General features: G+C 64.8%; 50 protein-coding genes and 2 tRNA genes (2 of these 52 running past the window's edge). 24 read left to right on the top strand and 28 right to left on the bottom strand.

Translation table 11 applies throughout. From position 1 onward, the window contains the following. Positions 1–153 carry the 3' end of a methyl-accepting chemotaxis protein gene (locus AvAM_RS16760; RefSeq protein ID WP_137748103.1) on the top strand. 1,626 nt of this gene lie to the left of the window's left edge, so only the last 153 of its 1,779 coding nucleotides appear in the window; its start codon lies beyond the left edge, outside the window; it ends in the stop codon at positions 151–153. 67 nt (positions 154–220) lie between these two features. On the opposite strand, the gene AvAM_RS16755 is transcribed toward AvAM_RS16760, so the two are convergent. Then, the gene (locus tag AvAM_RS16755; RefSeq protein ID WP_137748102.1) at positions 221–1,522 is read right to left on the bottom strand and encodes a GNAT family N-acetyltransferase; all 1,302 of its coding nucleotides are present in this window, start codon (positions 1,520–1,522) and stop codon (positions 221–223) included. Between the two features lie 92 nt (positions 1,523–1,614). Between AvAM_RS16755 and AvAM_RS16750 the strand changes: the two genes are divergently transcribed. After that, positions 1,615–3,273 (top strand): NAD+ synthase, encoded by a 1,659-nt coding sequence (locus tag AvAM_RS16750; protein WP_137748101.1) that lies wholly within the window; start codon positions 1,615–1,617, stop codon positions 3,271–3,273. A gap of 74 nt (positions 3,274–3,347) precedes the next feature. After that, the gene (locus AvAM_RS16745) at positions 3,348–3,686 is read left to right on the top strand and encodes a P-II family nitrogen regulator (RefSeq protein ID WP_007857855.1); all 339 of its coding nucleotides are present in this window, start codon (positions 3,348–3,350) and stop codon (positions 3,684–3,686) included. A gap of 129 nt (positions 3,687–3,815) precedes the next feature. On the opposite strand, the gene AvAM_RS16740 is transcribed toward AvAM_RS16745, so the two are convergent. The 6 genes from AvAM_RS16740 to AvAM_RS16715 are packed head-to-tail and all read right to left on the bottom strand — an operon-like array spanning position 3,816 to position 7,350. After that, positions 3,816–4,409, bottom strand: a complete 594-nt coding sequence (locus AvAM_RS16740; protein ID WP_137748100.1) for a TIGR00730 family Rossman fold protein — start codon at positions 4,407–4,409, stop codon at positions 3,816–3,818. Further along, positions 4,402–4,812, bottom strand: coding sequence for a diacylglycerol kinase (locus AvAM_RS16735; RefSeq protein ID WP_137748099.1), 411 nt, complete (start codon positions 4,810–4,812; stop codon positions 4,402–4,404). Before AvAM_RS16735 ends, AvAM_RS16740 begins: the two co-directional genes overlap by 8 nt. Positions 4,813–4,816: 4 nt before the next feature. Beyond that, positions 4,817–5,365 carry an RDD family protein gene (locus AvAM_RS16730; protein WP_137748098.1) on the bottom strand — a complete coding sequence of 183 codons (549 nt, stop codon included), beginning with the start codon at positions 5,363–5,365 and terminating at the stop codon, positions 4,817–4,819. Positions 5,366–5,405: 40 nt separating this feature from the next. Beyond that, a complete protein-coding gene (locus tag AvAM_RS16725) occupies positions 5,406–6,308 on the bottom strand; it encodes a DUF3106 domain-containing protein (RefSeq protein ID WP_137748097.1) in 903 nt (300 codons plus the stop codon). Between the two features lie 20 nt (positions 6,309–6,328). Further along, complete coding sequence (locus tag AvAM_RS16720) at positions 6,329–6,784, bottom strand: DUF3619 family protein (RefSeq protein WP_137748096.1); 456 nt, start codon at positions 6,782–6,784, stop codon at positions 6,329–6,331. Beyond that, entirely contained in the window at positions 6,781–7,350 is a 570-nt protein-coding gene (locus AvAM_RS16715; RefSeq protein WP_137748095.1) for an RNA polymerase sigma factor, read from the bottom strand. The genes AvAM_RS16720 and AvAM_RS16715 overlap by 4 nt, the downstream gene beginning before the upstream one ends. A 292-nt stretch (positions 7,351–7,642) precedes the next feature. Between AvAM_RS16715 and AvAM_RS16710 the strand changes: the two genes are divergently transcribed. The 6 genes from AvAM_RS16710 (at position 7,643) to pbpG (ending at position 15,129) form a co-directional block, all read left to right on the top strand. Continuing rightward, positions 7,643–9,436 carry an acetolactate synthase 3 catalytic subunit gene (locus AvAM_RS16710; RefSeq protein ID WP_137748094.1) on the top strand — a complete coding sequence of 598 codons (1,794 nt, stop codon included), beginning with the start codon at positions 7,643–7,645 and terminating at the stop codon, positions 9,434–9,436. A 146-nt stretch (positions 9,437–9,582) separates the two neighbouring features. Beyond that, the gene (gene ilvN / locus AvAM_RS16705; protein WP_015013659.1) at positions 9,583–10,074 is read left to right on the top strand and encodes an acetolactate synthase small subunit; all 492 of its coding nucleotides are present in this window, start codon (positions 9,583–9,585) and stop codon (positions 10,072–10,074) included. Between the two features lie 62 nt (positions 10,075–10,136). Further along, entirely contained in the window at positions 10,137–11,153 is a 1,017-nt protein-coding gene (gene ilvC / locus AvAM_RS16700; RefSeq protein WP_056638514.1) for a ketol-acid reductoisomerase, read from the top strand. A gap of 194 nt (positions 11,154–11,347) precedes the next feature. After that, positions 11,348–12,181 (top strand): CDP-diacylglycerol--serine O-phosphatidyltransferase, encoded by an 834-nt coding sequence (pssA, locus tag AvAM_RS16695; protein WP_137748093.1) that lies wholly within the window; start codon positions 11,348–11,350, stop codon positions 12,179–12,181. A 210-nt stretch (positions 12,182–12,391) separates the two neighbouring features. Further along, positions 12,392–13,930, top strand: a complete 1,539-nt coding sequence (locus tag AvAM_RS16690) for a 2-isopropylmalate synthase (RefSeq protein ID WP_137748092.1) — start codon at positions 12,392–12,394, stop codon at positions 13,928–13,930. Positions 13,931–14,046: 116 nt separating this feature from the next. Beyond that, positions 14,047–15,129 (top strand): D-alanyl-D-alanine endopeptidase, encoded by a 1,083-nt coding sequence (gene pbpG, locus AvAM_RS16685; protein ID WP_137748091.1) that lies wholly within the window; start codon positions 14,047–14,049, stop codon positions 15,127–15,129. A 110-nt stretch (positions 15,130–15,239) separates the two neighbouring features. On the opposite strand, the gene AvAM_RS16680 is transcribed toward pbpG, so the two are convergent. The 6 genes from AvAM_RS16680 to AvAM_RS16655 form a co-directional block, all read right to left on the bottom strand. Beyond that, entirely contained in the window at positions 15,240–16,070 is an 831-nt protein-coding gene (locus tag AvAM_RS16680) for an IclR family transcriptional regulator (RefSeq protein ID WP_137748090.1), read from the bottom strand. A 56-nt stretch (positions 16,071–16,126) separates the two neighbouring features. Next, positions 16,127–16,885 carry an arginyltransferase gene (locus AvAM_RS16675; protein WP_137748089.1) on the bottom strand — a complete coding sequence of 253 codons (759 nt, stop codon included), beginning with the start codon at positions 16,883–16,885 and terminating at the stop codon, positions 16,127–16,129. After that, positions 16,882–17,637 (bottom strand): leucyl/phenylalanyl-tRNA--protein transferase, encoded by a 756-nt coding sequence (gene aat, locus AvAM_RS16670; protein ID WP_137748088.1) that lies wholly within the window; start codon positions 17,635–17,637, stop codon positions 16,882–16,884. Before aat ends, AvAM_RS16675 begins: the two co-directional genes overlap by 4 nt. Before the next feature lie 107 nt (positions 17,638–17,744). Beyond that, positions 17,745–17,820 (bottom strand) — tRNA-Asn (locus AvAM_RS16665). Positions 17,821–17,885: 65 nt separating this feature from the next. After that, positions 17,886–17,961, bottom strand: a tRNA-Asn gene (locus AvAM_RS16660). 110 nt (positions 17,962–18,071) lie between these two features. Next, a complete protein-coding gene (locus AvAM_RS16655; RefSeq protein WP_375708160.1) occupies positions 18,072–18,500 on the bottom strand; it encodes a YbaN family protein in 429 nt (142 codons plus the stop codon). 124 nt (positions 18,501–18,624) lie between these two features. On the opposite strand from AvAM_RS16655, the gene def reads away from it, so the two are divergent. Then, positions 18,625–19,164: a peptide deformylase gene (gene def, locus AvAM_RS16650; protein ID WP_137748086.1), complete on the top strand. Its 540-nt coding sequence runs from the start codon at positions 18,625–18,627 to the stop codon at positions 19,162–19,164. Positions 19,165–19,219: 55 nt separating this feature from the next. Here def and AvAM_RS16645 read toward each other — a convergent pair whose 3' ends face one another. Both AvAM_RS16645 and map read right to left on the bottom strand, forming a co-directional pair. Further along, on the bottom strand, positions 19,220–21,820 hold the full coding sequence (locus AvAM_RS16645) for a [protein-PII] uridylyltransferase (protein ID WP_137748085.1): 2,601 nt from the start codon (positions 21,818–21,820) through the stop codon (positions 19,220–19,222). Positions 21,821–21,914: 94 nt separating this feature from the next. After that, on the bottom strand, positions 21,915–22,730 hold the full coding sequence (gene map / locus AvAM_RS16640) for a type I methionyl aminopeptidase (RefSeq protein WP_137748084.1): 816 nt from the start codon (positions 22,728–22,730) through the stop codon (positions 21,915–21,917). A 136-nt stretch (positions 22,731–22,866) separates the two neighbouring features. Here map and purL point away from each other — a divergent pair, with 136 nt between their 5' ends. The 3 genes from purL (at position 22,867) to AvAM_RS16625 (ending at position 28,718) form a co-directional block, all read left to right on the top strand. Beyond that, positions 22,867–26,874, top strand: a complete 4,008-nt coding sequence (gene purL / locus AvAM_RS16635) for a phosphoribosylformylglycinamidine synthase (RefSeq protein ID WP_137748083.1) — start codon at positions 22,867–22,869, stop codon at positions 26,872–26,874. Between the two features lie 136 nt (positions 26,875–27,010). Beyond that, a complete protein-coding gene (locus AvAM_RS16630) occupies positions 27,011–27,997 on the top strand; it encodes a DUF808 domain-containing protein (RefSeq protein WP_137748082.1) in 987 nt (328 codons plus the stop codon). A 130-nt stretch (positions 27,998–28,127) separates the two neighbouring features. Further along, positions 28,128–28,718 (top strand): OmpW family protein, encoded by a 591-nt coding sequence (locus tag AvAM_RS16625; protein WP_137748081.1) that lies wholly within the window; start codon positions 28,128–28,130, stop codon positions 28,716–28,718. 67 nt (positions 28,719–28,785) lie between these two features. Here the strand turns inward: AvAM_RS16625 and AvAM_RS16620 are convergent, their stop codons facing one another. The 3 genes from AvAM_RS16620 to AvAM_RS16610 all read right to left on the bottom strand — a co-directional run bounded on the left by AvAM_RS16620 (position 28,786) and on the right by AvAM_RS16610 (position 31,277). Then, entirely contained in the window at positions 28,786–29,430 is a 645-nt protein-coding gene (locus tag AvAM_RS16620; RefSeq protein WP_137748080.1) for a LysE family translocator, read from the bottom strand. Positions 29,431–29,648: 218 nt separating this feature from the next. Next, positions 29,649–30,680 carry a metal-dependent hydrolase gene (locus tag AvAM_RS16615; protein ID WP_137748079.1) on the bottom strand — a complete coding sequence of 344 codons (1,032 nt, stop codon included), beginning with the start codon at positions 30,678–30,680 and terminating at the stop codon, positions 29,649–29,651. 54 nt (positions 30,681–30,734) lie between these two features. Continuing rightward, positions 30,735–31,277 (bottom strand): protocatechuate 3,4-dioxygenase, encoded by a 543-nt coding sequence (locus AvAM_RS16610; protein ID WP_249368185.1) that lies wholly within the window; start codon positions 31,275–31,277, stop codon positions 30,735–30,737. 469 nt (positions 31,278–31,746) lie between these two features. On the opposite strand from AvAM_RS16610, the gene egtD reads away from it, so the two are divergent. Beyond that, a complete protein-coding gene (gene egtD, locus AvAM_RS16605; RefSeq protein ID WP_137748077.1) occupies positions 31,747–32,667 on the top strand; it encodes an L-histidine N(alpha)-methyltransferase in 921 nt (306 codons plus the stop codon). An 11-nt stretch (positions 32,668–32,678) separates the two neighbouring features. Further along, on the top strand, positions 32,679–33,929 hold the full coding sequence (egtB, locus tag AvAM_RS16600) for an ergothioneine biosynthesis protein EgtB (RefSeq protein WP_137748076.1): 1,251 nt from the start codon (positions 32,679–32,681) through the stop codon (positions 33,927–33,929). 21 nt (positions 33,930–33,950) lie between these two features. Here egtB and AvAM_RS16595 read toward each other — a convergent pair whose 3' ends face one another. The 3 genes from AvAM_RS16595 to AvAM_RS16585 all read right to left on the bottom strand — a co-directional run bounded on the left by AvAM_RS16595 (position 33,951) and on the right by AvAM_RS16585 (position 38,017). Continuing rightward, positions 33,951–34,412, bottom strand: coding sequence for an energy transducer TonB (locus tag AvAM_RS16595; RefSeq protein WP_137748075.1), 462 nt, complete (start codon positions 34,410–34,412; stop codon positions 33,951–33,953). A gap of 83 nt (positions 34,413–34,495) precedes the next feature. Further along, entirely contained in the window at positions 34,496–35,779 is a 1,284-nt protein-coding gene (locus tag AvAM_RS16590) for an O-acetylhomoserine aminocarboxypropyltransferase/cysteine synthase family protein (protein ID WP_137748074.1), read from the bottom strand. Between the two features lie 204 nt (positions 35,780–35,983). Then, the gene (locus AvAM_RS16585; protein ID WP_137748073.1) at positions 35,984–38,017 is read right to left on the bottom strand and encodes a U32 family peptidase; all 2,034 of its coding nucleotides are present in this window, start codon (positions 38,015–38,017) and stop codon (positions 35,984–35,986) included. A 199-nt stretch (positions 38,018–38,216) separates the two neighbouring features. Here AvAM_RS16585 and AvAM_RS16580 point away from each other — a divergent pair, with 199 nt between their 5' ends. The 4 genes from AvAM_RS16580 (at position 38,217) to AvAM_RS16565 (ending at position 42,408) form a co-directional block, all read left to right on the top strand. Then, the gene (locus AvAM_RS16580; RefSeq protein ID WP_137748072.1) at positions 38,217–39,371 is read left to right on the top strand and encodes a branched-chain amino acid ABC transporter substrate-binding protein; all 1,155 of its coding nucleotides are present in this window, start codon (positions 38,217–38,219) and stop codon (positions 39,369–39,371) included. 258 nt (positions 39,372–39,629) lie between these two features. After that, positions 39,630–39,881, top strand: coding sequence for a hypothetical protein (locus AvAM_RS16575; protein WP_137748071.1), 252 nt, complete (start codon positions 39,630–39,632; stop codon positions 39,879–39,881). A 58-nt stretch (positions 39,882–39,939) separates the two neighbouring features. Further along, positions 39,940–41,370 (top strand): tRNA adenosine(34) deaminase TadA, encoded by a 1,431-nt coding sequence (gene tadA, locus AvAM_RS16570; protein ID WP_137748070.1) that lies wholly within the window; start codon positions 39,940–39,942, stop codon positions 41,368–41,370. Between the two features lie 54 nt (positions 41,371–41,424). After that, the gene (locus AvAM_RS16565; protein ID WP_137748069.1) at positions 41,425–42,408 is read left to right on the top strand and encodes an LD-carboxypeptidase; all 984 of its coding nucleotides are present in this window, start codon (positions 41,425–41,427) and stop codon (positions 42,406–42,408) included. A 49-nt stretch (positions 42,409–42,457) separates the two neighbouring features. Here the strand turns inward: AvAM_RS16565 and AvAM_RS16560 are convergent, their stop codons facing one another. Next, on the bottom strand, positions 42,458–42,820 hold the full coding sequence (locus tag AvAM_RS16560) for a hypothetical protein (RefSeq protein ID WP_137748068.1): 363 nt from the start codon (positions 42,818–42,820) through the stop codon (positions 42,458–42,460). A 378-nt stretch (positions 42,821–43,198) separates the two neighbouring features. On the opposite strand from AvAM_RS16560, the gene AvAM_RS16555 reads away from it, so the two are divergent. The 3 genes from AvAM_RS16555 (at position 43,199) to AvAM_RS16545 (ending at position 47,816) form a co-directional block, all read left to right on the top strand. Continuing rightward, positions 43,199–44,128, top strand: coding sequence for an adenylate/guanylate cyclase domain-containing protein (locus tag AvAM_RS16555; protein ID WP_171012269.1), 930 nt, complete (start codon positions 43,199–43,201; stop codon positions 44,126–44,128). Positions 44,129–44,235: 107 nt separating this feature from the next. Continuing rightward, positions 44,236–46,782, top strand: a complete 2,547-nt coding sequence (locus AvAM_RS16550) for a penicillin acylase family protein (protein WP_137748067.1) — start codon at positions 44,236–44,238, stop codon at positions 46,780–46,782. A gap of 23 nt (positions 46,783–46,805) precedes the next feature. Then, complete coding sequence (locus AvAM_RS16545) at positions 46,806–47,816, top strand: asparaginase (RefSeq protein ID WP_137748066.1); 1,011 nt, start codon at positions 46,806–46,808, stop codon at positions 47,814–47,816. Between the two features lie 53 nt (positions 47,817–47,869). Here the strand turns inward: AvAM_RS16545 and AvAM_RS16540 are convergent, their stop codons facing one another. After that, entirely contained in the window at positions 47,870–48,490 is a 621-nt protein-coding gene (locus AvAM_RS16540) for a hypothetical protein (RefSeq protein WP_137748065.1), read from the bottom strand. Between the two features lie 241 nt (positions 48,491–48,731). Between AvAM_RS16540 and AvAM_RS16535 the strand changes: the two genes are divergently transcribed. Continuing rightward, the gene (locus AvAM_RS16535; RefSeq protein ID WP_137748064.1) at positions 48,732–49,454 is read left to right on the top strand and encodes a hypothetical protein; all 723 of its coding nucleotides are present in this window, start codon (positions 48,732–48,734) and stop codon (positions 49,452–49,454) included. 1,052 nt (positions 49,455–50,506) lie between these two features. Here the strand turns inward: AvAM_RS16535 and AvAM_RS16530 are convergent. From AvAM_RS16530 to AvAM_RS16510, 5 genes are all read right to left on the bottom strand, one after another. Further along, complete coding sequence (locus AvAM_RS16530) at positions 50,507–51,781, bottom strand: acyl-CoA dehydrogenase family protein (protein ID WP_137748063.1); 1,275 nt, start codon at positions 51,779–51,781, stop codon at positions 50,507–50,509. Positions 51,782–51,855: 74 nt separating this feature from the next. Then, positions 51,856–52,941, bottom strand: a complete 1,086-nt coding sequence (locus tag AvAM_RS16525; RefSeq protein WP_137748062.1) for a phosphotransferase — start codon at positions 52,939–52,941, stop codon at positions 51,856–51,858. Between the two features lie 28 nt (positions 52,942–52,969). Beyond that, on the bottom strand, positions 52,970–53,689 hold the full coding sequence (locus AvAM_RS16520) for a Crp/Fnr family transcriptional regulator (protein WP_137748061.1): 720 nt from the start codon (positions 53,687–53,689) through the stop codon (positions 52,970–52,972). A 179-nt stretch (positions 53,690–53,868) separates the two neighbouring features. Continuing rightward, positions 53,869–54,648 carry an oxepin-CoA hydrolase, alternative type gene (locus tag AvAM_RS16515; protein WP_137748060.1) on the bottom strand — a complete coding sequence of 260 codons (780 nt, stop codon included), beginning with the start codon at positions 54,646–54,648 and terminating at the stop codon, positions 53,869–53,871. A 36-nt stretch (positions 54,649–54,684) separates the two neighbouring features. Further along, complete coding sequence (locus AvAM_RS16510) at positions 54,685–56,208, bottom strand: 3-hydroxyacyl-CoA dehydrogenase (RefSeq protein WP_137748059.1); 1,524 nt, start codon at positions 56,206–56,208, stop codon at positions 54,685–54,687. Positions 56,209–56,319: 111 nt separating this feature from the next. On the opposite strand from AvAM_RS16510, the gene AvAM_RS16505 reads away from it, so the two are divergent. Further along, on the top strand, positions 56,320–57,012 hold the start of the coding sequence (locus AvAM_RS16505) for a hypothetical protein (protein ID WP_249368177.1). The gene runs 1,452 nt beyond the window's last position; 693 of the gene's 2,145 nt are visible here — the first part of the coding sequence; it begins with the start codon at positions 56,320–56,322; the stop codon falls past the right edge of the window.

Raw genomic sequence — 57,012 nt, 5'->3', positions numbered from 1 at the left:
GCGTCCGCGGCCTCTGCCCATCGGGTACCACTGGCCAAGCCCCGTGCTGCGCTGCCCAAGGCTTCACCAGCCAGCAAACCCCTGGCTGCGCCTGCCACTGCCCGAGCACCCCGTCAGGCCGAAGGCAACGACACCGATTGGGAAAGCTTCTGAGGCGCCCGGTGGGCGATGGCGCTGGTTGCCCGCCGGGGGCGTCAGCGAAGGTTGTGTTCACATCTTCTCAGGCCATCGTCTTGAACGGGCTGCGTGCCTGCAGCTCCTGCAGATAGCCTTCGACCCCCGCGCCCTCGCGCTCCAGAAAACGCTCCACGGCCTCGGCAAAGGCCGGGTGGGCCAGCCAGTGCGCGCTGGTGGCCTGCACGGGCAGCAGCGCGCGGGCCATCTTGTGTTCACCCTGGGCGCCACCTTCAAAGCGCTGCACACCGTGGGCGATGCACCACTGCAGCGGCTGGTAGTAGCAGGCCTCGAAGTGCAGGCAATCCACCCGCTCCAACGCGCCCCAGTAGCGGCCATAGGCCACCAGGTTAGAGTCTTTTTGGCTGCTACCGCCTGATGGTATTGCCCCGATAGCTATCAAACTGGTAGCAATGGGGCGCCCGTCACGCTCGGCCACGAACAGCAGCCAGGCCTCGGGCATGTGGGCTGCCATGCGGGCAAAAAAGTCGCGCGTGAGGTAGGGCGGGTTGCCGTGTTCGAGGTAGGTGCGCTCGTAGCAGCGGTAGAAAAAATCCCAGTCGGCCGCGCTGATGTCGGCACCGCGCGACCAGCGGAAGCGGACCCCTGCCTCCGCCACGCGGCGGCGCTCCTGGCGGATCTTCTTGCGCTTGTCCTGGGAGAGGCTGGCAAGGAAGTGGTCGAAATCGGTGAACTGGTTCGAGCCGCCGCCGGGCCGCCCCAAGGCGGCGAGGGCCCCACGACCCGGCGAAGCCGGGGGCCCTTCCCCAGCCTGGGGCAGCGAGGACACGCCAGTGCCGAGCGTGGGGGCCACATTCTTCCAGTGAAACTGCACGGTGTGCCGCAGCTTCAGGCCCCGCTCGGCGCTGGTCTGTACATCGTCCCCGCTCGCAAACAGCACATGCACGGACGACACACCTTCTTGCTCGCACCACTGGCACACGGCCTGCACCAGCAGCGCCCGCATGGCCCCGTCGCGCGCCAGCAGCCTTGTGCCGGGCACGGGCGTGAAGGGCACGGCCACCACGGCCTTGGGGTAGTAGGGCACGCCGTGCTGCTCATAGGCGCTGGCCCAGGCCCAGTCAAAGACGTACTCGCCGTACGAGTGGTTCTTGAGGTACAGCGGGCAGGCGGCCACCAGGGTGTCGCCCTCCCACAGGGTCATGAAGCGCGGCGTCCAGCCGGTGCGGGGCGTGGCGCTGCCGCTTTCGTGCAGCGCGGCTAAGTATTCGTGCCGCAGGAAGGGCGTGGGGTGGCTTTGCTGTGCGAGCAGGGCGTTCCAGGTCGCAGCGTCCACCTCCAGCGGGGACGCGAGGACGCGGGCGATAATGTGAGCTTCCTCAGCCATGCATGCTCCCGCGTTGCCCGCCGCAGCCCGGGGCCGCATGGGCGGTATCCAACCCGGCAAAAAGGGCCGATAAAAGGGCCAACTCCAGTTCCATGACGCTCTCCATTTGCACTGCGCAGCTCAACTTTGTCGTGGGCGATATGCCCGGGAATGCGCAGAAGATCATTGCCGCTGCGCGCGAAGCCTATGCCCAGGGCGCGCGGCTGTTGCTCACGCCCGAGCTGGCGATCTGCGGCTATGCGGCCGAAGACCTGTTCCTGCGCCCCGCCTTCATCGCGGCCTGTGATGATGCCGTGAAAACCGTGGCCCGCGAGACCGCAGGGTTGAAGGGCCTGGCCATCGTGCTGGGCCACCCGCAGGCCCTTGCACCCGATGCCCCGGCCTTCAGCGCATGCCACAACGCGGCCAGCGTGCTGCGCGATGGCCGCATCGAACAGACTTACGCCAAGCGCGAGCTGCCCAACTACCAGGTGTTCGACGAGCGCCGCTATTTCGTGGCGGGTGCAGAACCCTGCGTTTTCGAGGTGGAGGGCGTGCGCGTGGGCGTGCTGGTCTGCGAAGACGCCTGGTTTGCCGAACCCGCGCGCAGCACGGCAGCGGCGGGCGCACAGCTGCTGGCGGTCATCAACGCATCCCCTTTCCATCTGGGCAAAAGCGCCGAGCGCGAGGCCACTATGCGCGAGCGTGTGGCCGAGACCGGCCTGCCGCTGGTCTATGCCCATCTGGTGGGCGGGCAGGACGAGGTGGTGTTCGAGGGCCGCTCGTTCGCGCTGAACGCCGACGGATCGGTGGCCGGGCGTGGCCCAGGTTTTGAAGAAAAACTGGTGTTTGCGCGCGTCCATCAAGCACAAGCAGCTATCAAAATAGAAGCAGACATGGCCCCCGAGAAAAGCCTGGAGGCCGACCTGTGGGACGCACTGGTGCTGGGCGTGCGCGACTACGTGGGCAAGAACGGCTTCCCCGGCGCGTTGCTGGGCCTGTCCGGCGGCATCGATTCAGCCCTGGTGCTGGCGATTGCCGTGGATGCGCTGGGCGCCGACAAGGTGCGCACGGTGATGATGCCGTCGCCCTACACGGCCGACATCAGCTGGATCGATGCGCGCGACATGGCCGAGCGCCTGGGCGTGCGTTACGACGAGATTTCCATCAAGCCCCAATTCGAGGCCTTCAAGGCCGCGCTGGCCAGCGACTTTGCGGGGCTGGCCGAGGACACAACCGAGGAGAACCTGCAGGCGCGCATCCGTGGCACGCTGCTCATGGCCTTGTCCAACAAGTTCGGCGCCATCGTGCTCACCACGGGCAACAAGAGCGAGATGTCCACGGGTTACTGCACGCTGTATGGCGACATGGCGGGTGGTTTTGCCGTCATTAAGGACGTTGCCAAGACGCGGGTGTTCGACTTGGCGCGCTGGCGCAACGCGAACGACCCGTACGGCACGGGCGCCAACCCGATCCCCGAGCGCATCATCACCCGCCCGCCCAGTGCCGAGTTGCGGCCTGACCAGAAGGACCAGGACAGCTTGCCGCCGTATGAAGTGCTCGACGCCATCGTGGCGCGCTACATGGAAAACGACGAGCCCATCGAATCCATCATCGCCAGCGGCTTTGCGCGCGCCGATGTGGAGCGGGTTACGCGGCTCATCAAGCTCAATGAGTACAAGCGCCGCCAGGCGCCCGTAGGGATTAGAGTGACACGCCGCAGCTTCGGCAAGGACTGGCGTTACCCTATCACCAATAAATTCCGCGCCTGACGGCGGTTTTCTGACCGTTCCGCCGTCGCGCCGCCTGCATTTTTCTATCTTTCACATCCTTCAGGAGACCCGCCATGAAAATGATCACCGCCGTCATCAAGCCCTTCAAGCTCGAAGAAGTCCGCGAAGCCCTGGCCGAGTGCGGCGTGACCGGCCTCACCGTGACTGAGGTGAAGGGTTTTGGCCGGCAGAAGGGCCACACCGAGCTGTATCGGGGCGCCGAGTACGTGGTGGACTTCCTGCCCAAGGTGAAGGTCGAGGTCGTGGTGAAGACCGAGGATGTGGACCGCTGCGTGGACGCCATCGTGAACGTGGCGCGCACCGGCAAGATCGGTGACGGCAAGATTTTTGTGACCGCCGTGGAGCGCGTGGTGCGTATCCGCACCGGAGACTTGGACGACGCAGCGGTCTGAGGGACCGAGAATGGCGGGTGCTGGGTCTGGCCTGAAGGGGCCAGGGCCACAAGCCATCGAGAATGCAAAAAGGGCGGATTCCTCATCCGCCCTTTTCTTTTTTGATGGGTGACCGCCTTGCCTGCAGTGTCAGATCACGTCACGCAGTGGTACAGGGGCGTGGTCGGGTCCTGCCGACTGCACCAGGGTGCGCAGCAGGCCCTCGGCGTCGGCAGAGGCGTGCAGCAGGCCCATCTGCCATTCGCCCATGAAGCCGCTGGCCACGCTTTGGTTCAGGAAGCCCATCAGTCCGTCGTAGTAGCCCGCCACATTGAGCAGGCCCAGGGGCTTGTCGTGGTAGCCCAGCTGGCGCCAGGTCCACACTTCAAACAGTTCTTCAAAAGTGCCGATCCCGCCGGGCAGGGCAATGAAGGCATCGCTGCGCTCGGCCATCATGGCCTTGCGCTCGTGCATGGTCTGCACGATGTGCAGCTCGTCGCATGCCCGGTTGGCCAGCTCCTTGTCCACCAGGGCCTGGGGGATCACGCCCACCACACGGCCACCGGCCTGGCGCGTGGCTTCGGCCACGGTGCCCATGAGCCCGCTGCGGCCCCCGCCATAGACGAGCTGGCCACCATGGCGGCCGATCCAGGTGCCCACGGCCGTTGCGGCTTCGGCAAAGGCGGGGTTCTCGCCGGGGCGCGAGCCGCAGTACACGCAGACGGAAAAAGCGGGTTCAGCCATGGGAAAACCTCTGAAAAACAGCCGCTGCCCAGATGCCGATGCACAGCAGCAGCGCCAGCAGCACGGCCGCGCTGCCCATGTCCTTGGCGCGCTTGGACAGGTCATGCCATTCGGGGCCGATGCGGTCGATGGCGGTCTCGATGCCCGTGTTGAGCAGCTCCACAATCATCACGATCACGACCGAGCCGGCGAGCAGCGCCACCTCGACCCAGCTGCGCCCCAGCCAGAGCGACAGCGGCAGCAGCACCATGGCGGCGATGGCTTCCTGGCGGAAGGCTTTTTCGTTCCAGCCCGCCCGCAGGCCTTCGATGGAATAACCTGCCGCGTGCCAGATGCGGTTCAGGCCTGTGCGAGCCTTTTGGGGGTTGGCAGGGGCTGCCGAAGGGGAGGGGGATGCAGACATGGGCTTATTTTTTGGGGAGTTCGTAGTGCACCAGCCGGGTGCCTGCCAAGGCGTCATGCCAGAACTGCCGTGTGGGGTGGAAGCGGCTCAAGATGGCCCAGATGGCGACCCAGCCGCCCAGCAGCACCAGCACTTCCAGTGCGGGCACGCCAAACATGTAGGCGGCCAGCGGAGGCAGGAACCATAGCCAGCTCAGCACATAGCGCAGCAGCGCGCGCGGCTGGGTGATGGGCTGGCCGTCCTGGCCCACCACGCGGATGTGCCAGGTCTTCTGGGCCAGGGTCTGGCCCTTGGCCCAGAACCAGGTGAAGTAGATGCCAAAAACTACAAACAGGAATGCCTGCAGCGCATGGCGGTTGTCCATGGCATTGCGGGTCTGGCTGAGCGTGCCAAACAGGTAGCCCGCGATGAACACCACGCCGAACATCAGCATGCCCTCATAGAGCCAGCAGGCCATGCGTCGCCACAGGTTGGGTGCCGGGGCTTCGGCCAGGGGGGCAGGGGTGGTGCGGGCGTCAGCCTGCGAAGAGTGGGGGGAGGGCGATGCGGACATTCCAGGTGTCAGGCCCGTCGGGGCCGGGCAGGTTGCAAACCTACTGAGGATACAGGCCTGAGGTGTCGGGGGTGACGGGTTGGGGGGCGGCGGTGGCTGGCGGTTCGGTCGTGCCTGTGCCCAGCGGGGGCAGCGCGGCGGGCACCGCTACCGGCACGGCCACGGGCGCGGTTTCTACCCCGGTGGACATGGAGGCAGCGCTGGCGGGCGATGGCGACGGGGCCACTGCCGGTGAGGGCATGGGCGTCACGGGGGCGGCCACCCGGGGCGTGTGTTCGGCGACGGGCGGAATCTTGGGCGCATTCGGGCGGCTGGGGTTGGCCTCGGTGGCTGCAGGCACCTGGGCCAGCTTCTTGGGTGACACGGGGCGTAGCGCCGTGGCCGCGCCAGCGGGTTTGGGAACGGCCCGAGCGGCCAGTGCACTGCGCTCTTCCTCCGACAGGGCCTGGTAGGCCTCCCACTGCGCGCGCTTGTCATCCCGCGCCAGCCGGTTGGTGACGGCGTAGTTGAGCCGCGCCTGGTTGCGCTGCTGGGCACTCAGGCTGGCCCAGTCAGTGATGCGGTCGTGGAACTTTTTTTGCTCCTCTTCCGACAGGCTGGAATAGTTGGACGCCAGGGTCAGCCACCGGCGTTTTTGTGCCTCACTGATCAGTGCCCAGCGCTCGGCCAGCGGATACAGGGCCAGCTTCTGGGATGTGTTCAGGGTTTCCCAGCCCGGGCCCGATTCGATCTGGGGCTGCAGCGCAGTGCCAGAAGCTACTGGCGTGCGCGCGTTGTTGGGGCTGGCGACGGCAGCTTCTGCGCCGGCAGGCAATAAAGTGCCGGGGGCCATGCGCATCTGCATCCACACTTGGCCTCCTGCGGCTGTGAACGCGCCCAGAAGCGCCAAAGCCAGCACATAGGCTGGCAAAGGGGTGGGAGCGTCGGGGGGGTGTGGGGGCATGCAGTCCGGTTTTGGGCAGTTCAGTTGGACTGCGCAGAGGTCTTGAGGAATTGTACGAAGCCTGGATCGGCATAGGCTGCCGGTGGCAGGTCGTCGGTCAGCAGGGCGGCATCCACCTCTGCCACATCATTGGCGCTGCGCTCGTCCTGGGCGGTGTTGATGACCACGAGACCCACCACCAGGGCCAGCAGGGGAACTGCTGACACCAGGGCATTCCACCATCCGCCGCCCTCGCCACCACGGCCCAGGGTGGCTGTGTTGCCAGCACCCAGCACCACCGCAGCTGGCGCCGTGCGCCGGACGGGGGCGGTGACCTTGCGTTTGGCCAGAGCCTGCATGCGCGAGGCGCGCAAGCGCTCAGTGATGTCGTAGGGCAATTCGGCCGTGCCGCTGGACAAGCGGGCCGTCACGCGCAGCGCAAAACGCTCGGCTGCTGCTTCGGCGGAGATCGTTGGTTGCTGTGTGGTGTTTTTCATGGCTCGATTCCTTTGGCCTTCAGTGCCTTGCTGAGGGTTTGGATGGCGCGAAAGCAATGTGTTTTGACACTGCCCTCCGAGCAGCCCATGGCGGCTGCCGTTTCTGCTACATCCATTTCTTCCCAATAACGCATGAGGAATGCTTCCCGTTGACGTGGCGGCAATTCGGCGATTTCGGCTTCGATCCCATGAAATATCTGGGCCCTGCGGGTGAGGTCTTCAGCACTTTCGGCCCTGTCGCCATCATCGGGGCCAGAATAGGCTTCCAGCAAATCAAAATCCATGCCATCGTCGCCCGGCCCTTCGAAGTCGCTCATGCTCGAAAACAGTGCATTGCGTGTCTTTTGGCGCCGAAACCAGTCCAGCGTGCAGTTGGACAGTATGCGCTGGTACAGCATGGGCAGCTCTGCCGCAGGCTTGTCCCCGTAGTGCTCGGCCAGCTTGAGCATGCTGTCCTGCACGATGTCCAGCGCCGCTTCCTCATTGCGAACATGGTAGAGCGAGCGCTTGAAGGCGCGCTTTTCTACACTTTTGAGGAAGTCGGAGAGTTCTTGTTCGGTTGCCAAGAGACGGGGCGGTCCGGGGTGGGGGTGCAGAAAACGCCGCAAATTGTGGCTGTCTGGCACCGTAAAGCCTGTGATTATCGCATCTGCAGGGGTTTTTTTGGGCTGGGGTGGGTTTCGAGTGTGTTGCAGTGCGATAATGACGGCTGCAATTCAAAAGGCAAACGGGTCACGGTCCGGCGGGCAATCATCTCGCTCATGTCCTTGGCCTCAAGTTCCAAGCTGGCTTCACAAGAGCGCGTGCGAGGAGCACCCAAGGTTTTTCGTCAGAGAAATTCACAAAGGTTCATCGATCATGGAAATCTCCAAGGCTGAGCTCAGCTCCGCAGCCGCTGCAACGCAGGGCAACACATCCCACGCTTCCGGCTCGCAAGACCTCATGGGGTCTGAGATCCTCATCAAGTCGCTCCAGGCCGAGAACGTCCAGTACATCTGGGGCTACCCCGGTGGCGCCGTTCTCTACATCTACGACGCGCTCTACAAGCAAGACACCATTCAGCACGTGCTGGTTCGCCACGAACAGGCCGCCGTGCACGCTGCCGACGGCTACGCACGCGCCACGGGTGAAGTGGGTGTTGCGCTTGTCACGTCTGGCCCAGGCCTCACCAACGCGGTTACGGGCATTGCCACGGCGTACATGGACAGCATTCCGATGGTGATCATTTCCGGCCAGGTGCCTACGCCTGCGATCGGGCTGGATGCCTTCCAGGAGTGCGATACGGTCGGTATCACCCGCCCCATCGTCAAGCACAACTTCCTCGTCAAGGATCCGCGTGATCTGGCCGCGACGATGAAAAAGGCCTTCCACATTGCCCGCACCGGCCGCCCCGGTCCCGTGGTGGTGGACGTGCCCAAGGACGTGTCTTTCAAGAAGGTGCCTTACACCGGCTACCCCACGAGCGTGGAAATGCGCTCGTACAACCCGGTGCGCAAGGGCCATGGCGGCCAGATTCGCAAAGCACTGCAGTTGCTGCTGGCGGCCAAGCGCCCCTACATCTACACCGGTGGCGGCGTATTGCTGGGCAACGCTACCAACGAGCTGCGTACGCTGGTGGACATGCTGGGCTATCCGGTCACCAACACGCTGATGGGCCTGGGTGCCTACCCCGCGTCGGACCGAAAGTTCCTGGGCATGCTGGGCATGCACGGCACCATCGAAGCCAACAATGCCATGCAGAACTGCGACGTGCTGCTGGCCGTGGGTGCCCGGTTTGACGACCGCGTGATCGGCAACCCCAAGCACTTTGCACAGAACGACCGCAAGATCATCCACGTCGATATCGACCCGTCGAGCATCTCCAAGCGCGTGAAGGTGGACATTCCGATCGTCGGCGACGTGAAGGACGTGCTCACCGAGCTGATCTCTATGATCCGCGAGAGCAGCACAAAGCCCGATTCGGGCGCTCTGGCCGCTTGGTGGGACACCATCGAGGGCTGGCGCAAACGTGAGTGCCTGAAGTACAGCATGGGCAGCCCCGACGTCATCAAGCCCCAGTACGTGGTCGAAACGCTGTGGAACATGACCAAGGACGCTGACACCTACATCACGTCCGACGTGGGCCAGCACCAGATGTGGGCCGCGCAGTACTATCGTTTTGACGAGCCGCGCCGCTGGATCAACTCCGGTGGCCTGGGCACCATGGGCGTGGGCATCCCCTACGCCATGGGCATCAAGCTGGCCAAGCCGCAGTCTGAGGTGTTCTGCATCACCGGCGAAGGCTCGGTGCAGATGAATATCCAAGAACTGTCCACCTGTCTGCAGTACAACACGCCGATCAAGATCTGCTCGCTGAACAACCGCTACCTGGGCATGGTGCGCCAGTGGCAGGAGATCGAGTACTCCGGCCGATACAGCCACAGCTACATGGACGCTTTGCCCAACTTCGTGAAGCTGGCCGAGGCCTATGGCCATGTGGGCATGCTGATCGAGCGTCCTCAGGATGTGGAGCCCGCGCTGCGCGAGGCCCGCAAGCTCAAGGACCGCACGGTGTTCATGGACTTCCGCACCGACCCCACCGAGAACGTGTTCCCGATGGTGCAGGCCGGCAAGGGCATCACCGAAATGTTGCTGGGGTCGGAAGACCTTTGACAAGCTAAATCGGCCTTCTGCGCCTGTCTATCAAGCGCTGGTAGCTATCAATTTGGTAGCTTTCACTTTTTGACGAATCTATTGCCTGCCAAGCCTGCGCATTACCGTGCGCAGGGGAGGGCAGCGAAAAGAGGAATCTCTTCATCATGAAACACATCATTGCTGTCTTGCTGGAAAACGAGCCTGGTGCTCTTTCCCGTGTCGTGGGTCTGTTCTCTGCCCGTGGCTACAACATCGAATCGCTCACCGTGGCGCCCACCGAGGATGCATCGCTGTCGCGCATGACCATCCAAACCACGGGCTCCGACGACGTGATCGAACAGATCACCAAGCACCTGAACCGCCTCATCGAGGTCGTGAAAGTGGTGGACCTCACCGAAGGCGCCTACACCGAGCGCGAGCTCATGATGGTGAAGGTGCGCGCTGTGGGCAAGGAGCGTGAGGAGATGAAGCGCATGGCCGACATCTTCCGTGGCCGCATCATCGACGTGACCGAGAAGAGCTACACCATCGAGCTCACGGGCGACCAGTCCAAGAACGATGCGTTCCTGCAAGCTATTGACCGCACGGCCATTCTGGAAACCGTGCGCACGGGTGCCAGCGGCATCGGCCGCGGCGAGCGCATTTTGCGCGTGTAAGACAATTCACCCCGTTTTTCCTATTTCAACCCCCCAACAACGCATTTCAACCGGAGCGACCCATGAAAGTTTTCTACGACAAAGACACCGACCTGAGCCTGATCAAGGGCAAGACCGTGGCCATCATCGGCTACGGCTCGCAGGGCCATGCCCACGCACAAAACCTGAACGACAGCGGCGTGAAGGTCGTGGTCGGCCTGCGCAAGGGTGGTGCATCGTGGGACAAGGTTGGCAAGGCCGGCCTGAACGTGCTGGAAGTCAACGATGCTGTGAAGGCCGCCGACGTGGTTATGATCCTGCTGCCTGACGAAGACATCGCAGCCGTCTACAAGAACAACGTGGAACCCAACATCAAGCAAGGCGCTTCGCTGGCCTTTGCCCACGGTTTCAACGTGCACTACAACCAGGTCGTGCCCCGCGCTGACCTGGACGTGTGGATGGTTGCCCCCAAGGCCCCCGGCCACACCGTGCGCAACACCTACACCCAAGGTGGCGGCGTGCCCCACCTGGTCGCTGTGCACCAGGACAAGTCCGGCAAGGCCCGTGACCTGGCCCTGAGCTACGCAGCTGCCAACGGCGGCGGCAAGGCTGGCATCATCGAGACCAACTTCAAGGAAGAAACCGAGACCGACCTGTTCGGCGAACAAGCCGTGCTGTGCGGCGGTGCCGTTGAGCTGATCAAGATGGGTTACGAAACCCTGGTCGAAGCTGGCTACGCTCCTGAAATGGCTTATTTCGAGTGCTTGCACGAGCTCAAGCTCATCGTGGACCTGATCTACGAAGGCGGCATTGCCAACATGAACTACTCGATCTCGAACAACGCCGAGTACGGCGAGTACGTGACGGGCCCTGAAGTGATCAACGAGCAGTCGCGCGCCGCCATGCGCAACGCCCTGAAGCGCATCCAGAACGGTGACTACGCCAAGATGTTCATCCAGGAAGGCCGCCTGAACTACCCGTCGATGACGGCCCGCCGCCGCAACACGGCCGACCACAGCATCGAGAAGGTGGGCAGCCAGCTGCGCGCCATGATGCCCTGGATCGCCAAGAACAAGCTGGTGGACCAGACCCGCAACTGATACTTCCGAGCGAAGCATCCCCAAGGCCACTTCGGTGGCCTTTTTTGTTGCCGGGTGCGCCGGTGTGCAGGCGCTACACTGCGGCCTTCGCCTTGTGTGCGTGTGGGGGCCTTTGTGCGCCGCAGGCTGGCGGAAAATACTATAAATTCAGTAGCGACTTGCACTTGATAGGCGGGCGCTGGAGGTCTTTTTTGATGCATGACGGCAATGAATCCACCGACAACCCTGGTGTGATGGTGCGCAAACGGCGCAAGGGCATCTACATCCTGCCCAACCTGTTCACGCTGGCGGCTTTGTTCGGGGGGTTTTATTCCATCGTCATGGCCATGAATGGCCGTTTCGACATGGCGGCGGTGGGTGTGTTCTGTGCGATGGTGCTCGACAGCCTCGATGGGCGAGTGGCCCGCATGACCAACACCCAAAGTGCGTTTGGTGAGCAGATGGACTCGTTGTCCGACATGGTGTCGTTTGGCGCGGCGCCCGCGCTGATTGCCTACGAGTGGTCGCTGCAGGGCCTGGGGCGCTGGGGCTGGATTGCCGCTTTTGTGTACTGTGCATGTGCGGCTCTGAGGCTGGCACGCTTCAACGTGAATACGGGCGTGGTGGACAAGCGTTACTTCCAGGGTCTGCCTTCGCCTGCAGCCGCTGCACTGGTGGCTGGCTTCATCTGGCTGATGACGGAGCTGGGAGTGCGCCCAGGTGAGGACTCCTGGCTCACCTGGTCGCAGATCACCTGGATCATGTTCGCCTTCACGCTGTATTCGGGGCTGACCATGGTCACCAATGTGCCGTTCTACAGCTTCAAGGACGTGCAGATGAAAAAGAGCGTGCCCTTTGCCGCCATCGTGCTGATTGCGCTGGGCATTGCCGTCATCAATATCCACCCGCCCATCGTGCTGTTTGGTGTGTTCGTTTTTTATGGCCTGTCTGGCTACGCGGTGTATGCCTGGCGCAAGGCCAAGGGCCAACACAGCAGCGTGATCAGCACCTCCACGGATGAGCCCGACGAACGCGGGTTGCACAAGTGAGCATCGCCGCCGCTGCGGCGCAGTTGTGCTACATTGCGTGGCATGAACACGTTTGCGCTGGCTCTACTGCTACCTCCCCACGGGCGGAGACGGTAGGCGCACGCGCACACTTTTTCCACAAAGGCCCGTATGCACCCGCAACGGGCCTTTTGTTTTGGGCGCCAGATTTTTGACATTGCGGGCCCCACCCACCGATACCAGGAGAACAACATGGCTGACAAACTGATCATTTTTGACACCACCTTGCGCGATGGTGAGCAGTCCCCCGGCGCTTCGATGACCAAGGACGAGAAGCTGCGCATCGCACGCCAGCTCGAACGCCTGAAGGTGGATGTGATCGAGGCCGGTTTTGCCGCCAGCTCCAACGGCGATTTCGAGGCGGTGCAAGCCATTGCCAACGCTATCAAGGATTCGACGATCTGCTCGCTCTCGCGCGCCAACGACCGCGACATCTCGCGTGCGGCCGAAGCACTGAAAGGCGCTAACAGCGCGCGCATCCACACGTTCATCGCCACCAGCGCGTTGCACATGGAAAAGAAGCTGCGCATGACGCCCGAGCAGGTGCTGGAGCAGGCCAAGCAATCTGTGCGTTTTGCGCGCAATCTTGTGGCCGACATCGAGTTCAGCCCCGAAGACGGCTACCGCAGCGACCCAGACTTCCTCTGCCGCGTGCTGGAAGCCGTGATCGCCGAAGGCGCCACCACCATCAATGTGCCTGACACCGTGGGCTATGCCGTGCCCGAGCTGTACGGCAACTTCATCAAGACGCTGCGCGAACGCATTCCTAACAGCGACAAGGCGATCTGGTCTGTGCACTGCCACAACGACCTGGGCATGGCCGTGGCGAACTCGCTGGCGGGTGTGAAAATTGGCGGTGCACGCCAGGTGGAGTGCACTATCAACGGCCTGGGCGAGCGCGCTGGCAACTGCTCGCTCGAAGAGATCGTGATGGCCGTGAAGACCCGCAAGGATTATTTTGGCCTCGATCTGGGTATCGATACCCAGCACATTGTTGCCGCCAGCCGCATGGTGAGCCAGACCACGGGTTTTGTGGTGCAGCCCAACAAGGCCGTGGTGGGTGCCAATGCGTTTGCGCACGCCAGCGGTATTCACCAGGATGGCGTGCTCAAGGCCCGCGATACCTACGAGATCATGCGCGCCGAGGATGTGGGCTGGAGTGCCAACAAGATCGTGCTGGGCAAGCTCAGCGGCCGCAACGCCTTCAAGCAGCGTCTGCAGGAGCTGGGTGTGCAGCTCGACAGCGAAACCGAAATCAACGTCGCCTTCGCCAAGTTCAAGGAGCTGGCTGATCGCAAGAGCGAGATTTTTGATGAGGACATCCTGGCGTTGGTCAGCGATGAGAGCGTGACGGCCGAAAAGGAACAGTACGGCTTTGTCTCGCTGTTCCAGCAAAGCGAAACCGGCGAGCAGCCCCGTGCACGGATTGTTTTCACCGTCGATGGGCAAGAGGTGCGCAGCGAATCCGAGGGCAATGGTCCTGTGGATGCTTCGCTCAAGGCCATCGAGTCGCATGTCAAGAGCGGTGCCGAGATGGTGCTCTATTCGGTGAATGCGATCAGCGGCTCGACCGAGAGCCAGGGCGAGGTGACGGTGCGCTTGCAGAACAGCGGCCGGGTTGTGAATGGCGTGGGAGCAGATCCTGATATCGTTGTCGCTTCCGCCAAGGCCTACCTGAGCGCCCTGAACAAGTTACAAAGTAAAGCCGACCGGGTGGCCGCCCAGGGCTGAGTGATCGATTTATAATTTCACTCACTTTCTGGGAAAGTCGCGCAAGGTATTGATCTTGCGCGACTTTTTTTGATTCTGTACACTGCTCAACACTTATTACCGTTTGGAGCACTTTGATGCACCATCGCCACCGCTCTGCAGTGACCCGTTTTTTCCAGTTTTTGGGCTTTGCCGTTGTGAGTGCGGCCCTCGTCAGCCCCCTCGCACATGCGGGTGAGCAGAAAAAGGCTGTACCTAAAAAGCAGCAGGTGAGTTCGGCAAACACCAAGCGTGCGGTGGCGCCGCGTAAGGTAGCGGCCGGCACCAATGCCAAGGCTGTGCGGGTTACCGCCAAAACGGCAAAGGCACCCACCCGGGTCGCATTTGTGCCAGCCAAGCAGTCGTTTGGCCAAATCGCGGGCCTGCATGAAGTCAATGACCCGCTGGATCTCAAATCCAGCGTGGCGCTGGTGATGGATCAGGACACGCACGAGGTTTTGCTCAGTAAAAACGACCATGCCGTGTTGCCCATTGCATCCCTGACCAAGCTCATGACCGGCATGCTCATTTCCCAGGCCAAGTTGCCCATGGATGAGCCTTTGACGATCACCCAGGACGATGTGGACACTGAAAAAGGCAGCCGTTCACGCCTGACGGTCGGGACCACCCTCACGCGCGGTGAAATGCTGCACCTGGCACTCATGTCCAGCGAGAACCGCGCGGCGCATGCGTTGGGCCGCACGTATCCGGGCGGGCTGGAGGTTTTTGTTGCTCAGATGAATGCCAAGGCCCGTCTGCTGGGAATGACTGATACGCGGTATGTGGAGCCCACCGGGTTGTCCAGCCGCAACCAGTCCAGTGCGCGCGATCTGGCAACTTTGGTTAACGTGGCCCACGGCGATCCATTGTTGCGGGAACTCTCCACGTCGCCGGGTTATGAGGTGGCTGTGGGGCGCAAAACTCTGCAATACAACAACACCAACGGTCTTGTGAAGAATCCCACCTGGGATATTGGCCTGCAAAAAACCGGCTATATCTCCGAGGCGGGGCGTTGCCTTGTCATGCAGGCCCAGGTGGCTGGGCGCAAGCTGATCATGGTGTTCCTGGATTCGGCAGGCAAGTTCAGCCGGTTGGGAGACGCAGAACGTGTGCGCCAATGGGTCGAGTCCACACCCACACTGGCTGCGCCTTTGCATTCTGCCCGGGGTGGTAACGGCTGAAAATCTGGCGAGCCTCCAGGCTTGAAAAAACACCCGATAGGCGAACGGCTTATCGGGTGTTTTTTGTTCTGGCTCCAGCGGGTGGAGTGGCTGCCTTCAAACCGCGAAGACTAGCGGAAGTCGGTTTGACCGCCACTGCTTGCCGCATCATGGCTGGTGTCGGCAGTGGACACATGCCCCAGTGCCAGGGATATTTCGTTGGCGGTGGCCTGCAGCTTGGGCATCCAGCCTTCGTCCAGCCGATCAGCGGGGGCGGAAATGGACAAGCCGGCCACGAGCTTGCCCTGGTCGTCATACACCCCTGCAGCCATGCAGCGCACTCCAAGCTCCAGCTCTTCGTTGTCTCGGGCAATGCCGTACTGGCGTGCTTTGGCCAGTTCTCGCTCCAGCACCGGCAACTGGGTGATGCTGTTGCGAGTGTGGCCCGCCAGGCCGGTGCGCGTGGCATAGGCGCGAACACGCTGGGGGTCGTCCAGCGCCAGAAAAAGCTTGCCGGTGGATGTGAGGTGCAAAGGGGCTCGGCCCCCGATAGCGCGCACCACCTGCATGCCCGAGCGTTCGCTGTAGGCGCGCTCCACATACACAATCTCGTCCCCCTGGCGCATGCTCAGGTTGACGGGTTGCTGGATCAGCTTGTGCAGGTTGCGCATGGGGGTCAGGGCCGCATCGCGCACGCTCAGCCGCGCCTTGACCAGGTTGCCCAGTTCCAACAGCCGCATGCCCAACCGGTAGCTGCCTGACTCCGGGCGGTCTACGAATCGGCCGATGGTCAGGTCGTTCAGGATGCGGTGGGTGGTGGACGGATGCAGGCCCGTCTTTTCACTGATTTCTTTCAGCGAGATTGCATCTTCACGGGAGGCCAGCACATCGATCAGCGTAAACATGCGCTCCAGCACCTGGACGCTGGGTTTGACGGGAATGCTGGGATCGATTTTTTTCATGGGCGGCAGTGAAGCAAAAGCCGCTGCATCTTACCTTGTGAAATGTTGCCAGGTGTTCAGGCGCTGCGGGGTGGGGGCGCATCTGTGCGGTGCCACTGGCCCTCCGTGCGGATCTCGTGCGGATGAAAGCGGGCCTTGTAGTTCATTTTGGGGCTGGCCTCGATCCAGTAGCCCAGGTACACATGGGGCAAGCCCAGCGAACGCGCCTGTTCGATTTGCCAGAGAACGTTGTAGGTGCCGTAGCTGCAATGAGGCTCGGGCTCATAGAAGGTGTAGACCGCCGACAAGCCGTCATCGAGCACATCCAGGATGGAGACCATCTTCAGTGCGCCGGGCTCCCCTGACGCGTCGGTCTCCCGAAACTCCACCAGCCGCGAGTTGACGCGGCTTTGCAGGAGAAACTGGGTGTACTGGTCAATGCTGTCATGGTCCATGCCCCCGCCTGCATGGCGCCCGTTCTGATAGCGCAGGTAGAGCTGGTAGTGCTCTGGCACGAAACACAGACGCAGCACGCGGGCTTGCAATTTCGCATGGCGGGCGGCGGCTCGCCGCTGGCTGCGATCGGGTGTGAATTCGTTGGCCAGCACCCGCAGCGGCGTGCACGCCTGGCACCCGTCGCAGTAGGGGCGGTAGGTAAACATGCCGCTGCGGCGAAAACCTTTGGCGACCAGGTCAGAGTACAGGTCGCTCTGGATCAGGTGGCTGGGCGTTGCGACCTGCGATCGCGCCTGCCTGTCCGGCAGGTAACTGCAGGGATAGGGGGCTGTCGCGTAGAACTGCAGGGTTTGCAGAGGGAGGTCGTTGAGTTGCGTCATGCCTTGGGGGCCAGAGTGGGCAGCAGCGCGTTCCAGTATACGGGGTCGAATGCCCAGGTAAGAGGGGGTTCGTTGCGAGCCCTCTCGACGTGTGCAAGGAACTCGGTGCGGGCGATTTCGCGCCCTCCGAGGAAGGCCAGGTGCCCGGTGTTCTGCTGGCAATCGATCATGCTTACTCCGTGGTGGCGGCACAGTGCCACCAGGGCGGAGAGGGCGATCTTGGATGCGTCGGTGGCGTGGGCAAACATGGATTCGCCAAACACAGCCCGGCCCAGCGCCACGCAATACAGGCCGCCGGCCAGCTCGCCATGAATCCAGGTCTCAACACTGTGGGCATGGCCTGCCGCATGCAACCGGGTGTAGGCCTCGACCATCTCCGGCACGATCCAGGTCCCTGCTTGCCCCTCGCGCTCCTTGGAGGCGCATGCGGTGATGACCTCCTTGAATGCGTGGTCCACCCGGATTTCGCAGTGGTCTTGTGTGCGGAAGGTCTGCAGCGTCTTGCGGAGGGATCGGTGCAGCCGGAACTCTGAAACGGGTAGCACCATGCGCGGATCTGGTGCCCACCACAGGATGGGTTGCCCCGGTCCGTACCAGGGAAAGGTACCTTGTGCGTATGCGGCGCACAGGTGGAGGACATCCAGGGCGCCCCCAGCGGCCAGCAGGCCGGGCGCGGGGTCATCATGCCCCCAGGCGGTGGCTGGTGCAGGGAAGGGGTCTTCGGTTTCCAGCCAGGGCAATTGCGGGGGCATGGTGGCAAAACGCAAAGACACCATTGTCTGGCATGTGGTCGGCGATGGACCGGGGTGCCGAGGGCAAAAAAAATCCCTGCACCGGATGGCGGTGCAGGGATTCTGATTGGCTCCTCGACCTGGGCTCGAACCAGGGACCTACGGATTAACAGTCCGGCGCTCTACCGACTGAGCTATCGAGGAATAATCGGTACGTAAACTCGGTATGTAAAAGGCCCCGCTTCACTCATGCAGGGCCTGCAAATTCTTGGCTCCTCGACCTGGGCTCGAACCAGGGACCTACGGATTAACAGTCCGGCGCTCTACCGACTGAGCTATCGAGGAACAAGACTTAGATTATATACACAAAAATCAGCTCAAAACTCGTTTGTAGTGGGTTTGTGCAATCGGCCTGATTTTCTTTGTCGCGCGGCGCGGGCACGACCCTTGTTCTTTCATGATGGCTCGGGTCGGCGCCACAGCCACGCCAGCACGCAGGCCATGCACCCGATGGCCATTGCCACGATCCATGGGCGCGACACTGTCAGCAGCAGGACTACGGCACTCAAGGACATCACGAGTGCTGCGCTCCATTTGGCGCGGCGGCTGACCTTGCCTCCCTGTGCCCAGTTGCGCAGCAAGGGGCCAAACAGCCGGTGGTGCCAGAGCCAGCGGTACAGCCGTGGCGAGCTGCGGGCAGCCGCCCATGCCGCCATGAGGATGAACACGGTGGTGGGCAGGCCGGGAACAACCACGCCGATGGCCCCCATCACCAGGCACAACACGGCGAAGGCCTGTAGCAGCCAGCGCACGGGCCAGGGCAGGGGGCGTGGCGAGGGTTCGGGGGGCTCGCCCAAGGGGTCTTCAGGAGGCATGGTAGCCATGGGCATATTGTGAACGGGCTTGCAGGTTGCCCTGCTGCGCAATGGCCGCCCGCACGCTATGCTGCATGCGCCCCATACGCCAGCGCGCATCTGCGCGCCCGCTTTTGCAGAGATTTTTCATCCGATGACCATCCACACCATCCTGAAGATGGGCGACCCGCGCTTGCTGCGCATTGCCCAGCCCGTGACCGAGTTTGACACTGACGCCCTGCATCTTCTCGTGCGGGACATGTTCGACACCATGCGATCCGTCAACGGGGCAGGCCTGGCGGCGCCCCAGATTGGTGTGGACTTGCAGCTGGTGATTTTTGGCTCCAACGACCGCAATCCGCGCTACCCGGACCGGCCGCTGGTGCCCCCGACCGTGCTGTTGAACCCGGTCATCACCCCCTTGGGTGATGCAGAGGAGGAGGACTGGGAGGGCTGCCTGTCCGTGCCGGGCCTGCGTGGCAAGGTGCCGCGCTGGTCACGTATCCGCTATACAGGCTTTGACCCCTATGGCGACCCCATCGACCGCACGGTGGAAGGCTTCCATGCCCGCGTGGTGCAGCATGAATGCGACCACCTCATCGGCAAACTGTACCCGATGCGGGTGCGGGACTTCACGCAGTTCGGGTTCACCGAAGTGCTGTTTCCCGACATTGGAGCTGCGGAAGACGACTGAAGCGACCGGCCGTCGGGTGCCGCGCGTCAGCGGACAGCGGCACCCATGGAGTCCGTCAGGACGATAGCTCGCGCAGCAGTTCGGTCTCGATCTGGATCTGGCGCGCGTTGTTCTGCAGCTCGGGGCCCTGGATGAGGAAGGTGTCTTCCACCCGCTCACCCAGGGTGCTGACCTTGGCCAGTTGCACGCTCAGGTGGTGCTGCGCCAGGATGCGTGCCACCAGATACAGCAGGCCCGCACGGTCGCTGGCAGAGATGGCCAGTAGCCAGCGCTGCGCTTTTTCGTCGGGCCGCAGGGTCACGCGGGGGGCGACCGGGAAGCTCTTGACCCGGCGCGAGACCCGCTTGCGCGCGGGCTCCGGCAGCGGGCCGCCTTCCTCGATCACACGCATCAGGTCGCTCTCGACCATGTGGGTCAGCTCGCGGTAGTGCCCGGGCTGTTCGGACGCGGAAGAGGCCACCACCTGGAAGGTATCCAGCGCGTAGCCGTTGTTGGCGGTATGCACGCGTGCATCGAGGATGCTGAAGCCCACGCGGTCGAAGTAGCCACAGATGCGCGCAAACAGGTCGGCCTGGTCGGCGGCGTAAACCATCACCTGCAGCCCGTCACCTGCCAGCGACTGGCGGGCACGCACCACTGGTTTGGCGGTGCCCACGTGGCGCGACAGATGGCGTGTGTGCCAGGCAATGTCGGCGGCGTCGTGGCGCATGAAGTAGCTCACGTCGAGCGTGGCCCACAGGGCCTTGTGGGCCTCGAACGGCAGCGCGTTGAGCGCCAGCAGCACCAATGCCTCGCGCTTGCGGGCCTCGATCTCGGCGGCTGCATCGGGGGCGCGGCCGCCCAGGGTGCGCAGCGTAGCGCGGTACAGGTCTTCCAGCAGCTTGCCCTTCCAGGCGTTCCAGACCTTGGGGCTGGTGCCTCGGATGTCCGCCACGGTGAGCAGGTACATGGCCGTGAGGTTGCGCTCATTGCCCACGCGGCGTGCAAATGCGGCGATCACATCCGGGTCGCTCAGGTCCTGCTTTTGCGCTACGGTGCTCATGGTCAGGTGTTCGCGCACCAGAAACTCGATGAGCCGGGCGTCTTCGCGGTCCACACCATGCTGGCGGCAAAAGCGCCGCACTTCTTCGGCGCCGATCTGCGAATGGTCGCCGCCGCGCCCCTTGCCAATGTCATGGAACAGCGCCGCTACATACAGGATCCAGGGCTTGTCCCAGCCTGCAGCCAGCTGCGAGCAGAACGGGTACTCGTGCGCATGTTCGGCCATGAAGAAACGGCGCACATTGCGCAGCACCATCAGGATGTGCTGGTCCACCGTGTAGACGTGGAACAGGTCGTGCTGCATCTGCCCCACGATGCGGCGGAATGGCCACAGGTAGCGCCCCAGCACCGATGTCTGGTTCATCAGCCGCATGGCGTGGGTGATGCCTGAGGGCTGCTGCAGGATGCGCATGAAGGCATCGCGGTTGACCGGGTCGCGGCGGAAGGCGCTGTCCATCACGCCGCGTGCGTTGTACAGCGCACGCAAAGTGCGCGCCGACAGGTCCTTGAGCCCCACGGTGGTCTGGTAGAGCAGAAAGGTTTCCAGGATCGTGTGCGGGTCGCGGGTGTAGAGGTCGTCGCTGGCCACTTCGATGAGGCCCGCCTTCTCGAAGAATCTCTCGTTGATGGGGCGCGGCTCGTGCGTCGATGGGTTCAGGCGCTCTTCGATGTTCAGCAGCAGGATCTGGCTGAGCTGCGACACCGCCTTGGCGGCCCAGTAGTAGCGGCGCATCAGGCTTTCGCTGGCTCGCATGGGCAGGCGCGAGCCATCGGGCGCCTGCGAGCGGTAGCCGAACGATTCGGCTACGGCCGTCTGCAGGTCGAACACCAGGCGGTCTTCGTGCCTCCCGGCCGCCGCATGCAGGCGGGCCCGGATCAGGCACAGCAGCGCCTCGTTGCGCTCGATCTGGCGCACTTCAAAGGCGGTGGCCATGCCGCTGGCGGCCAGTTCCTTCCAGTTGCGGCCCAGTCCGGCGGCCTGTGAGACCCACAGGATCATCTGCAGGTCGCGCAGCCCACCGGGCGACTCCTTGCAGTTGGGCTCCAGCGAGTAGGGCGTGTTCTCGTACTTGTTGTGGCGCTGGCGCATTTCCAGGGTCTTGGCGACCAGGAAGGCCTGGGGATTCATTTGCGCGCGGTACTGGCGCTGGAATTCGGCAAACAGTGCGGCATTGCCGCACACCAGCCGCGATTCGAGCAGCGAGGTCTGCACCGTGACATCACCCGCGCTTTCGGCCAGGCACTCGGCCACGGTGCGCACGCTCGACCCGATCTCCAGGCCCGTGTCCCAGCAACTGCCAATGAAGCCTTCCAGCTTTGCACGCAAGGCGCTGCCGGCCTCGGGCGCCGCGCCGTCGGGCAGCAGCAGCAGGACATCGACATCGGAATAGGGGAACAGTTGGTCGCGCCCGAAGCCGCCCACTGCCACCAGGGCCATGTCGTCGGGCAGCTGGGCGCGTTGCCACAGGGTCTGCAGCAGGTTGCCCGCCAGTGACGACAGCTTGCGCAGCAGCACGCGGATGCCGCGTGTTGATGCGCCGGTGGCTTTCATGGCCGCCAGCAGGGCGGCCTTGTCGCTGCGGTAGGCGTCGCGCAGGGCATGGAGTTCAGTCATGGTCGGTAAGTATCGTGGGAGGCCATGAAAAAGCCATGCAAGAGTTGTGCAAGCGGCTGCCTGGTGCGCGGGAGCGGGTGGCCCCGCAGTCGCCTCAGGTCTTGGTGGCTGTCACAAAGGGTGGCAGCGGGGGCGAGCCCGCTGACAGCGTCATCACCTCGTACCCCGTCTCCGTGACCAGCACCGTGTGCTCCCACTGGGCCGACAGGCTGTGGTCCTTGGTCACGATGGTCCAGCCGTCGTTGCCGTGTTCCTTCACCTCGCGGCGGCCCGCGTTGATCATGGGCTCGATGGTGAAGACCATGCCGGGCTCCAGCTTTTCGAGTGTGCCGGGGCGGCCGTAGTGCAGCACCTGGGGTTCTTCGTGGAACTTCTTGCCGATGCCGTGGCCGCAGAACTCGCGCACGATGGAGAAGCCCTGCGCTTCTGCGAACTTCTGGATCGCGTGGCCGATATCACCCAGGTGGGCGCCGGGCTTGACCTGCACGATGCCGTGCCACATCGCATCGAACGTGATGGCGGTGAGCCGCTTGGCGGCAATCGAGCACTCGCCGATCATGTACATGCGGCTGTTGTCGCCGTACCAGCCATCCTTGGTGATCACGGTCACGTCCACGTTGACGATATCGCCCTTCTTGAGCGGCTTGTCGTTGGGGATGCCGTGGCACACCACATGGTTGACCGAGGTGCACAGCGAAGCCGGGTAGGGCGGGTAGCCGGGGGGCTGGTAGCCCACGGTGGCCGAGATGGTGCCCTGCTGGGCCATGCATTCGGCGCCCAGGCGGTCGATTTCCTTGGTGGTGATGCCGGGCTTGATGTGGGGGGCGATGTAGTCCAGCACTTCGGAGGCCAGGCGGCAGGCCAGACGCATGCCCTCGATGTCCTCGGCGCTTTTGATGGTGATGCTCATCCCCCGATTATCCCATTGGCCCCCCGGCTGCGCAGCGGGCGGGCCATGCCCGGTAAAATGGAAGGCTCCGGTGCTGGTTGCACGCTGGCGCCCGGAGCCACCCTCTACCCCTGACACCCCCCAACAGGCCGCTACCGTGACCTTGCACATGACCACGCTGGCGGGCGGCAACGCCCTCAGCTCCTTCCGCGCCCAGCAACTTCAACCCGCCCTGGAGGCGATCCACCCCAAGATCAGTGGCATTGCAGCGCGTTTCGTGCACCTGGTCGCCACCGATGCGGCCCCCACGTCCGCTGAACAAGAACGTCTGGCTGCGCTACTGACCTATGGCGACCCTTACGCAGGCCCCGAGGACGGCGCCGTCCTCATCGTCACGCCCCGCCTGGGCACGCTCTCGCCCTGGGCCTCCAAGGCCACCGACATTGCGCGCAACTGCGGCATCGCTATCCGCCGCGTCGAGCGCATCACCGAATACCGCATCAGCCTGAAATCGGGCCTGCTGGGCAAGACGCCCGAGCTGACCGCCGAGCAACTGGGCCAAGTCGCCGCCTTGCTGCACGACCGCATGACCGAATCGGTGGTGGCCGACCGCAGCGCCGCTGCCGCGCTGTTCACCGAACTGCAGCCTGCCCCCATGGAGCATGTGGATGTGCTGGCCGGTGGCCGCGCTGCGCTGGAGGCCGCCAACACCCGCTTTGGTCTGGCACTGGCCGATGATGAAATCGACTATCTCGTCAACGCCTTCAATGGCCTGAAGCGCAACCCCACCGACGTGGAGCTGATGATGTTTGCGCAGGCCAACAGTGAACACTGCCGCCACAAGATCTTCAACGCCCAGTTCACCATCGACGGCGTGGCGCAAGACAAGAGCCTGTTCGGCATGATCCGCAACACCCACCAGCTGGCACCCCAGCACACGGTGATTGCGTATTCGGACAACGCCTCGGTCATGGAAGGCCATCAGGTCGAGCGATTTGTGGCAAAAATGGCCGCTACCGCGCAACCATCTAGCGCTAATAGCTATCAAAAGAGTAGCGTTACCCAGCATGTGCTGATGAAGGTGGAAACCCACAATCACCCCACGGCCATCTCGCCCTTCCCGGGCGCATCGACCGGCGCGGGCGGCGAGATCCGCGACGAAGGCGCCACCGGCCGGGGCTCCAAGCCCAAGGCGGGCCTCACGGGTTTCACCGTGTCCAAGCTCTGGGGCAGCGCCGTGGGCAAGCCCGAGCACATTGCCAGCCCGCTGCAGATCATGGTCGAAGGCCCTCTGGGCGGCGCCGCGTTCAACAATGAATTCGGCCGCCCCAACCTGAACGGCTACTTCCGCGAGTACGAGCAGGAAGTTGGCGGCGTGCAGCGCGGCTACCACAAGCCCATCATGATCGCGGGCGGTGTGGGCGTGATCGACGCCGAGCTGACCAAGAAGATCGAATTCCCCGCTGGCTCGCTGCTCATCCAGTTGGGTGGCCCTGGCATGCGCATTGGCATGGGCGGCAGTGCCGCCAGCTCCATGGCCACCGGCACCAATGCGGCCGAGCTGGACTTTGACTCGGTGCAGCGCGGCAACCCCGAAATCGAACGCCGTGCGCAAGAGGTCATCAACCATTGCTGGGCGCAAGGCAGCAACAACCCCATCCTGGCCATCCACGACGTGGGCGCGGGCGGTTTGTCGAACGCCTTCCCTGAGCTGACCAACGATGCAGGTCGGGGCGCGCGCTTCGATTTGCGTGCCGTACAGCTCGAAGAATCCGGCATGGCGCCCAAGGAAATCTGGAGCAACGAGTCGCAAGAGCGCTACGTGCTGGCGATTGCTCCTGAATCGCTGGAACAGTTCAAAGCCTTCTGCGAGCGGGAGCGCTGCCCGTTTGCCGTGATCGGCACCGCCATCGAAGAGCGCCAACTGGTGCTGCACGACCCCGCCGCCACGGCCGACGACCAGAAGCTGCCCGTGGACATGCCCATGAACGTGCTGCTGGGCAAGCCGCCCAAGATGCACCGCGACGTGACCACTGTGGCGCGCGAGTTCGCGCCCATGGACTTGACCGGCGTGCCGTTGCAAAAGGCCGTCATCGACGTGCTAGCCCACCCCACGGTGGCGTCCAAGCGCTTCCTCATCACCATTGGCGACCGCACGGTGGGCGGCCTCAGCCACCGCGACCAGATGGTCGGCCCCTGGCAGGTGCCCGTGGCCGATTGCGCCGTGACGCTGGCCGATTACAAGGGCTTTGCGGGTGAGGCGATGAGCATGGGCGAGCGCACGCCGCTGGCCGCCATCAACGCGCCCGCCTCGGGCCGCATGGCGGTGGCCGAAGCCATCACCAACTTGCTGGCCGCGCCCATCGAGCTGCCGCGCGTGAAGCTGTCGGCCAACTGGATGGCTGCCTGCGGCGAGCCCGGCGAAGACGCCGCGCTGTACGAAACCGTGAAGGCCGTGGGCATGGAGCTGTGCCCCGCGCTGGGCGTCTCCATCCCTGTGGGCAAGGACAGCCTGTCCATGCGCACGCAGTGGAGCGAAGGTTCGGACAAGAAGAAGGTCACCTCGCCCGTCAGCCTGATCGTGAGCGCCTTCGCCTCGCTGTCCGATGTGCGTGGCACGCTCACCCCCCAGCTCGACGCCACCGAGGCCGACACCACACTGGTGCTGATCGACCTGGGCAAGGGCCAGAACCGCATGGGCGGCAGCATCCTGGGCCAGACGCTGGACCAAAGCGGCGACGTGGTGCCCGATGTGGACGACCCCAAAGACCTGGTCAACCTGGTCAACGCCGTGAACGCGCTGCGCGCCAAGGGCCAGATCCTCGCGTACCACGACCGCAGCGATGGCGGCCTGTTGGCGGCAGCCGCCGAAATGGCCTTTGCGGGCCATGTGGGTGTGGCGCTGAACGTGGACCTGCTGGTCACCGAAGGCGACGGCATCAGCGACAGCCGCATGGAAACCGGCGACGCCAAGAACTGGGCACAGCAGGTGAGCGCGCGCCGCGAAGAACTCACGCTCAAGGCGCTGTTCAATGAAGAACTGGGGGTGCTGCTGCAGGTCAAGACCAGCGAACGCAATGACGTGATGCAGACCCTGCGTGAGCATGGCCTGTCCAAGTTCAGCCACTTCGTCGGCAAGACGCGCCCCGTATCGTCAGAAATCGACGCCGGCAAGGGCGAACTGCAGGTCTGGCGCGATGCCAAGTCCGTGTTCAGCGCCAAGCTGGCCGATTTGCACCAGGTGTGGGACGCCGTGAGCTGGAAGATCTGCCAGCAGCGCGACAACCCTGCCAATGCCGATGCCGAGCACGCCGCAGCGGGCGAGCCCGCCGACCCGGGTTTGCATGTGCACCTCACCTTCGATGCCGCCGACAACGTGGCCGCGCCGTACCTGAACCTCGCCAAACCCAAGGTCGCCATCCTGCGCGAGCAGGGCGTGAACTCGCACATCGAAATGGCCTACGCCTTCACCGAGGCGGGCTTCGAGGCCTACGACGTGCACATGACCGACCTGCAGACTGGCCGCGTCAAGCTCGAAGACTTCAAGGGCGTGGTCGCCTGCGGCGGCTTCAGCTATGGCGACACGCTGGGCGCGGGCATTGGCTGGGCGCGCTCCATCACGTTCAACCCCGTGCTGGCCGCACAGTTCCAGGGCTTCTTCGGCCGCACGGATACGTTCGGCCTGGGTGTGTGCAACGGCTGCCAGATGTTTGCCGAGCTGGCCGACATCATCCCCGGCGCGCAAGACTGGCCGCGCTTCACCACCAACCAGAGCGAGCGCTTCGAGGCCCGCCTGTCGCTGGTGGAGGTGCTCGAATCGCCTAGCCTGTTCCTGCAAGGCATGGCGGGCAGCCGCCTGCCGATTGCGGTGGCGCACGGCGAGGGCTATGCCAACTTCAAGTACCGGGGCAACGCCGACAAGGCCATCGCCGTCATGCGCTACGTGGACAACCACGGCCGTGCTACCGAGCAGTACCCGTTCAACCCCAACGGCAGCGCGGGCGGTCTCACGGCCGTGACCACGGCCGACGGCCGCTTTACAGCCATGATGCCGCACCCCGAGCGTGTGTTCCGCAACGTGCAGACGAGCTGGACCAGCGAGGACAAGGCCGAGTACAGCGGCTGGATGCGCATCTGGCGCAATGCGCGCAAGTGGGTAGGCTGACCCCGCCTGCCGTTGAGGCAGAAAGCGTGACTGGGAACGGGGCTGCGGCCCCGTTTTTCATGGGGCGTAGATATCCGCAGGATTGATGTGGGTCATTGCTATAGTCGGCGCTTTTCATCCATTCCAAGGACCTCCCATGGCCTCTGGCAGCCTGCTTGCCCTGCTCGACGATATCGCCACCATTCTGGATGACGTGGCCGTGATGACCAAAGTGGCGGCCAAGAAGAGTGTGGCCATGGCAGACGATGTGTCTGTGATGACCAAGGTGGCTGCGCAAAAGACGGCGGGGGTGCTGGGGGATGATCTGGCGCTCAATGCCCAGCAGGTGACCGGGGTGCGCGCCGAGCGCGAGATTCCGGTGGTGTGGGCCGTTGCCAAGGGTTCGATGATCAACAAGATCATCCTGGTGCCTGCCGCGCTGCTCATCAGCGCATTTGCGCCCTGGGCCGTGACCCCGCTGCTCATGGTTGGCGGGGCATTCTTGTGTTTTGAGGGCTTTGAAAAGGTGGCCCACAAGCTGCTGCATGCTGAGCATGAGGACGCTGCCGAACACGAAAGCCATGCCAAGGCCAATGCCAACCCGGCGGTGGATCTGGTGGCATTCGAAAAAGACAAGATCAAAGGTGCGGTGCGCACCGACTTCATCCTGTCCGCCGAAATCATCGCCATCACGCTCGGGACCGTGGCTGCTGCACCCTTTGCGCAGCAGGTGGCCGTGCTGTCGGGCATCGCGGTGATCATGACCATCGGCGTGTATGGCCTGGTAGCGGGCATCGTCAAGCTGGATGACCTGGGCCTGTGGCTCAGCAACAAGGCCAGCAGCGCTGCGCGCGCCGTGGGCAGGGGCATCCTGCGTGCAGCGCCCTGGTTGATGAAGGGCCTGTCTGTGGCGGGCACGGCGGCGATGTTCCTGGTGGGCGGCGGCATTCTGGTGCACGGCGTGCCCGCACTTCACCATGCCGTCGAGGCCGCCGCTGCTGCTGCAGGCCAATGGCCCGCAGGTGCGGTGTGGAAGGTGGTGGCAGAGAACCTGCTCAACGCGGTGGTGGGCATTGTGGCCGGTGGCCTGTTGCTGGCCGGGGTGACGCTGGTGCAGCGCCTGCGCGGCAAGTCCACAGCGTGAAAATGGGTATGCCTTGATGTAGGTCTAAGGGTTAGTACGGAGGTCTTGAGTTAGGGCAAGGCCGGTGAGCAGGTGCAGCGGTTCAATACATGCACGGGGGTCGTCCCCGTCCAACCGATGCGAAATCACCATGAAAAAGAACCTGCTGGCTGTAGCTGCCTTGTGTGTCCTGTCCTCTGGCGCTGCCCTGGCGCAACAGGCTGAAGGCCCCTGGATGGTCCGTGCACGTGCGGTGCACCTGGACAGCGCCAACAAGGACAGCACGCCCCTGGGCCTCACGGTCAACAACAAGGCGATTCCTGAAGTCGATATCACGTACTTCTTCAACAAGAACATCGCGGCAGAGCTGATCCTCACGGTGCCGCAAAAGCACACGCTCAGCGCGGGTGGCGCAGCCATCGGCACGCTCAAGCACCTGCCTCCGACACTGCTGGCGCAGTACCACTTTGATGTCTCTGGCTTCAAGCCCTATGTGGGCGCAGGCATCAACTACACGCGCTTCTCCAGCGTGAACCTGCCCGCCGGTGTGGACATCGACCGCAACAGCTTCGGCCCCGCGCTGCAAGTGGGCGTGGACATCCCGCTGGCCAAGAACCTGTACCTGAACTTCGACGTGAAGAAGGTCTTCATCAAGACCGATGTGACTGCGGGTGGTGCCAAGCTGGGCACCTTCAAGGTAGACCCTGTTCTGGTGGGCGTGGGTCTGGGTTGGCGCTTCTGAGGCGCCGTTCGCCATCACCCCGGTGGTGGCGGGCATCGCCCGGCAAGCGCCTTTGCGGCGGCGCTGGTCAGCCCACACTGCGGCGGTACAACGCCAGTGAGGCGGCCAGTGCCAGCAACGCGCCCCCGCAGCAGCGGTCCAGCCACCGCACTGCACGGCGTTGCAGCAGCCGGATGGCACGCGCTCCGATCAGCGCATAGGCCAGCATCACCACACAGTCGAGGCTGGCAAACACCACCGCAATGGCCGCGTACTGTGGCCACTGTGGTGCGTTGGCATTGATGAACTGCGGCAACAGCGCCGAGCAGAAAAGATAGCCCTTGGGATTGGTGACCGCCACCAGAAACGAGCGCAGGAAGATGCCGCCCGGCGTGGCTACCGCCCCTGCGGCGCCCGGGGAGTCCCCTGCGGATGCAAGGTCCAGGCCGCCTTGGGAGCGCAGCAGCCGCCACCCCAGCCAGGCCAGATAGGCAGCGCCCAGCCACTTCACCACCAAGAACCAGAACTCCGACGCGGCCAGCAACGCGCCCAGCCCCAGCGCCACGGCGCCCACGAGCACGAAGTCGGACACCATCGCGCCGAGCATGCCCGGCAAGGCGCGGCGCACGCCATAGCGCGCGCCATTGGCCAGCGCCAGCAGCACCGTAGGGCCCGGCGTGGCAATGGCCACCAGCGCCACCAACGAGAACACCAGCAGGGTGGTGGGTGTCATACGGCCACCCCACTGCCTTGGCAGGGCTGTGGCGCTACGGCGCTGATCATTGCTTCGGCGGCATTGGGCGGTCGATTCTTGTGGAAGCCTGTGCGGTGGTGGGGCATGGCGTGGTTTTGCGATAGCGAAGAGGTCCAGCGTAGGCTGCAGGCAGCCTCTTCACAAGGCACAGATGCCGCTGCTTTGGGCAGTACACCTGTGCTTGAGTGCGCGGGCTCCTACGGCTGCCCGCGCGCTGCCTGCGGCGGTGCCAGCACCACATCGGCCCCCCACGTGCGCGCCCACAGCCAGGGCAGGGCGGCGGCCAGGTCGGGCCGTTGCCACTGCTGGGTGGTGGGGCGCTGGCCGCCCGCCATCTCTGCAGGGGTGCCCAGGTTGAAGTGAAAGGTGTAGGTGGGCTCGTTGCCCATGCGCAGGTCGGTGATGAAGACTTCGCCCCCGGCCTCGCTCATCTTGAAGAAGCCGTGGCTGAACCGTGCGATGCGGTCCACCAGGGCGTTGCCCTGGTAGCGTTCATACAGGTCTGCGCCCCGTTCATGGGCCGTCCAGCGCACGGGGCGGTCTCCGTCCAGCAGCCCGTAGTAGGCCTCGTAGTAGTGCGTAGGCGTTACTGCCACGGCGCGCCACAGCAGGGTGTTGAAGGGCGCGGGCGTGACAAGCAACCGCCCAGGCGCCAGCTGTGGCACGGGGGCGGCCGCTATGAAGCGCTGGGTAGCCATCTGCTGTGCAGCCACACTCCAGCCCAGGTAGGCCGTGCTCAGCACCAGCCCCATGCGCGCCCAGGCAATGCCGCGCCCGTGGCGCATCAGCAGCGCCAGCAGCACGCCCAATAGCAGCGGCAGGGTGTACAGCGGGTCGATGATGAAAACGCTGCCCACGGCATAGGGCGTGCTGGTCAAGGGCAGCAGCAGCTGTGTACCGTACACCGTCATCCAGTCGAGCAAGGGGTGGGTGACCAGCGCCAGCCACAACGCCAGCCACCAGCGGGTGAAGAGGCTGGGCTCCCGGTGCAGGCGCGACACCAGCCAGGCCAGCGGCGCGGACAGCAAGGTGAGGTACAGCAGGGCATGGCTTTCCGAGCGGTGCAGCACCATGTTGAGAATGGCGTCGCCATGGTCGATGAGCGCGTCCAGGTCGGGCAGCGTGCCGGCAATGCCGCCCCAGAGCGCGGCCTTCCACACGGCGGTACGGCGGCCCAGGGTGGCGATGCTGACAGCAGAGCCCAGGACAAGTTGGGTGACGGAGTCCATGCGGTGGAGCGGGTTGAACAGAAGGGGTTCTGGATTGTGGTGGTTGGCAGCCGATCAGGCCTGCACCACCAGCGCAAACTCGGCCCGCATGCCATCGGCCGACGGGGCGAACGGTACCGTCAGTGCCGCACGCTCTGCTGCGCTCAAGCGGCGCCAGAGGAAGTCGCTGGCATTGCCTGGCTCGCCCGCCACATACATCTGTGTGGTCAGCAACTCGCGTTCGGGCAGGCGCACCTTGAAGTGGATGTGGGGCGTGCGCCCCGTGTAGGGCGCGGGCCGGATGGTGCGAAAGCGGTAGCGCCCGTCGCGGCCCAGCACCACGCGGCCAAAGCCCTGGAATGCGGGGGCGGCCTTATTGCCATCGCCGGGGTGGTGGTAGTGGCCGTCTGCATCGCACTGCCAGATCTCGACCGTGCCACCTGCCAGGGGCACGCCCTGCGTGTCGGTGACCCGGCCTTCCACCCACACGGGCTGGCCGTCCACATAGCGCATCAGGCCGTTGCGCAGCAGGTCGCCGTCGCTGTCCGCAGGGAGCCGGACCGGGTAGTACGGCCCCTCGGTCTGGCGGGGCGTGGGGGCCAGGGCCCCTTGCGCCATGGCCGCAGGCACCAGGGCCGGGGCCACCACCAGGGCACTGCCCCACAGCCCCTGCCGCAGCAGGCGCCGCCGCGTGGGCCCTGTGGCCGGGCCAGGGGGGGTTGCGGGGGCAGAAAGCGGGCTGGATGGCCAGAGACTCGGGCGGATAGGCATGGGCACTCCTGCTGAGGGGTAGACACAGCGGCGTTGGAGCAAGGCGCCGGGCGAAAGTGCCCGGCCATTTGACCACTTGCTGGTCCATTGTGGGGTGGAGCGCCAGGCCTTGCCGACTGGCGCGCGGGCGCTGCCTGCCCACGGTGTGCACACAATGTCATTCAGGCGGCGCACAATGGCCGACTGGCGGTAAGGTTGTTGTATGCCCCCGCCCGGGCGCGGGATGGTCTGCGGGGGAGCGCACAGGGCTCCAGGGCGGTCCCGTTGGATGAACCAGCGGTGCATATGCGCCGCGCGAGACACCTCGACACAACCCATGCCTTTGCCCAGCCCCACAGACGACATCACGCGTGGCCTGAACCAGCGGCCCGCGCGCATTTCGCCCAAGTATTTCTACGACCAGCACGGCTCCCGTTTGTTCGAGGAAATCACCCGTCTGCCCGAGTACTACCCCACCCGCACCGAAACTACGCTCATGCACCAGCACGCGGCCGACATCGCCCGCGCCGTGGGCGTGGGGCGCACGCTGGTCGAGCTGGGCGCAGGCAACTGCCAGAAGGCCCGCACCCTGTGCAGGCTGGTGCAGCCCGCCTGTTTTGTGGGGGTGGATATCTCGGCCGACTTTCTGCAGGCGGCAGTGCAGGGCCTGCGCGACGACTTCCCTGGTCTCGATGCGCGGGCCGTGGGCGGCGACATGACGCAGGGCGTGGCCCTGCCTGACGACATTCCGCGCACCGGGCGGCTGGTGTTCTACCCGGGTTCATCCATCGGCAACTTTGACCCGCCCCATGCGCTGGACCTGCTGACCCACATGCGCGAGCTGATCGACGACGACGGTGGCCTGCTGATTGGCATCGACCTGCCCAAGGACGTGGACGTGCTCGAAGCCGCGTACGACGATGCGGCGGGCGTGACGGCCGCCTTCAACCGCAACGTGCTCCGGCATGTGAACCGGCTCATCGGCAGCGACTTCGATGTGGAGCAGTGGCAGCACCGCGCTTTCTTCAACCAGGGCGAGTCGCGCATCGAGATGCACCTGGAGGCCATGGCGGACTTTGACGTGCACTGGCCCGGCGGGGGCCGCCGGTTTGACCAGGGCGAGCGCATCCACACCGAGAACAGCTACAAGTACCCCCTGCGCGTGTTCACAGACATGCTGGAGCGCGCCGGGTTCTCACAAGCCCAGGCGTGGACCGACGACCGTGGCTGGTTTGCCGTGGTGCACGCCAGGCCCTGAAGGTTTTTTGTATGACCAATATGGATTTTGGCGCTTCGCTCACCGTGCTGCTGTCGCGCTATGCCGCCGTGCGGGGGCACACCCGCGCGCTGGTCGCGCCCCTGTCGGCCGAGGACTGCGGTGCGCAGTCCATGCCGGACGCCAGCCCCGCCAAATGGCACCTCGCGCACACCACCTGGTTCTTCGAGACCTTTGTGCTGGAGCCCAACGAGCCGGGCTTTGCGCCGTTCAACCCGGCTTTCCGCGTGCTGTTCAACTCCTACTACAACGGTGTGGGTGCCAAGCACCCGCGCCCGCAGCGGGGGCTGCTCACCCGGCCTTCACTGGAGGAGGTGCTGGCCTACCGTGCCAACGTGGACCAGCGCATGGCGCGCCTGCTGCCCACCGTGCAGGACAACGCAGCGCTGTGCGCGCTGATCGAGCTGGGCCTGCAGCACGAGCAGCAGCACCAGGAGCTTTTGGTGACGGACATCAAGCACCTGCTGTCGTGCAACCCCACACATCCGGCGTACGGAACCGATGCCGACAAGGCCGGGGACCTTACCCTGGCGCCAGCGCAAGCACCTTTTGGGTGGTTGATGCTGGAGGGCGGATTGGTGGACATCGGCCATCGCGGTGATGGCTTTGCCTTCGACAACGAAGCGCCCCGCCACCGCACCTACCTGGCCCCGTACGCGCTGGCTTCGCGGCTGGTGACCAACGCGGAATGGATGGCGTTCGTGGAGGGCGGGGGCTATGGCAACCCTGTCCATTGGCTGGCCGAAGGCTGGGACTGGCGTGTGGCGCAGGGCCTGGACCACCCCCTGTACTGGCATCGACCGGACGGTGGCGCCTGGCACCAGTTCACCTTGGCCGGTTTGCAGCCCTTGGACGGTGGGCTGCCGGCAGTCCATCTGTCTTACTACGAGGCGGACGCCTATGCGCGCTGGGTGGGTGCACGCTTGCCCACCGAAACCGAATGGGAGCATGCGGCGCTAGCCTCCGGGGCCGGTGGAGCGGATAGCTCAGATGGGCAGGCCCTGGAGCAGCTCTTCGGCAGCGCCTGGCAATGGACGCAGTCCAGCTATGCCGCCTACCCTGGCTTTCGCGCGGCCAACGGCGCCGTGGGCGAATACAACGGCAAGTTCATGGTCAACCAGTATGTGTTGCGCGGCAGCTCGTGCGCTACGCCGCCGGGGCACGCACGCAGCACCTACCGCAATTTCTTCCCTGCCACGGCACGCTGGCAATACAGTGGCCTGCGCCTTGCGCGTGACGTGTGACGCATGAGTGGCGTTACCGCGCTATCTGACGCGCTCAGGGTCCATGCGGAAGGTGTGCTGCAGGATGAGACGGGCAGGTTCCCCGTTGCGTAGCAGTGGGGCAAATTTCCAGCGGCGCACCGCGTCGATCGCTGGCTTGTGCAGGGCATCATCCCCCGTGCCCGACAGCACGCGAACAGTGCCGACCAGCCCGCTGGGCATGATTTCGAACGACACCGTCACATCGCCGCGTGCTTGGAGCGAGGTGTCATTCAGCAGGAAGGACGGGTAGCGCGGTGGCGGCGCCTCCAGCAGCGTCAAAGGCGCATCCAGCGGAGGCGACACCTGCTTTTGCAACAGTTGCTCGTCTTGCTTCTGGCGGAAACTGGCGACGTGGGAATCGGTCACATCCGCTCCGCGCGGCGGAATGGATGGGGTGGAGCTGCAGCCGGTCAGTAGCAGCAGGCCGAGAGTGATCGGTGCAAGAGGGGATAGGCGGGACATGGCGATCTTGAATCAGGGCACCCCGCGATCTGCGGGGCAGGCCCTCCAGTATCCCGCAACCGGGGTCGGCGGTTGCCGATGGTTCAGACAGCGTCGAGTGCCTGCACCAGGTCAGCCTGCAGGTCATCGATGTGCTCAATGCCCACCGACAGGCGCACCATGCTTTCGCTCACGCCCGCCTTGGCCAGCTCTTCGGGGTTGAGCTGGCGGTGGGTGGTGGACGCCGGGTGCGTCGCCAGCGACTTCGCATCGCCGATGTTCACCAAGCGCGTGAAGAGCTGCAGCGCATCGAGGAAGCGCGCCCCGGCTGCGCGCGGGTTCGCATCAGAGCTCTTGAGGCCAAAGCTCAAAATGCCCGATGCCTTGCCGCCCGACTGCCGCTGCACCAGCGCGTGGTCCGGGTGGTCGGGCAGGCCCGCGTAGCGCACCCATTCCACCTTGGGGTGGCTTTGCAGGTACTTTGCGAGCGCCAGTGTGTTGTCGCAGATGCGGTCCATGCGCAGGGCCAGGGTCTCAATGCCTTGCAGGATCAGGAATGCACTTTGCGGCGACAGCGCCGCACCCGTGTTGCGCAGCGGCACCACGCGCGCGCGGCCGATGAAGGCGGCGGGGCCCAGTGCCTCGGTGTAGACCACGCCGTGGTAGCTCACGTCGGGCTCGTTCAGGCGCGGGAAGCGGGCCTTGTGTTCGGCCCACGGGAACTTGCCGCTGTCCACGATGGCGCCGCCCACGCTGTTGCCGTGGCCGCCCAGGTACTTGGTGAGCGAATGCACCACGATGTCGGCGCCGTGCTCGATGGGGCGCAGCAGGTAGGGGCTGGGCACCGTGTTGTCCACAATCAGCGGGATGCCGTGCGCATGGGCCACATCGGCCAGCGCGCGGATGTCGGTCACGTTGCCCAGCGGGTTGCCGATGGACTCGATAAAGATAGCCTTGGTGCGCGCGTCGATGTGCTGCGCGAAGCTGGCCGGATCGCGCGGGTCGGCAAACCGGGTGATGATGCCTTGCTGCGGCAGGGTGTGGGCAAACAGGTTGTAGGTGCCGCCATACAGCGTGCTGGCCGACACGATGTTGTCGCCCGCCTCGGCGATGGTCTGGATGGCGTAGGTGATGGCCGCCATGCCCGAGGCCACGGCCAGCGCGGCGATGCCGCCTTCGAGCGCCGCGACGCGCTTTTCGAGCACGTCGGTCGTGGGGTTCATGATGCGGGTGTAGATGTTGCCCGGCACCTTCAGATCGAACAAGTCCGCGCCATGCTGAGCGCTGTCAAACGCGTAAGCCACCGTCTGGTAGATCGGCACGGCCACGGCCTTGGTGGTGGGGTCGGGGCTGTAGCCAGCGTGGACGGCAAGGGTTTCGATCTTCATGCGGACGTTTCTCCTGGTGGCAAGAATGGGGACAGCAGGCGCTGTGCGGGGCCGCCTCCACGTGCATTGCAGGGCGGCGGCAGCCATTCTTGCACCGGAGCGGTGCGCGTGGGTCGAATCGTTGGCTATGAGCTTATGCGCAGTGCCTGCACGCGCTTTGAGCATGTTTTTGGGCTCTAGCGCTTATCTGGCAAGCGCAATAAGCTATGTTTTTGATAGCGTTTTGGGGTCAGGCCTTGTGCGGTAGAACTGCAGCGGCACGGCCAGCGCCTCCGTCTCCTTGGCGTGCTGGTTGAGCACCGATTTCTTCATCTTGCCCACCACATGCATCTCGCAGGGTTTGCAGTCAAAGCGCAGGGTGAGCTTTTCCTTGCCGTTGATCAGCATCAGCGGCTCGGCCTTGACGGTGCCTTGCACGCCCGTCACGCCCTTGGCCTGCTTGGGGCACAGGCTCATACTGAAGCGCACGCAGTGCTTGGTGATCATGAGGCTGACTTCGCCTTCCTCCTCGTGCGCCTCATAGGCGGCATCGATCACCTTCACGCCGTGGCGCACATAAAAGTCGTGCGCCTTGTGGTTGAACACGTTGCCCAGGAACGAGAGCGTGTCCTCAGGGTAGGGCGCAGGGGGCTCGACCGGCGTGGCACGCGGCAGGCGGGCAAAGTTGCGGGCACGGTTCGCCTCCAGGTCGGCCACCGCATCGCGGCGCAGCGCGTTGAGCACCGAGGCGGGCACGAACCAGGGTTGCGACAACTGCAGTGCAATGTCGTGCACCGCGAACACCGTCGCGCCAAAGCGGCCCAGTTGCTCGCGCAGGCTGGCCTCGGCCTTGGTGGCGTCGGTGGCGGGTTGATGCGGCTGCTGTACCTCGGCACAGCCCACGTTGCCGTCCTCGTCGGTCAGCATCAGGCTGAAGCCAGTGGGCGTCTCGCTCAGGTGTGCCCACAGGCCGATGCGGCGGTCGCTGGACTTCTTCTCCAGCGTGCGCACCCAGTCCATGTCGCGGTTGCGGTTGACTTCGGTGCCTTTGCGCAGGTCCTTGAAGCCCTCCATCGGGTCCTTGGGGTACACGCGCCACTGGCCCACGGACCGTGCCGACACGGGCTCGGCCACGTTGATGGCCATGCCCACCAGTTCCTTGTGCAGGTCGTAGTAGCAGAGGCCGTCGCCGTTGTGCAGCACGGTGGCGGGGTCACTCACTTCCAGCTCTACAAAGTCGGGGCCCACCTTGGTCACCCAGCCAATCGCCTGGCCCGGGTTCTTGGGGCTGTCGAAAGCGCCGATGTCTTCCTTGCGGCCGGTCACGAAGTAGTCGGTGAACTCGCGGTTGAAGTTCTGCAGCGGGTCGGGCGTGAAGGTGAAGGTGGTGGCGCCGCTGGACGAGCGCGACAGCGGACGGCCGGCGCTCTCGCGCTCTTCCAGGATCTCGTCGATCAGCGTGCGGTAGTGGGCGGTGATGTTCTTCACATAGCCCATGTCCTTGTAGCGCCCCTCGATCTTGAAGCTGCGCACGCCCGCGTCGATGAGGGCGCGCAGGTTGTCGCTCTGGTTGTTGTCCTTCATGCTCAGCACATGCTTGTCGTGCGCAATGAAGCGGCCCTGCGCGTCGGTCACCTGGTAGGGCAGGCGGCAGGCCTGGCTGCAGTCGCCGCGGTTGGCGCTGCGGCCGGTTTGCGCATGGCTGATGTTGCACTGGCCGCTGTAGGCCACGCACAGCGCGCCGTGGATGAAGAACTCGATGTTGGCGCGGCCGGGCGCATCCACTGGGCCTAGGGCCTTGTGCACGGCCGCAATTTGCTGCACCGTCAACTCGCGCGCCAGCACGATCTGCGACAGGCCTGCGTCCTGCAGAAAGCGGGCCTTTTCGGGCGTGCGGATATCGGTCTGGGTGCTCGCGTGCAGCTGGATGGGGGGCAGGTCGATTTCGAGCAGGCCCATGTCCTGGATGATCAGTGCGTCAGCGCCCGCCTCGTACACCTGCCAGGCCATCTGGCGCGCGGCCTCCAGTTCATCGTCGCGCAGGATGGTGTTGAGTGTGATGAAGATGCGGCTGTTGAAGCGGTGCGCGTGTTTCACCAGGCGCTCGATGTCCCGGATGTCGTTACCCGCGCTCGCGCGTGCGCCAAAGGCCGGGCCGCCGATGTAGACGGCATCGGCGCCGTGGTTGATGGCTTCGATGCCAATGTCGGCATCGCGGGCGGGGGAGAGCAGTTCGAGCTGGTGGGGCAGGAGAGACATGGGGCGTGATTATCCCAGCGTGCCCCGCAATATGCCTGGGGGAGGTCTGCCCATTAGCGTGGTTAATGCCGGAGCAAATTGCTAAGTTTGCATAGCAAGTGCAGCAAATGACCGCTGGCATGGCTAGGATGCTGGACTTGTTGTGTACAAGATCGGTGCACAACATGCCTGCTTTGACTGATTCTGGAGACCTCGTACCGTGCTTCGTCCTGCTTTTGCTTCCTCGCCCCTGTTCCGCATTTCTGCGCTGACCGCCATTGCGCTGGCCGCCAACTTGGCTTCTGCTCAGGACGTGCAAACCGTCAAGATCGCCCACGCGGGCCCCGTGTCGGGCGGCATTGCCCACATCGGCAAAGACACCGAAAACGGTGTGCGTCTGGCCATTGACGACCTGAACGCCCAGAACCTCGTCATCGGCGGCAAGAAGATCAAGTTTGAAATTGCGGCCGAAGACGACGCGGGCGACCCGCGCCAGGCCACTGCCGTGGCGCAGAAGCTGTGCGACCAGAAGGTCGCAGGCGTGGTGGGCCACCTGCAGTCGGGCACGTCCATTCCTGCATCGGCCGTCTACGCCAAGTGCGATCTGCCGCACATCACGGCCTCGGCTTCCAACCCCGACCTGACCAAGCCCGGCCACAAGACCACCTTCCGCCTGATCGCCAACGACAACGCGCTGGGCGCAGCGCTGGCGCTGTTTGGCGCAGACCACCAGAAGCTCAAGAGCGTGGCCATCATCGACGACCGCACGGCCTACGGCCAGGGCGTGGCCTCGGTCTTCAAGGCCACGGCGCAACAAAAGGGCCTGAAGGTGGTGGCCGAGGAGTTCACCAACGACAAGGCCACCGACTTCATGGCCATCCTCACCGCCATCAAGAACAAGAAGCCCGACGCGATCTTCTACGGTGGTCTGGACGCGCAGGCGGGCCCCATGCTGCGCCAGATGGAGCAGCTGGGCCTGGGCAACGTGAAGTATTTTGGTGGCGACGCGCTGTGTACCGAAAAGCTGCCCGAGCTGTCGGGCAAGACCCCGGCCCTGAAGAACGTGACCTGCGCCACCGGCGGTGCATCGGTGGACAAGATGCAAGGCGGCTCGGACTGGAAGAAGCGCTACGACGCCAAGTTCCCCGGCCAGTTCCAGATCTACAGCCCCTACGCCTATGACGCCGCCATGGTGCTGGCCGACGCGATGAAGCGCGCCAACTCGGTGGACCCCAAGGTGTTCACACCGTTCCTGGCCAAGACCGAATACAAGGGCGTGACCGCCAACATCGCGTTCACCAGCAAGGGCGAGCTGACGACGCCCGCCGTGACGCTCTACACCTTCAAGGACGGCAGCCGCGTGGCGCTGAACTGAGAGGGGGAGAACTTTCTACTGCGTGGCCGCCATGCGTCGTTGGGCGGTGCTCGGAATCCTCACGTACAGGCAGTACGCTCCGGTTCCTGCGCTCCGTCCGCCTAGCCTGGCAGCCGCTCGCTACAAAAGTTCACTCCCTCTGTGGCCTTTGCGCTGCACCTGACGGCCGCCGCGAGCGGCCGTTTTTGCGTGCGGGGTTTGCCTTTACAGTCGGGCGCGTAGCAAAGGGGCTGTTGTTGCCCAACAAGGAGCAGGCTTATGCGCGCAGTGTTTGGATTGGTCGGGCTGGTCGTGGTGCTGGCCATCGTGGGCCTGCTGGCCAAGAAGCAGTTGTCTGCCACGCGTGCGCCGGTGCCCGCGCTGCAGTCAGCGGCGCCCGGGGCCGCTCCCGCATCGGCACCCCCAGCCACCGTGCGTGAGCAAAGCCAGCAGGTGCAGCAACAGGTCAAGCAGCAAATGGAAGGCCTGATGCAGCAGGCCCGCCCCATGCCCGAGGATGCCGCTAAATAGTGAATAAAAATGGCCGCTTCCGCCCGGCTGTATTCATTTTATTGCTATCAATATTGAAATGACGGGCGAAAACCCTGACGACACCCACTGGATGCGCCTGGCCTTGGCCGAGGCGCAGGCGGCCGCGCAGGCGGGCGAGGTGCCCGTGGGCGCCATTGTGGTGAAGGACGGCCAGGTGATCGCCACAGGCCGCAATGCCCCGGTGCAGGGCCACGACCCCACGGCCCACGCCGAGATCGTGGCGCTGCGCGCGGCGGCCCAGCGCCTCGCCAACTACCGCCTGGACGGCTGCAGCCTGTATGTGACGCTGGAGCCCTGCGCCATGTGCAGCGGCGCCATGCTGCATGCACGCCTGGCGCGGGTGGTGTATGGCGCCACGGAGCCCAAGACGGGTGCGGCAGGCTCGGTGCTCAACCTGTTTGGCCATGCCGAGATCAACCACCAGACCGAGGTGCTGGGCGGCGTGCTGGCCGAAGAATGTGGCAGCTTGCTGAGCCACTTTTTTGTGCAGCGCCGCCGCCAGCAGCGCACCGAGGCGCTGGCCCGCCACCCGCTGCGCGACGATGCCCTGCGCACGCCCGATGCGGCGTTTGTGGACTTGCCGGGCTACCCCTGGGCGCCGCAGTACATGAGCGACCTGCCCAGTCTGGCGGGCCTGCGTTTGCACTATCTGGACGAGGGCCCGCCAGACCCGATGATTGCGCCCCGCACCTGGCTGTGCCTGCATGGCAACCCGGCCTGGAGTTACCTGTACCGCCGCATGCTGCCCGCCTTTCTGGCCGCAGGCGACCGCGTGGTGGCGCCCGACCTGATCGGCTTTGGCAAAAGCGACAAACCCAAGAAAGAGGGCGCCCACCAGTTCGAATGGCACCGCCAGGTGCTGATGGAGTTGATCGAACGGCTGGATCTGCGCAATGTGGTGCTGGTGGTGCAGGACTGGGGCGGTATTCTGGGCCTGACCCTGCCCATGGCGATGCCCGAGCGGTTCAACGGTTTGCTGGTGATGAACACCTTGCTGGCCACGGGTGACGTGCCCCTGCCCAAGGGTTTTGTGGACTGGCGCGCGATGTGCCGCGACAAACCGCTGTATGGGGTAGGGCGCTTGCTGGCGCGTGGCAACCCGCACCTGACGTCTGCCGAATGTGCGGCCTACGACGCGCCGTTCCCCGACAAAGGCTACCGCGCTGCGCTGCGCGCATTCCCGGAGCGCGTACCCGCCGCTACCGAAGATCCGGGCGCAGCCCTGTCGCGCGCGGCCCGCGAATTCTGGCAACACCAGTGGCAGGGCCAGAGCCTGATGGTGGTGGGCGCCCAGGACCCGGTGCTGGGCCTGCCCACCATGCGCGCCCTGCAGCAAACCATCCAGGGCTGTCCTGAACCCGTGGTGCTGCCAGATGCGGGGCACTTTGTGCAGGAGCACGGCGAGGCGATCGCTGCACGGGCTGTGGAATACTTCTCGTTTCCCGGTGCCAGCCGCCTCAGCGGCTGACGTGGCACCGGCCCCCTTTTTTGACGGAGCAGGCCCCCGGCGGGCCTGAGCGCTTTGCACGACCACGATCACGACCATTCGCAGTGCCACCACGACCACGGTCCCAAGCACATCTACATCTATTCGCCCTCCAGCGCTGTGCGCGACAAAGCGGCTTTCAAGCGCGGCCTGGCCCGCCTGAAGGCCCTGGGCCATGAGGTCGAGGTGGACACCGATGCGCTGGCCACCCACACGCGTTTTGCGGGCGACGACGAGACGCGGCTGGCGGCCATCCACCGCGCTGCTGCCAGTGGTGCCGATGTGGCGCTGATCTCGCGCGGGGGCTATGGCCTTACGCGCATCCTGCCGGGCATCCGCTACAAGGCAGTGGCCAAGGCCATCGAAAAGGGCACGCACTTTGTGGGGGTGAGCGACTTCACTGCCTTCCAGCTGGCCGTGCTGGCCAAGACCGGCGCCACTACCTGGGCGGGCCCCTCGCTGGGGGCTGACTTTGGCGTGGCGGGCGAGCCCGACGACATCATGGAAGCCTGCTTTGACGACCTGCTCACCGGCCACGGTGAAGGCACGGGCTGGCGCATGCACAACGAGAAGCCCCACGCCATCACGGGCAAGCCCGCCGTGCCCAACGCGTATGTGAAAAGCGCCACCCTGTGGGGCGGCAACCTGTCGGTGCTGGCCTCGCTGGTGGGCACGCCGTATCTGCCGCAGATCAAGGGCGGGGTGCTGTTCTTGGAGGATGTGCACGAGCATCCCTACCGCATCGAGCGCATGCTGACGCAGTTGCTGCACGCGGGCGTGCTGGCCCAGCAAAAGGCGGTGGTGCTGGGGCAGTTCACCAACTTCAAGCTGGCGCCGCACGACAAGGGCTACAAGCTGCAGTCGGTGGTGGACTGGCTGCGCAGCCAGATCAAGGCCCCGGTGCTGACCAACCTGCCGTTCGGGCATGTCGAGACCAAGGTGCTGCTGCCGGTGGGTGCAACGGTGTCGCTGTCGGTGGAGGCGCGGGATGCGCTGATCTACTGGGGGCACCAGCACTGACGCTGGTGGCTAAGCCCTGCTTCGCTGCGGGGCTGCCTGACGGCCGGGCTTAGTAATTGTGGAAGCGCGGCTCCTGCGGCACCTGGGGTGTGCGCAGTGACAGGGGTAGCTGCCCCTGGAAGAAGGGGGTGATGTGGTCCAGCACCTTTTGTGCAACCGCCTGCCCCCGCAAGAGCACCAGGGTTTGAAACAGGTCGGTGCGCAGATACCACAGCGCCTCGATGTCGCCCGCATACCGCAGCCGCATGTTCATGCGGGCCACCTCGCAGCCCGACAAACCCATCAGGCCCTGCAGCATGGCCTGGCGGACTTCCTCCAGCCCCTGGTCGCGCACCCAGGCCGTCGAAGACGGCTTGTCACGGCCCAGCAGGTCGTGCAGGTTGTTGCGGAGATTGGGTTTGTTCCAGCGCATGGGTGGGGCGCACAACGGTTTTTGTAACAGGGTCGGTCAAGTTAAGCGGGGGCGAGGATTGACGCAAGGGTCGTGCTCCTGTTTTTGCATAAAGACAACACGTCAGTCCTGTTTGTTGCGAACTTTTACGTATTTGGCGCGATGGCTTGCAGCTCCCTGACGCCGCATGGCGACGCCTGTGTTTTTGACTGGATGGGGAGGCCACCAGGCGGGTTGCATTCGTGCCCGGCTGCTTGGTGTCTGTCTGGTCGCGGGTGGGCTGGGATGCCTGGGCAGGGTCACAACCAGCAGTGGAGGATTGTTAACGCTTCGGTGGGTGCGTCTTCGTTGAGCTTGCACTAAACTGATTCACATGATGTTACTAATAGGCCATCGTTCATGAGTGTGCTGTCAACGGTGGTCTTCGCGGACATCTCGGGCAGCACCTCGTTGTATGAAACGCTGGGCAACGAGCGCGCCACGGAAGCCGTGACCCAGGTCACCCAGTGGATTGCCGACACCATAGAAACCCATGGCGGTCGGGTCGTCAAAAAGCTGGGGGATGGCGTGTTGTGCATTTTTGGCGATGCAGCCGCTGCGGTATCGGCCACCTCCACCATGCTTCGCCAGCACAACGAGCGGCTGGGCCGCTGGCCACAGCCGCTGCGCATGGACATCCGTGTGGGTGTGGCCAGTGGAGAGGTGCTGGATGTGGATGGCGACTGCTATGGAGATGCCGTCAACGTGGCCTCCCGCCTCTGCGAACGGGCCGGGCCCGCCGAGATCTGGGCCACCGAGACCACGGTGCTGCTCGCAGGCACCGCCCCCGATGCCTGGTACCGCAAGCTGGGCCTCATGGAAATCCGTGGCAAGGCCGAGGCGCTCATGCTCTACCACGTCGAGTGGCGCGAGGACGAGGCGCCAGACTCCCTCACCATGCAGGCCGCGCTGGTCAGCAGCTTTGCCCCGGTGGATTCGATCCTGGGGCAGATCCAGTTCTCGTGGCATGGCGTGAACATGTCGTTCACCTCGTCGGACGCCCCGGTGCATGTGGGGCGCGCCAACCATGCGCAGCTGTGCATCAACGACCCCCGGGTGTCGCGTCTGCATGCACGCATCGACTGGCGCAACAGCGGTTTTGTGCTCACCGACATGAGCAGCTTTGGCACCTGGGTGCGTTTTGACGGCAGCGACTCGCCCGTGCGGCTGCGCCGTGATGCCTGCATCCTGCACGGCACGGGGCAGATAGCGCTGGGGGTACCTTTCACCGAGCCCAGCGCGCCGGTCATGAGCTTCCAGGTGGTGGGCACCAGCGTGCACCTGGGCTGAACGCCGGGCATAAGGGGGTACAAGAGGGCGCAAGCTGTGTGCCCCAGCCCGCGCGTGCTGCGCATCGGGCCCCCTGGCAGTCAACACAACAACAGGAGACACAACACATGGCGTGGATGAAGCGGACGGCCGTTGGGCTGGTGGTGGTTGCCTTGCTGGCAGGCGCAGGGGCGGCTGTGTATGTGCAGCGCAGCTTTGCGGTGGTGGATGGAACGCTGCAAGTAGCTGGTCTGCGCGACGCGGTGCGCGTGCAGCGCGACCCGTCGGACGTGACCCATGTGCGCGCACAGACCCCGCAGGACGCCTGGTTTGCCATGGGCTATGTGCATGCCCAAGAACGCACCTGGCAGTTGGAATTCAACCGCCGCGTCATGCATGGCGAGCTGTCCGAGGTGTTTGGTTCCGCCACAGTCGAAACCGACAAGCTCATGCGCGCGCTCGACATCGCAGGCGTGGCCAAACGCCAGTACGCAGGCCTGCCCCAGTACGCCAAGGACGCGCTGCAGGCCTACAGCCAGGGCATCCATGCCTTCCACCAGAACCGCCCACAGGCGCTGCCGCCCGAGTTCCATGTGCTGGGCGTGCAGCCTGGCGGCGCACGGGGCGCGGTGTGGGAGCCCGAAGACAGCGTGGGTTGGGCGCTGATGATGGCGCTGGACCTGGGCGGCAACTGGGGCACCGAGTTTGCGCGCCTGTCGGTGGCGCGCACGCTCGATACCGACCGGCTCTGGCAGCTGATGCCACCCTATCCGGGCGAAAAGCGTGCGGCGTCGGCCGACCTGGCAGCGCTGTACCGCCAGCTGGGTGTGTACCGCGCAGCAGATGCGGGCTCCACCGCGGCAGCGCAGGACCGCACGGCCCAAACCGCCAGCCACACAGCAGGCGGCCCGTTGGCCCGCCAGATCAGCACCGGCATGCTGGCCTGGGCCGACGAGCTGACCCGCAACGCGGGCACCAACGAAGGCAAGGGCAGCAACAACTGGGTGCTGGCGGGCTCGCGCACAGTGAGCGGCAAACCTCTGCTTGCCAACGACCCGCACCTGGGCCTGTCGGCACCCGCCATCTGGTACTTTGCCGGGCTGCAGGCGCCTGCAGGGCAAGCCTCGGACGGCACGCCCATCGCAGCCATCGACGCGGTGGGCGCCACCTTGCCGGGCCTGCCTTTTGTGGTGCTGGGCCGCACCGGCAAGGTGGCCTGGGGCTTCACCAACACCGGCCCGGATGTGCAGGACCTGTACCTGGAGCAGATCAACCCCGCCGATGCCACGCAGTACCGCACGCCCGAAGGCTGGGCGCCGTTCACCATGCGCAAGGAGACCATCCGCGTCAAGGGCGCCGCCGACGTGGTGCTGCAGCTGCGCAGCACCCGCCACGGGCCGGTGCTGAGCGATGTGCAGAAGTCGCACGCCGAGGTGCTGGACCTGGGCAAATACGTGCTGGCGCTGCGCTGGAGCGCGCTGGACGACGACAACCAGACCGTGCTGGCGGGCTTCAAGACCAACCAGTCCCAAAGCGTGGACGAGCTCTTTGCAGGGCTGGCCCACTACCACTCGCCCATGCAGAGCGTGGTGGCGGCCGACGACCAGGGCAACATCCGCTTCAAGGCTGCTGGCCGTGTGCCGGTGCGCGATGCGGCCAACGATATCCGGGGCGTGGCGCCATCGCCCGGCTGGGATGCGCGCTACGACTGGAAGGGCTGGCTGCCCTACGAGCAGACCCCAGAAGATCGCGGCGACCGAGGCTGGGTGGCCACCGCCAACCAGCGCGTGACGGCCCCTGGCTACCCGCATTTCCTCACGCAGGACTGGGCCTTGCCCTACCGCTACGAGCGCATCGCGCAGCTCATTGAGGCGACCCCCAAGCACGACGCGGCCAGCATGCAGGCCATCCACCGCGACGTGGCCTCGCTTGCCACGCGGCGCTTGTTGCCGCACCTGCAGCAGGCGCAGTCCCCGCACACGCTGGCCGCCGCTGCGCAGAAAGAGCTTCAGGGTTTTGATGGCGTGATGGACGCGGGCCGGGCTGCTCCGTTGATCTTCGTGGCCTGGACGGACGAGCTGGCGCGGGGCCTCATCATCCCGCGCATTGGCGAAGACCGCTTCAAGGCCACCTACGGCAAGCGCGACTACCGTTCGGCGCTGGAGGGCATCCTGGAGCGCAACGACACCTGGTGGTGCCAGCCTGCGACCTGTGCCGAGCAATCCGCCGCTGCCCTGGGCCGTGCGCTCGACCGCCTGCAGGCTGCATACGGTGCAGACCCGGCTCAGTGGCGCTGGGGCGCTGCGCACCCTGCGCTCAGCGTGCACCGGCCTTTTGGCAATGTGCCCGCGCTGGCCCGCTTCTTTGACGTGAGCGTGCCATCGCACGGAGACTCGTACACCGTGAATGTGGGCCAGTACAACGCGGGCGAGGCCAAGGGCCCGTATGTGAACCGCCATGCCGCCTCGCTGCGCGCGGTGTACGACCTGGCCGATCTGGAACAGTCGCGCTTCATCTACCAGACGGGCCAGAGTGGCCTGGTGTTTTCGCCGCGCTACCGCGACATGAGCACCACCTGGGCCGACACCGGCTACCGCGCCCTGCAGCGCCAGCCCGCGCGCTGGGTGCACAGCCTCACGCTGGCCCCAGCAACCCTTCCCACCGCCGCGCGCTGAGGCCGCGGCAAGGACGCATCGCCATGGGTTTTTTACCGTTAATCGAAGTCACCCGGGGCGGCCTGCCCGAGTGCCAGCACTGGGGCGCGGTGGCCGTTGCCAACCGCCAGGGGCAGGTGCTGGCGCAGGTGGGCGACCCGTACACCGTCACCTTCACCCGCTCCACCATTAAGGCGTTCCAGGCGCTGCCTTTCATGCAGTCGGGCGGGGCCCGCGCGTTGGGCTGGGGGCAGGGCGAGCTGGCGCTGCTGTGCGCCAGCCACAACGGCGAGTCCATGCATGTGGAGCAGGCCGACCGCATGCTGGCCAGCGTAGGGCAGGACTACCGCGCGCTGCGCTGCGGCTGCCACCGGCCCTTGTTTTCCGAGCTGGGCCTGGGCACGCTGCCCGATGGTTTTGTACCCGACGAGCGCCACAACAACTGCAGCGGCAAACACGCGGGTTTTGTGGCGCACTGCGTGCAGCAGGGGCTGCCGCTGGAGGGCCACCTCGATCCAGCCCACCCGCTGCAGGTGGCCATCCGCGACCATGTGGCGCAGGCAGTGGGGCTCGCCCCCGGCCAACTGGCCATGGGCATCGACGGCTGTTCGGCGCCCAACTACGCCATGCCGCTGGCGCATCTGGCCCGGGGCTATGCCCGGCTGGCCGGTGGCGCGCCCGACACCGACCTGCACGAAAGCCTGACCACACTGGCCGACGCCATGGTGGCGCGGCCCGAGCTGGGCTCGGGCACAGGCCGGCACGACCTGGACTTCATGCAGGTGGGGCGGGGGGACTGGGTGTCCAAGACGGGTGCTGACGGCGTGCAGGTGGTGGGCAGCCGCAGCCGGGGCGAGGCCTTTGCGCTCAAGATCATGGACGGTAACATGGTGGCCCAGGTGGCTGCCGCCGTCGAGGTGATGGACCAGCTCGGCTGGCTGGACGCTGGCCAGCGCGATGCCCTAGCACGGCGGCGCTCGGCGCACATCGTCAACGCCCGTGGGCTGACGGTGGGTGGGCGCCGTGCGGTGTTCCGGCTGCAGAGGGCGGGCTGAGCCGCCAGGGTCTTTGCAGGCGGAAAATTTGAATAAAAAGTGCCGTCTCCGCGCTATGGATAAGCGCTGGCAGCTATGAAAAACGTAGCAAATGACTCCGTGTCCGGTAGCACATAGATCACCCCAGGGCCCTGCCCGAGCAGCGGGGCGATGAACTGGTTGTAGAACGCCTCGGGCGCATTCACGCAGCCATAGCTGATGCGCTTGTCGCGCGCGCTGCCGCTGGCCAGGCGCTGGTGGCGGCGCTCTGAGGCGCTCACGCTGCGCACCCGGTGCAGCGACACGGCCGAGTCGTAGTCGATCCACACAATGTCTTCCCCGCGCAGGTTGCGGCCTGGCTCGGCCACAAAACGGCCTGCGGGGGTAGTGCGCTCCTCCGGCCGGATCTGCGCCAGCGGGCGCGTGCCCAGGTCGGGCGCCGACCGGTCGCCCCGCGCGGCGCCCAGCAGCACCGGCGCGCTGCCCAGCCACTGCCCCTGGGCCGAAAACACATGGATGCGGGCCCCGGGCTTGTCGATCACCGCAAAAGGCAGACCCTGGTGGTCGCCCGTGTCCGTGGCCCAGCGCACCAGCTGGCGGGCCGTGGCCGAGGCATCGGCGGGCAGCGCCAGGGCGGCCAGCGGAGCTAAGGCCAGCGTGCAACCCAGGGCAGAAAAGGCAAGACGGCGGTTCATGGTGAAAACATGCAGGTCATCCAAGCGCTGTGCCCCACCCACAGCCGACGAAACTGGCGCGGCGAAAGGCCAACGCACCCGTGGGGCTTGCTTCGCCAGCCCACAGGGTGCATCCCCTTCAGGAAACGGCGCCGCAGGCAACTCGAGAAGCTTTTGACCCTCAGGGGCTATCTCCAGCAGCCAATGCCCCCAATAATGCCCGTACCTGCGACTCTTGCGAAGCATCCGCTTCCCCCTGGCCATGTTCGATCGCCTGCGCAAAGCCTTCAGTCCGTCCGGTGGCTCCGCCGCCCGGCCCGTCACCAACAAGGAAGTGGCCCGCTGGGCCGCCTCACAGCAGCTGGCCATCGTGCCGTCCGCCACCGAGGGGCATTTCGACCTGGGCGGCGATGTGGGCGGCCACCCCTGGCGGCTGGAATGTGGCACCCCTACCCGCGACTACGTGCGTGGCCTGGAGCTGCGCGGCCGCGCCGACGTAGGCGCCGACCCGGATGCCGCCGTGATGGTGCTCAACCGCTCCTTGCATGAGGCCCTGGAGGGCAGCGCCTACAACGCGATCACCGACACCCTCCAGACCACGGTGAACGCCAACCTGCCCGAAGAAATGCGCTGGCTGGCCATGTACGAAGAGATGACCTGGCCCGGCCTGCCCGCGTCCTTCTGCCAGCATTTCGCGGTGATTGCCGAGCGCATCGAAGTCGCCCAGCGCTGGATCCACGCGCCCGTGGTGTCGCAGCTGCTCAACTTTCTGGAAGGCGAACACAGCGCCGCCCGTGCGCAGTCCCCCCTGGTGCTGATGCTGGTGCGCGGCAAGGTCTACCTGCGCATGGAGCACACACAGCGCAGCCTGCCCGAAATTGCACACGCCACCCAGATGCTGCTGATAGGCGCCCAGGCCGCCATGCAGAACCTGCCGCCCATGTCGGTGGCGGGGCCGGATGATTTGCCGAATGTGGAGCGGTAGGGGGTTGAAGCAGCAGACTTGGCAACGACTGGACTTTGAAGTCCTCGTCTAAGGTTGCAGGCTGATCGCAGATTCGAAAAGACCATATCTGCTCTCGGCCAGGAGCGGTCGGTTGCAGCAAGGAGAAGCGGACGTTCAAAGTTGGAGTTACTGCCGCCCACGAAGCGTGTCGGCGTTAAACGAATTGTTGAGACGCATACCCACTTACCACGAGCCCTGCTGAGGTGATCTGGTACGGGTACTGCCCCAGCGAATCAATTTCCGCCTGGACTCTACCTATATCTTGGGACTCATAACGATGCTGAGGTTGCGCTTGGGGCCACCTCGTTGTCTTTTCGGGGATGAGCAGCCACTCAATCTCTGAGTATTGAAATGGGCCGCCCTGAACTGCACCACAATCACCGACACCTAGCTCGGTGAGGCAATTTAGTGCGGGAAGAAAGCCATCTCTGGAGCTCTTCCACTCCAGCAATTTCCATGTGCAAAAGCTAGCCACCCCTGCTTGTGCCAAGTGGGAAAAGAGCTTCTTCCATTTGGCGTTGGACATTAGCCCAATCATTTCTCTCATTGCTCTGCCTAGCTGAACCCAAACACAATTTATCTCGCAAGACCTGCGGGACAAGCTGAACGATAGGGGCTACTTTGGGACACTGATTGCTCCTGAAAACGGCTTGGAGCCCAGATTTGTAAGCAGCTGGGCTGCCACCGCATTCCATACAAACATTCCGGCCCCTCCGAAAAGTTCACGGAGGCAAACTATAGCCTGCGAACTTGCAAAGCCAGGGCTCTCGATAGTCACGTTTTCCGCTGCAAGCAGGTGGATACGAATCAATGACTGCTCTGGGAAACGGTGCCCACTTTCGGCTCTGGGCCCCAAGCAGAAATTCATGGTGTATTGCGGCAACACACCGTTGGAACCTCACGCGACTTCTGCCAGCGCCATCGAGCAAAAGCCGCCCAGCAGCGAGGGCGGCGTTCCCCGCTCGCAGCGCGCAGTGACGCAAGAGCGGGGAAGGGAGGCCCGCAGGGCCTCAGGCAGAGAGTGCCTCTGATCAAGCCCCGCGCGTGATAGGCACACCCGCATCACGGCCGTAGGCGCCGTACTTGCCCAGCTCCCACTTGGCGATTGCATTGCGGTGCACTTCGTCCGGGCCGTCGGCAAAGCGCAGGGTGCGCGCGCCGGCGTAGGCATAGGCCAGCGGGAAGTCGTCGCTCATGCCGCCTCCGCCGTGTACCTGCATGGCCCAGTCGATCACCTGGCAGGCCATGCTGGGCGCCACCACCTTGATCATGGCGATCTCGGTCTTGGCGACCTTGTTGCCGGCTACGTCCATCAGCCAGGCGGCCTTGAGGGTGAGCAGGCGGGCCATGTCGATCTTGCAGCGGGCTTCAGCGATGCGCTCTTGTGTCACGGTTTGCTGCGCGACGGTCTTGCCAAAGGCGGTGCGCGAGGAGGCGCGCTTGCACATCAGTTCCAGCGCGCGTTCGGCCAGGCCGATAAGGCGCATGCAGTGGTGGATGCGGCCGGGGCCCAGGCGCCCTTGTGCGATCTCGAAACCACGGCCTTCGCCCAGCAGGATGTTGGAGACGGGTACGCGCACGTTCTCGAAGGTCATCTCGACGTGGCCGTGCGGTGCGTCGTCGTAGCCCAGCACGTTCAGCGGGCGGATGATGGTGATGCCCTTGGCGTCAGCTGGCACCAGCACCATGCTCTGCTGCGAGTGGCGAGGCGCTTCGGGGTCGGTCTTGCCCATGGTGATGAACACCGAGCAGCGCGGGTCGGCGGCACCAGAGATCCACCACTTGCGGCCGTTGATGACGTACTCGTCGCCGTCGCGCTCGATGCGCGTCTCGATGTTGGTCGCGTCGCTCGATGCCACGTCGGGCTCGGTCATCGCGAAGGCCGAGCGGATCTTGCCTTCGAGCAGGGGCTTGAGCCAGCGGGCCTTGTTGGCCTCGTCGCCATAGCGCGCAATGGTTTCCATGTTGCCGGTGTCGGGGGCAGAGCAGTTGAAGACCTCGCTCGCCCATGGCACGCGGCCCATGATCTCGGCCAGGGGGGCGTATTCCTGGTTGGTCAGGCCCGCGCCGTTGTAGCCCGAGGCGGCTGCGCTGTCCACCGGCAGAAACAGGTTCCACAGGCCTGCGGCCTGGGCCTTGGGCTTGAGGTCTTCGATGGTCTTGAGCGCGCTCCAGCGCTTGCCCGCAGCCGTGTTGGCCGCCAGTTCGGCGGTGTAGGTGGCTTCGTTCGGGTAGATGTGGTCGTCCATGAACTGGAGCAGTTTGGCCTGCAGTTCCTTGGTTTTGGGCGAGTAGTCAAAGTCCATGGGTTTCTTCTCCGTTGGTAATCGTGGGGCGGCGTTTTTGCCAGTGTCTTTGCTGTGGCGCCCTCGCCGCGTGCTCAGCCGCGCTGTGCGAACGACCAGGCCAGCTCGGCCATGGGCCGCGCGGTGTCGCCCGAGGCCTTGGCCTGCGCGCTGGAGGCGGTGCCTGCCTCGACGCGCTTGGCAATGCCCTGCAGGATGGCCGCGATGCGGAACATGTTGTAGGCGAGGTAAAAGTTCCAGTCGGCGCGCAGCGCCTCGGGCGTCGCGATGCCGGTGCGTTCGCAGTACAGGTGGATGTAGCTGTCTTCGCTGGGGATACCCAGTGCGGCCAGGTCCTGGCCCGCGATGCCCCGGCCCATGGCGGCAGGGATGTGCCAGCTCATGCAGTGGTAGCTGAAGTCGGCCAGCGGGTGGCCCAGGGTGGACAGCTCCCAGTCGAGCACGGCGATGACACGGGGCTCGGTGGGGTGGAACATGAGGTTGTCCAGGCGATAGTCGCCATGCACGATGGACACCTGGCCCTCGTCGCGCGCGCTGGCCGGTATGTGCGCGGGCAGCCATTCCATGAGCTTGTCCATCTCGGGGATGGGCTGCGTGATGGAGGCGACATATTGCTTGCTCCAGCGGCCGATCTGGCGGTCGAAATAGTTGCCTGGCTTGCCGTAGCTGGCCAGGCCCCGGTCTGCAAACTTCACGGTGTGCAGCGCGGCGATCACGCGGTTCATTTCGTTGTAGATGGCGCCGCGCTCGGCCTGCGACATGCCGGGCAGGGACTGGTCCCACAGCACACGACCCTGCATGCACTCCATCACGTAGAAGGCGCGGCCGATGACCGATTCGTCTTCGCACAGCACAAACATGCGCGGCACGGGCACGTCGGTGCCATACAGGCCGCTCATCACGGCAAATTCACGCTCGATGGCGTGGGCCGAGGGCAGCAGCTTGGCCACCGGGCCGGGCTTGGCGCGCATCACATAGCTGGTGGTGGATGTGATGAGCTTGTAGGTGGGGTTGGACTGCCCGCCCTTGAACATCTCCACCGTCAGGGGGCCCGCAAAGCCCTTCATGTTCTGTGCGAGCCAGGTGCTCAGTGCGGCAGTGTCAAACGCGTGCTGGTCCGAAACGGGCCGGGTGCCAACGAAATGGTCAAAGTTGCTCATGAGAGAAGGGCGGAGAGTTTGTTGTTCTTCAGTTGTCGGTTTCCGCAATGCGCATGAGTGCATCGCGGTCGCGCACCACCAGGCCGCCCGGCTCGATGCGGATGGCATCCTCGCGCTCCATGGCTTTGAGCTCCTGGTTCACGCGCTGGCGTGATGCGCCCAGCAGCTGCGCAAGTTCTTCTTGCGCCAGTTGCAGGCTGATGCGCATTTCGCTGCCGTCCGACAGGCTGGGCACCCCATAGCTGCGCACCAGATGCACCAGCTGCTTGGCCAGGCGCGATCGCAGGGGCAGCGTGTTGAGGTCTTCCACCAGCCCGAAGAGCTGGCGAATGCGCCGCGCATGCAGGCGCAGCATGGCTTCGTACAGCTCGGTGTGCACGGCCAGGATCTTGCGGAAGTCGGCCTTGGCCACGCACAGGATGGTGGTGTCGCCGTGTGCGTAGGCGTCGTGTGTGCGCCGGTCCCCATCGAAGATCGCCACGTCGCCGAACCAGATGCCCGGCTCCACATACGTCAGCGTGATCTGCTTGCCCGAGATGGAGGTGGAGCTCACACGCACCGCGCCGCGCGCGCAGGCAATCCACTCCTCGGGTGGATCCCCGCGTGCGGCAATGAGGCCGCCGTCCTTGAAGCGTTTGACGTATGCACATCGGAGGATGTCGTGGCGTAGCGAAGGTGAGAGTGATGAAAACCAGCGACCGGAGTTGATCGCTTCACGTTCTTCGATAGTAAGAATCGGGTCGTCCATGGTCTGTCTTTTGCGTGACTGGTAACGGGGCCATTGTCGCGTGAGGGACCTGCGCGCTGCGTCAGGGTTGTCACCTGCGCGTCTGCCACCTCTGCGCCGAGCCCGCGCAACAAAAAGCCCTTGGCTGCCGTTGTGGCAGCCAGGGGCCTGAAGCGCTGAGCGTTGGGTGTTTGTGCGCGCTATTCGTAGCGTGGCACGCGTTTTTCGAGGAAGGCTGAAATGCCTGCACCGCCGTTGGCGTGGTGCAGGTTTTTCACGAAGTGATCGCGCTCATGGCCAAGGTGCTGGGTGAGGCTGGCGCGGGGCGCTTCGTTGAGCAGCTCTTTGATGCTGGCCAGCGCGTTGGGGGCCTTGGCATTGAGCTGCTCGGCCAGTGCGAGCGCGGCGTCCAGTGCGGAGCCTGCTTCGGCCACGCGGTTGACCAGGCCCAGGGCATGCAGCCGCTCGGCGCCGATGCGCTCGCCACCCATGAGGATCTCGGCGGCGATCTGGCGGGGCAGGGCCTGCGACAGGCTCCAGCTGGCGCCGCCATCGGGGGACAGCGCCACGTTGCTGTAGGCCATCACGAACACTGCATTGCGCGCCGCCACGATGAAGTCGCAGGCCAGCGCGAGCGAAAAGCCTGCACCGGCCGCCGCGCCTTCCACCGCTGCAATCACCGGCTTGGGGTAGGTGCGGATGGTTTCGATCCAGTTGTGCAGGCCCTCGATGCTCTGGGCCTGCACCTCGGGTGGCTGCTGGCGGTTGGCCAGCAGCCGCTGCAGGTTGCCGCCCGAGCAGAACATGCCGTCCGACCCGGTAATGACCACGCTGCGGATATCGGCGCTGCTCTCAGCCACGCTCAGCGCCTCCACTCCGGCGGCATACATGGCCGGGTCAATGGCGTTGCGCCGCTCGGGGTTGCTGAGGGTCAGGATCAGGGTCTGGCCCTGGCTTGTGCTTCGGAGTTCTGCGGGCATGGCGGTCTTCGGTGGAGTGGCCGTGGTGCTGGGCGATCAGGCTTCTTCGACGTGGCTCAGGCTCAGGCCAATGGCGCCGCGCCGACGCAGCCAGGGGCTGGGGCGGTAGCGGGTGTCGCCATACACGGTCTGCATGTTGAACAGCACTTCGAGGATGTTCGTCGGGCCCCAGCGGTCGCCCATGGCCAGCGGGCCCAGTGGGTAGCCCAGGCCCAGGGTCACAGCAGTCTCCAGGTCCTTGGGGGTGCAGATGCCTTGCTGGCAGATGTCGCTGGCGATGTTGACGATGGTGGCCACCACGCGCTGGGTGACGAAGCCACCGCTGTCGCGGATCACGCTGACGGCCTTGCCGTCGCGGGCAAACAGCGCATGCGCCGCGTTGCGGATGTCCACGCGCGTAGCGGGGTTGGTGGCCAGCACGCGGCGTTTGGTGGCGGCGTCGTCAATCAGCATGTCAATGCCGATGGTGCGGGCGGGGTCCAGCCGCTCCACGACCGCCACAGTGGTGATGTCAAACCCCAGCGGCGCGACCAGCGTGATGGCCTGGGGCGAGGGCGATTGGCCGGTTTCGATGGTGGCGCCCAGGTCCTTGAGCAACTGGTACAGCTCCGCACGGCGCGCGGCACGGGGCGAGACCCACACGGGGGGAATCTCGGTCACCACGGGCGGCGGCGCCTCTGCGGGTACTTGCGCCACGCCATCCACGTAGCGGTAAAAGCCTTCGCCCACCTTCTTGCCCACCACGCCGCCTGCCAGGCGCTGCGCGGTGATCACACTGGGGCGAAAGCGGGGCTCGTCGTAATACTGGCGGTAGATGGACTCCATCACCGGGTGCGACACGTCAAGCGCCGTGAGGTCCATCAACTCGAAAGGCCCGAGCTTGAAACCCACCTGGTCGCGCAGGATGCGGTCGATGGTGGCAAAGTCGGCCACGCCTTCTCCCACGATGCGCAGGGCCTCGGTGCCAAAGCCACGGCCTGCGTGGTTCACGATGAAACCGGGCGTGTCTTGCGCCTGAACGGGCGTGTGGCCCATTTCCCGTGCGTAGGCGGCCAGGGCCGCGCACACGGCGGCACCGGTCTTGAGCCCGGCAATCACTTCCACCACTTTCATGAGCGGAACCGGGTTGAAGAAGTGGAAACCCGCCAGGCGTTCGGGCCGCTGCAGGCCAGCGCCGATGGCGGTGACGGACAGCGACGAGGTGTTGGTGGCCAGCACGGTATCCGGGCGCACCACGGCTTCCAGCTCGGCAAACAGCGCCTTCTTCACATCCAGGCGCTCGACGATGGCCTCCACCACCAGGTCACAGCCTGCCAGGTCGGCCACGGCCTTCACAGGGTGCAGGCGTGCGGTCAGCGCGCTGGCCTGGGTTTCGTCGATGCGGCCTTTGGACACCAGCTTGGCCCACTGGTCCTGCAGAGCGGCCTGGGCCGCATCAGCGGCGCCGGGGTTGGCGTCGAACAGAAACACCTGGCTGCCGGCCTGGGCTGCGATTTGGGCAATGCCCCGGCCCATAGCGCCGGTGCCCACGATGGCGATGGTGGGAAACTGAATTTTCATAGCGCCATTATGGCTCTGGCCTTATCTGGGACTTATGTGCAAGAATGCCTCGGACCAGAAACAGAACTTATTGTGAAAATCCGTAACACCATATTTGGACCGGGGCTGTGGGTGGTTGCAGCTGGAGCTTCGGCGCTGTCCCTGGGCAGTGGCAGTGGCACGGTGGTGTTGGGGTCTCCTGTCGATCTGGCGTTTGAATTGCAGCCTGACCCCGGCACCGATGTCGCATCGTCCTGCGTCACCGCCAAGCTGGTGGCTGGCGACAACGCTGTTGCTGACAGCAAGGTGCGCGTCATGCCCCTGCCAGAAGTGCGGGGCCGCCCCTCGGGCGTGCGGGTGATGGCATCGATTGCGCTCGACGAACCCGTGCTGACAGTAACCCTCACGGCAGGGTGTGCGGGCAAGACCACACGCACCTATACCTTTCTTTCTGACCTCCCGACCATTGCCACGCGCTCCGCATCGGCGTTGCCGGTTGACCTGTCGCGCCTGCCAGGTGCCGCTGGTGCTGAAGCGGCCCGGCCTGCACCCAGGGCGCAGGACAGCCGCCCGGTGCCAGCCTCTCCGGACCCGCGCGCCACGCCCCAGCCCCTGGTGCCCAGGGTGCCTGCAGCGGCCCGGCCGGTAGCGCCAGCCACTGCCACGCCCCCGGTGCGACCTGCGGCACGGGTACCGGCCCCTGCCAAGGCCTCGGCGGCAGCGCCAGCCAGCCGCCCTCGTCTGGTGATTGAGCCCCTGGACATCTGGCTGGACAGCCCCGTTCCGCTGCGTTCAAGCCCCGAGCTGTCGGCCACACCATCCGAA

This window comes from Acidovorax sp. NB1 (genome assembly GCF_005405905.1).
Taxonomy (GTDB): Bacteria; Pseudomonadota; Gammaproteobacteria; order Burkholderiales; family Burkholderiaceae_C; genus Acidovorax.
This window is presented reverse-complemented; position numbering and strand designations above follow the sequence as displayed.

Coding starts and splice junctions, on each gene's coding strand:
- AvAM_RS16610 (WP_249368185.1), bottom strand. CDS start 31,277: ATGGCGCAAGGGGCCCTGGCCCCCACGCCCCGCCAGACCGAGGGGCCG.
- AvAM_RS16745 (WP_007857855.1), top strand. CDS start 3,348: ATGAAAATGATCACCGCCGTCATCAAGCCCTTCAAGCTCGAAGAAGTC.
- AvAM_RS16520 (WP_137748061.1), bottom strand. CDS start 53,689: ATGGACGACCCGATTCTTACTATCGAAGAACGTGAAGCGATCAACTCC.
- AvAM_RS16555 (WP_171012269.1), top strand. CDS start 43,199: ATGAGTGTGCTGTCAACGGTGGTCTTCGCGGACATCTCGGGCAGCACC.
- AvAM_RS16730 (WP_137748098.1), bottom strand. CDS start 5,365: ATGTCCGCATCGCCCTCCCCCCACTCTTCGCAGGCTGACGCCCGCACC.
- AvAM_RS16735 (WP_137748099.1), bottom strand. CDS start 4,812: ATGTCTGCATCCCCCTCCCCTTCGGCAGCCCCTGCCAACCCCCAAAAG.
- AvAM_RS16690 (WP_137748092.1), top strand. CDS start 12,392: ATGGCTGACAAACTGATCATTTTTGACACCACCTTGCGCGATGGTGAG.
- AvAM_RS16595 (WP_137748075.1), bottom strand. CDS start 34,412: ATGTCCCGCCTATCCCCTCTTGCACCGATCACTCTCGGCCTGCTGCTA.
- AvAM_RS16560 (WP_137748068.1), bottom strand. CDS start 42,820: ATGCGCTGGAACAAACCCAATCTCCGCAACAACCTGCACGACCTGCTG.
- AvAM_RS16680 (WP_137748090.1), bottom strand. CDS start 16,070: ATGAAAAAAATCGATCCCAGCATTCCCGTCAAACCCAGCGTCCAGGTG.
- AvAM_RS16590 (WP_137748074.1), bottom strand. CDS start 35,779: ATGAAGATCGAAACCCTTGCCGTCCACGCTGGCTACAGCCCCGACCCC.
- AvAM_RS16725 (WP_137748097.1), bottom strand. CDS start 6,308: ATGCCCCCACACCCCCCCGACGCTCCCACCCCTTTGCCAGCCTATGTG.
- AvAM_RS16750 (WP_137748101.1), top strand. CDS start 1,615: ATGACGCTCTCCATTTGCACTGCGCAGCTCAACTTTGTCGTGGGCGAT.
- AvAM_RS16515 (WP_137748060.1), bottom strand. CDS start 54,648: ATGCCCGCAGAACTCCGAAGCACAAGCCAGGGCCAGACCCTGATCCTG.
- AvAM_RS16550 (WP_137748067.1), top strand. CDS start 44,236: ATGGCGTGGATGAAGCGGACGGCCGTTGGGCTGGTGGTGGTTGCCTTG.
- egtD (WP_137748077.1), top strand. CDS start 31,747: ATGCCTTTGCCCAGCCCCACAGACGACATCACGCGTGGCCTGAACCAG.
- pbpG (WP_137748091.1), top strand. CDS start 14,047: ATGCACCATCGCCACCGCTCTGCAGTGACCCGTTTTTTCCAGTTTTTG.
- AvAM_RS16545 (WP_137748066.1), top strand. CDS start 46,806: ATGGGTTTTTTACCGTTAATCGAAGTCACCCGGGGCGGCCTGCCCGAG.
- AvAM_RS16675 (WP_137748089.1), bottom strand. CDS start 16,885: ATGACGCAACTCAACGACCTCCCTCTGCAAACCCTGCAGTTCTACGCG.
- ilvN (WP_015013659.1), top strand. CDS start 9,583: ATGAAACACATCATTGCTGTCTTGCTGGAAAACGAGCCTGGTGCTCTT.
- AvAM_RS16630 (WP_137748082.1), top strand. CDS start 27,011: ATGGCCTCTGGCAGCCTGCTTGCCCTGCTCGACGATATCGCCACCATT.
- tadA (WP_137748070.1), top strand. CDS start 39,940: ATGACGGGCGAAAACCCTGACGACACCCACTGGATGCGCCTGGCCTTG.
- map (WP_137748084.1), bottom strand. CDS start 22,730: ATGAGCATCACCATCAAAAGCGCCGAGGACATCGAGGGCATGCGTCTG.
- AvAM_RS16710 (WP_137748094.1), top strand. CDS start 7,643: ATGGAAATCTCCAAGGCTGAGCTCAGCTCCGCAGCCGCTGCAACGCAG.
- AvAM_RS16575 (WP_137748071.1), top strand. CDS start 39,630: ATGCGCGCAGTGTTTGGATTGGTCGGGCTGGTCGTGGTGCTGGCCATC.
- AvAM_RS16510 (WP_137748059.1), bottom strand. CDS start 56,208: ATGAAAATTCAGTTTCCCACCATCGCCATCGTGGGCACCGGCGCTATG.
- pssA (WP_137748093.1), top strand. CDS start 11,348: ATGCATGACGGCAATGAATCCACCGACAACCCTGGTGTGATGGTGCGC.
- aat (WP_137748088.1), bottom strand. CDS start 17,637: ATGCCCCCGCAATTGCCCTGGCTGGAAACCGAAGACCCCTTCCCTGCA.
- AvAM_RS16740 (WP_137748100.1), bottom strand. CDS start 4,409: ATGGCTGAACCCGCTTTTTCCGTCTGCGTGTACTGCGGCTCGCGCCCC.
- AvAM_RS16720 (WP_137748096.1), bottom strand. CDS start 6,784: ATGAAAAACACCACACAGCAACCAACGATCTCCGCCGAAGCAGCAGCC.
- AvAM_RS16755 (WP_137748102.1), bottom strand. CDS start 1,522: ATGGCTGAGGAAGCTCACATTATCGCCCGCGTCCTCGCGTCCCCGCTG.
- AvAM_RS16540 (WP_137748065.1), bottom strand. CDS start 48,490: ATGAACCGCCGTCTTGCCTTTTCTGCCCTGGGTTGCACGCTGGCCTTA.
- AvAM_RS16620 (WP_137748080.1), bottom strand. CDS start 29,430: ATGACACCCACCACCCTGCTGGTGTTCTCGTTGGTGGCGCTGGTGGCC.
- AvAM_RS16535 (WP_137748064.1), top strand. CDS start 48,732: ATGTTCGATCGCCTGCGCAAAGCCTTCAGTCCGTCCGGTGGCTCCGCC.
- AvAM_RS16585 (WP_137748073.1), bottom strand. CDS start 38,017: ATGTCTCTCCTGCCCCACCAGCTCGAACTGCTCTCCCCCGCCCGCGAT.
- AvAM_RS16615 (WP_137748079.1), bottom strand. CDS start 30,680: ATGGACTCCGTCACCCAACTTGTCCTGGGCTCTGCTGTCAGCATCGCC.
- AvAM_RS16530 (WP_137748063.1), bottom strand. CDS start 51,781: ATGGACTTTGACTACTCGCCCAAAACCAAGGAACTGCAGGCCAAACTG.
- AvAM_RS16625 (WP_137748081.1), top strand. CDS start 28,128: ATGAAAAAGAACCTGCTGGCTGTAGCTGCCTTGTGTGTCCTGTCCTCT.
- def (WP_137748086.1), top strand. CDS start 18,625: ATGACCATCCACACCATCCTGAAGATGGGCGACCCGCGCTTGCTGCGC.
- AvAM_RS16655 (WP_375708160.1), bottom strand. CDS start 18,500: ATGGCTACCATGCCTCCTGAAGACCCCTTGGGCGAGCCCCCCGAACCC.
- AvAM_RS16645 (WP_137748085.1), bottom strand. CDS start 21,820: ATGACTGAACTCCATGCCCTGCGCGACGCCTACCGCAGCGACAAGGCC.
- ilvC (WP_056638514.1), top strand. CDS start 10,137: ATGAAAGTTTTCTACGACAAAGACACCGACCTGAGCCTGATCAAGGGC.
- egtB (WP_137748076.1), top strand. CDS start 32,679: ATGACCAATATGGATTTTGGCGCTTCGCTCACCGTGCTGCTGTCGCGC.
- AvAM_RS16525 (WP_137748062.1), bottom strand. CDS start 52,941: ATGAGCAACTTTGACCATTTCGTTGGCACCCGGCCCGTTTCGGACCAG.